This window comes from Providencia sp. PROV175 (genome assembly GCF_032707045.1).
In the GTDB taxonomy this organism is placed as follows: domain Bacteria; phylum Pseudomonadota; class Gammaproteobacteria; order Enterobacterales; family Enterobacteriaceae; genus Providencia; species Providencia hangzhouensis.
Genome location: NZ_CP120533.1, coordinates 4,036,519 through 4,094,189 on the forward strand (window position 1 = coordinate 4,036,519; position 57,671 = coordinate 4,094,189).

At 41.1% G+C, this 57,671-nt stretch carries 51 protein-coding genes, 1 tRNA gene and 1 pseudogene (2 of these 53 only partly in view); 33 read left to right on the forward strand and 20 right to left on the reverse strand.

Features of this window, described 5'->3' with window-relative positions; all coding sequences use genetic code 11:
- The 12 genes from P3L44_RS18390 to P3L44_RS18445 all read left to right on the forward strand — a co-directional run.
- A protein-coding gene (locus P3L44_RS18390; protein ID WP_004259612.1) for a helix-turn-helix domain-containing protein crosses the window boundary here: on the forward strand, nucleotides 1–65 show its final stretch. It extends 250 nt beyond the left edge of the window; the window shows 65 of its 315 coding nt (coding positions 251–315); the start codon falls outside the window, past its left edge; the stop codon is at nucleotides 63–65.
- A 10-nt stretch (nucleotides 66–75) separates the two neighbouring features.
- Nucleotides 76–306: a helix-turn-helix domain-containing protein gene (locus tag P3L44_RS18395; RefSeq protein WP_110591112.1), complete on the forward strand. Its 231-nt coding sequence runs from the start codon at nucleotides 76–78 to the stop codon at nucleotides 304–306.
- A gap of 169 nt (nucleotides 307–475) precedes the next feature.
- On the forward strand, nucleotides 476–1,012 hold the full coding sequence (locus P3L44_RS18400) for a fimbrial protein (protein ID WP_004259621.1): 537 nt from the start codon (nucleotides 476–478) through the stop codon (nucleotides 1,010–1,012).
- A 67-nt stretch (nucleotides 1,013–1,079) separates the two neighbouring features.
- On the forward strand, nucleotides 1,080–1,616 hold the full coding sequence (locus P3L44_RS18405; protein ID WP_004259625.1) for a fimbrial protein: 537 nt from the start codon (nucleotides 1,080–1,082) through the stop codon (nucleotides 1,614–1,616).
- 92 nt (nucleotides 1,617–1,708) lie between these two features.
- The gene (locus P3L44_RS18410; protein WP_140171790.1) at nucleotides 1,709–4,378 is read left to right on the forward strand and encodes an outer membrane usher protein; all 2,670 of its coding nucleotides are present in this window, start codon (nucleotides 1,709–1,711) and stop codon (nucleotides 4,376–4,378) included.
- A gap of 58 nt (nucleotides 4,379–4,436) precedes the next feature.
- Complete coding sequence (locus tag P3L44_RS18415; protein WP_316928253.1) at nucleotides 4,437–5,234, forward strand: fimbria/pilus periplasmic chaperone; 798 nt, start codon at nucleotides 4,437–4,439, stop codon at nucleotides 5,232–5,234.
- A 29-nt stretch (nucleotides 5,235–5,263) separates the two neighbouring features.
- Nucleotides 5,264–5,872, forward strand: coding sequence for a fimbrial protein (locus P3L44_RS18420; RefSeq protein WP_272662423.1), 609 nt, complete (start codon nucleotides 5,264–5,266; stop codon nucleotides 5,870–5,872).
- Between the two features lie 10 nt (nucleotides 5,873–5,882).
- Nucleotides 5,883–6,419 (forward strand): fimbrial protein, encoded by a 537-nt coding sequence (locus P3L44_RS18425; RefSeq protein ID WP_272662421.1) that lies wholly within the window; start codon nucleotides 5,883–5,885, stop codon nucleotides 6,417–6,419.
- A gap of 10 nt (nucleotides 6,420–6,429) precedes the next feature.
- Nucleotides 6,430–6,927 (forward strand): fimbrial protein, encoded by a 498-nt coding sequence (locus P3L44_RS18430; RefSeq protein WP_036958077.1) that lies wholly within the window; start codon nucleotides 6,430–6,432, stop codon nucleotides 6,925–6,927.
- Between the two features lie 2 nt (nucleotides 6,928–6,929).
- Entirely contained in the window at nucleotides 6,930–7,442 is a 513-nt protein-coding gene (locus tag P3L44_RS18435; protein ID WP_272662485.1) for a fimbrial protein, read from the forward strand.
- 18 nt (nucleotides 7,443–7,460) lie between these two features.
- Nucleotides 7,461–7,991 carry a fimbrial protein gene (locus tag P3L44_RS18440; RefSeq protein WP_272662419.1) on the forward strand — a complete coding sequence of 177 codons (531 nt, stop codon included), beginning with the start codon at nucleotides 7,461–7,463 and terminating at the stop codon, nucleotides 7,989–7,991.
- Nucleotides 7,992–7,997: 6 nt separating this feature from the next.
- Nucleotides 7,998–8,864, forward strand: coding sequence for a hypothetical protein (locus P3L44_RS18445; RefSeq protein WP_272662418.1), 867 nt, complete (start codon nucleotides 7,998–8,000; stop codon nucleotides 8,862–8,864).
- A 316-nt stretch (nucleotides 8,865–9,180) separates the two neighbouring features.
- On the opposite strand, the gene dcuC is transcribed toward P3L44_RS18445, so the two are convergent.
- On the reverse strand, nucleotides 9,181–10,551 hold the full coding sequence (gene dcuC, locus P3L44_RS18450) for a C4-dicarboxylate transporter DcuC (RefSeq protein WP_272662416.1): 1,371 nt from the start codon (nucleotides 10,549–10,551) through the stop codon (nucleotides 9,181–9,183).
- A 34-nt stretch (nucleotides 10,552–10,585) separates the two neighbouring features.
- Nucleotides 10,586–11,761 (reverse strand): cystathionine beta-lyase, encoded by a 1,176-nt coding sequence (gene metC / locus P3L44_RS18455; protein WP_272662415.1) that lies wholly within the window; start codon nucleotides 11,759–11,761, stop codon nucleotides 10,586–10,588.
- A 391-nt stretch (nucleotides 11,762–12,152) separates the two neighbouring features.
- Here metC and purB point away from each other — a divergent pair, with 391 nt between their 5' ends.
- Both purB and P3L44_RS18465 read left to right on the forward strand, forming a co-directional pair.
- Nucleotides 12,153–13,520 carry an adenylosuccinate lyase gene (gene purB / locus P3L44_RS18460; RefSeq protein ID WP_140171792.1) on the forward strand — a complete coding sequence of 456 codons (1,368 nt, stop codon included), beginning with the start codon at nucleotides 12,153–12,155 and terminating at the stop codon, nucleotides 13,518–13,520.
- A 77-nt stretch (nucleotides 13,521–13,597) separates the two neighbouring features.
- The gene (locus P3L44_RS18465) at nucleotides 13,598–14,977 is read left to right on the forward strand and encodes an MmgE/PrpD family protein (protein ID WP_140171793.1); all 1,380 of its coding nucleotides are present in this window, start codon (nucleotides 13,598–13,600) and stop codon (nucleotides 14,975–14,977) included.
- A gap of 60 nt (nucleotides 14,978–15,037) precedes the next feature.
- Here P3L44_RS18465 and P3L44_RS18470 read toward each other — a convergent pair whose 3' ends face one another.
- Together P3L44_RS18470 and P3L44_RS18475 are read right to left on the reverse strand one after the other, a co-directional pair.
- The gene (locus P3L44_RS18470; protein WP_094961543.1) at nucleotides 15,038–15,922 is read right to left on the reverse strand and encodes a dihydrodipicolinate synthase family protein; all 885 of its coding nucleotides are present in this window, start codon (nucleotides 15,920–15,922) and stop codon (nucleotides 15,038–15,040) included.
- A gap of 14 nt (nucleotides 15,923–15,936) precedes the next feature.
- Complete coding sequence (locus P3L44_RS18475) at nucleotides 15,937–16,827, reverse strand: LysR family transcriptional regulator (protein ID WP_140171794.1); 891 nt, start codon at nucleotides 16,825–16,827, stop codon at nucleotides 15,937–15,939.
- 556 nt (nucleotides 16,828–17,383) lie between these two features.
- On the opposite strand from P3L44_RS18475, the gene hsdR reads away from it, so the two are divergent.
- The 6 genes and pseudogenes from hsdR (at nucleotide 17,384) to P3L44_RS22170 (ending at nucleotide 24,984) form a co-directional block, all read left to right on the forward strand.
- Entirely contained in the window at nucleotides 17,384–19,825 is a 2,442-nt protein-coding gene (gene hsdR, locus P3L44_RS18480) for an EcoAI/FtnUII family type I restriction enzme subunit R (RefSeq protein WP_272662414.1), read from the forward strand.
- A gap of 71 nt (nucleotides 19,826–19,896) precedes the next feature.
- Nucleotides 19,897–21,369 carry an N-6 DNA methylase gene (locus P3L44_RS18485; protein WP_272662413.1) on the forward strand — a complete coding sequence of 491 codons (1,473 nt, stop codon included), beginning with the start codon at nucleotides 19,897–19,899 and terminating at the stop codon, nucleotides 21,367–21,369.
- Nucleotides 21,369–23,150: a restriction endonuclease subunit S gene (locus P3L44_RS18490; protein WP_272662411.1), complete on the forward strand. Its 1,782-nt coding sequence runs from the start codon at nucleotides 21,369–21,371 to the stop codon at nucleotides 23,148–23,150. The genes P3L44_RS18485 and P3L44_RS18490 overlap by 1 nt, the downstream gene beginning before the upstream one ends.
- 10 nt (nucleotides 23,151–23,160) lie before the next feature.
- Nucleotides 23,161–23,295 (forward strand): annotated as a pseudogene (locus P3L44_RS18495) (nuclease); the annotation flags it as partial.
- A gap of 680 nt (nucleotides 23,296–23,975) precedes the next feature.
- The gene (locus P3L44_RS18500) at nucleotides 23,976–24,593 is read left to right on the forward strand and encodes a hypothetical protein (RefSeq protein WP_272662410.1); all 618 of its coding nucleotides are present in this window, start codon (nucleotides 23,976–23,978) and stop codon (nucleotides 24,591–24,593) included.
- The gene (locus tag P3L44_RS22170) at nucleotides 24,586–24,984 is read left to right on the forward strand and encodes a DUF1240 domain-containing protein (RefSeq protein ID WP_168697627.1); all 399 of its coding nucleotides are present in this window, start codon (nucleotides 24,586–24,588) and stop codon (nucleotides 24,982–24,984) included. Before P3L44_RS18500 ends, P3L44_RS22170 begins: the two co-directional genes overlap by 8 nt.
- A 128-nt stretch (nucleotides 24,985–25,112) precedes the next feature.
- Here the strand turns inward: P3L44_RS22170 and P3L44_RS18505 are convergent, their stop codons facing one another.
- From P3L44_RS18505 to P3L44_RS18555, 11 genes are all read right to left on the reverse strand, one after another.
- Nucleotides 25,113–25,592 (reverse strand): Hcp family type VI secretion system effector, encoded by a 480-nt coding sequence (locus P3L44_RS18505; RefSeq protein WP_094961537.1) that lies wholly within the window; start codon nucleotides 25,590–25,592, stop codon nucleotides 25,113–25,115.
- Between the two features lie 148 nt (nucleotides 25,593–25,740).
- Entirely contained in the window at nucleotides 25,741–25,926 is a 186-nt protein-coding gene (locus tag P3L44_RS18510; protein ID WP_004264230.1) for a hypothetical protein, read from the reverse strand.
- 398 nt (nucleotides 25,927–26,324) lie between these two features.
- A complete protein-coding gene (locus P3L44_RS18515; RefSeq protein ID WP_272662409.1) occupies nucleotides 26,325–27,287 on the reverse strand; it encodes a hypothetical protein in 963 nt (320 codons plus the stop codon).
- 86 nt (nucleotides 27,288–27,373) lie between these two features.
- Nucleotides 27,374–27,820: an IrmA family protein gene (locus P3L44_RS18520; protein WP_316928254.1), complete on the reverse strand. Its 447-nt coding sequence runs from the start codon at nucleotides 27,818–27,820 to the stop codon at nucleotides 27,374–27,376.
- Nucleotides 27,821–27,930: 110 nt separating this feature from the next.
- Nucleotides 27,931–28,497, reverse strand: a complete 567-nt coding sequence (locus P3L44_RS18525; protein ID WP_006814444.1) for a hypothetical protein — start codon at nucleotides 28,495–28,497, stop codon at nucleotides 27,931–27,933.
- Between the two features lie 104 nt (nucleotides 28,498–28,601).
- The gene (locus tag P3L44_RS18530; RefSeq protein WP_272662118.1) at nucleotides 28,602–28,808 is read right to left on the reverse strand and encodes a hypothetical protein; all 207 of its coding nucleotides are present in this window, start codon (nucleotides 28,806–28,808) and stop codon (nucleotides 28,602–28,604) included.
- Nucleotides 28,805–29,512, reverse strand: coding sequence for a helix-turn-helix transcriptional regulator (locus tag P3L44_RS18535; protein ID WP_272662119.1), 708 nt, complete (start codon nucleotides 29,510–29,512; stop codon nucleotides 28,805–28,807). Before P3L44_RS18535 ends, P3L44_RS18530 begins: the two co-directional genes overlap by 4 nt.
- Nucleotides 29,513–29,723: 211 nt before the next feature.
- Entirely contained in the window at nucleotides 29,724–30,560 is an 837-nt protein-coding gene (locus P3L44_RS18540; protein ID WP_272662120.1) for a DUF932 domain-containing protein, read from the reverse strand.
- 13 nt (nucleotides 30,561–30,573) lie between these two features.
- Nucleotides 30,574–30,999, reverse strand: coding sequence for an antirestriction protein (locus tag P3L44_RS18545; protein ID WP_272662121.1), 426 nt, complete (start codon nucleotides 30,997–30,999; stop codon nucleotides 30,574–30,576).
- A gap of 91 nt (nucleotides 31,000–31,090) precedes the next feature.
- Nucleotides 31,091–31,954, reverse strand: a complete 864-nt coding sequence (locus P3L44_RS18550; protein ID WP_316928255.1) for a GTPase family protein — start codon at nucleotides 31,952–31,954, stop codon at nucleotides 31,091–31,093.
- A 52-nt stretch (nucleotides 31,955–32,006) separates the two neighbouring features.
- A complete protein-coding gene (locus tag P3L44_RS18555) occupies nucleotides 32,007–32,825 on the reverse strand; it encodes a hypothetical protein (RefSeq protein ID WP_316928256.1) in 819 nt (272 codons plus the stop codon).
- A 423-nt stretch (nucleotides 32,826–33,248) separates the two neighbouring features.
- On the opposite strand from P3L44_RS18555, the gene P3L44_RS18560 reads away from it, so the two are divergent.
- The gene (locus P3L44_RS18560) at nucleotides 33,249–33,836 is read left to right on the forward strand and encodes an inovirus Gp2 family protein (RefSeq protein ID WP_272662124.1); all 588 of its coding nucleotides are present in this window, start codon (nucleotides 33,249–33,251) and stop codon (nucleotides 33,834–33,836) included.
- A 105-nt stretch (nucleotides 33,837–33,941) separates the two neighbouring features.
- On the forward strand, nucleotides 33,942–34,151 hold the full coding sequence (locus P3L44_RS18565; RefSeq protein ID WP_272662125.1) for a helix-turn-helix transcriptional regulator: 210 nt from the start codon (nucleotides 33,942–33,944) through the stop codon (nucleotides 34,149–34,151).
- Nucleotides 34,152–34,271: 120 nt separating this feature from the next.
- Here the strand turns inward: P3L44_RS18565 and P3L44_RS18570 are convergent, their stop codons facing one another.
- Complete coding sequence (locus P3L44_RS18570) at nucleotides 34,272–34,430, reverse strand: hypothetical protein (protein ID WP_272662126.1); 159 nt, start codon at nucleotides 34,428–34,430, stop codon at nucleotides 34,272–34,274.
- Nucleotides 34,431–34,461: 31 nt separating this feature from the next.
- On the opposite strand from P3L44_RS18570, the gene P3L44_RS18575 reads away from it, so the two are divergent.
- From P3L44_RS18575 to P3L44_RS18610, 8 genes are all read left to right on the forward strand, one after another.
- On the forward strand, nucleotides 34,462–34,650 hold the full coding sequence (locus tag P3L44_RS18575) for a hypothetical protein (RefSeq protein WP_272662127.1): 189 nt from the start codon (nucleotides 34,462–34,464) through the stop codon (nucleotides 34,648–34,650).
- Nucleotides 34,651–34,972: 322 nt separating this feature from the next.
- Nucleotides 34,973–36,016 carry a DNA cytosine methyltransferase gene (locus tag P3L44_RS18580; RefSeq protein ID WP_272662128.1) on the forward strand — a complete coding sequence of 348 codons (1,044 nt, stop codon included), beginning with the start codon at nucleotides 34,973–34,975 and terminating at the stop codon, nucleotides 36,014–36,016.
- Nucleotides 36,017–36,063: 47 nt separating this feature from the next.
- Nucleotides 36,064–39,204 (forward strand): DISARM system SNF2-like helicase DrmD, encoded by a 3,141-nt coding sequence (gene drmD, locus P3L44_RS18585; protein ID WP_272662129.1) that lies wholly within the window; start codon nucleotides 36,064–36,066, stop codon nucleotides 39,202–39,204.
- A complete protein-coding gene (locus P3L44_RS18590; protein WP_272662130.1) occupies nucleotides 39,201–43,232 on the forward strand; it encodes an Eco57I restriction-modification methylase domain-containing protein in 4,032 nt (1,343 codons plus the stop codon). The genes drmD and P3L44_RS18590 overlap by 4 nt, the downstream gene beginning before the upstream one ends.
- Nucleotides 43,233–43,282: 50 nt before the next feature.
- A complete protein-coding gene (drmA, locus tag P3L44_RS18595) occupies nucleotides 43,283–47,281 on the forward strand; it encodes a DISARM system helicase DrmA (RefSeq protein WP_272662131.1) in 3,999 nt (1,332 codons plus the stop codon).
- A gap of 2 nt (nucleotides 47,282–47,283) precedes the next feature.
- A complete protein-coding gene (gene drmB, locus P3L44_RS18600) occupies nucleotides 47,284–49,155 on the forward strand; it encodes a DUF1998 domain-containing protein (protein WP_272662132.1) in 1,872 nt (623 codons plus the stop codon).
- Nucleotides 49,148–49,909 (forward strand): DISARM system phospholipase D-like protein DrmC, encoded by a 762-nt coding sequence (drmC, locus tag P3L44_RS18605; RefSeq protein ID WP_272662133.1) that lies wholly within the window; start codon nucleotides 49,148–49,150, stop codon nucleotides 49,907–49,909. The genes drmB and drmC overlap by 8 nt, the downstream gene beginning before the upstream one ends.
- A 233-nt stretch (nucleotides 49,910–50,142) precedes the next feature.
- Nucleotides 50,143–50,991 carry an HNH endonuclease gene (locus P3L44_RS18610; RefSeq protein ID WP_272662134.1) on the forward strand — a complete coding sequence of 283 codons (849 nt, stop codon included), beginning with the start codon at nucleotides 50,143–50,145 and terminating at the stop codon, nucleotides 50,989–50,991.
- A 141-nt stretch (nucleotides 50,992–51,132) separates the two neighbouring features.
- Here the strand turns inward: P3L44_RS18610 and P3L44_RS18615 are convergent, their stop codons facing one another.
- Nucleotides 51,133–52,389: a tyrosine-type recombinase/integrase gene (locus P3L44_RS18615; protein WP_272662135.1), complete on the reverse strand. Its 1,257-nt coding sequence runs from the start codon at nucleotides 52,387–52,389 to the stop codon at nucleotides 51,133–51,135.
- 188 nt (nucleotides 52,390–52,577) lie between these two features.
- Nucleotides 52,578–52,662, reverse strand: a tRNA-Leu gene (locus P3L44_RS18620).
- Nucleotides 52,663–53,076: 414 nt separating this feature from the next.
- Between P3L44_RS18620 and ampH the strand changes: the two genes are divergently transcribed.
- The 3 genes from ampH to P3L44_RS18635 all read left to right on the forward strand — a co-directional run bounded on the left by ampH (nucleotide 53,077) and on the right by P3L44_RS18635 (nucleotide 55,568).
- A complete protein-coding gene (ampH, locus tag P3L44_RS18625; protein ID WP_094961627.1) occupies nucleotides 53,077–54,300 on the forward strand; it encodes a D-alanyl-D-alanine-carboxypeptidase/endopeptidase AmpH in 1,224 nt (407 codons plus the stop codon).
- A gap of 202 nt (nucleotides 54,301–54,502) precedes the next feature.
- Nucleotides 54,503–54,946, forward strand: coding sequence for a hypothetical protein (locus P3L44_RS18630; RefSeq protein WP_140171804.1), 444 nt, complete (start codon nucleotides 54,503–54,505; stop codon nucleotides 54,944–54,946).
- A gap of 124 nt (nucleotides 54,947–55,070) precedes the next feature.
- Nucleotides 55,071–55,568, forward strand: coding sequence for a hypothetical protein (locus P3L44_RS18635; protein ID WP_109912102.1), 498 nt, complete (start codon nucleotides 55,071–55,073; stop codon nucleotides 55,566–55,568).
- Nucleotides 55,569–55,628: 60 nt separating this feature from the next.
- On the opposite strand, the gene lptG is transcribed toward P3L44_RS18635, so the two are convergent.
- Nucleotides 55,629–56,705 (reverse strand): LPS export ABC transporter permease LptG, encoded by a 1,077-nt coding sequence (gene lptG, locus P3L44_RS18640; RefSeq protein WP_004907535.1) that lies wholly within the window; start codon nucleotides 56,703–56,705, stop codon nucleotides 55,629–55,631.
- Nucleotides 56,705–57,671 carry the 3' portion of an LPS export ABC transporter permease LptF gene (gene lptF / locus P3L44_RS18645; RefSeq protein WP_036958756.1) on the reverse strand. 131 nt of this gene lie beyond the right edge of the window, so the window shows 967 of its 1,098 coding nt (coding positions 132–1,098); its start codon lies off the right edge, out of view — the gene reads right to left on this strand; the stop codon is at nucleotides 56,705–56,707. The genes lptG and lptF overlap by 1 nt, the downstream gene beginning before the upstream one ends.

A 57,671-nucleotide genomic window follows, 5' to 3' on the forward strand; every position in this document is an offset into this window, starting at 1 on the left:
ATAATATGGAATGTTATTTTAAAGCTGAAGGATGGTTTTCTGGATCTAGTCAATTTATGAAATAGGTTTAACCTTATGTCAGAAAATATAATAAAACCAACATTTAATATTATTGTAGGAAAAAAAATAAAAAAACACAGAAAAGAAATGAAATTAACTGCTGAGGAACTAGGGAGATATATTGGCGTAAGCCAACAGCAAATTTCCCGTTATGAATCAGGAGTTAACCATATTAACATTGATTTTTTATCTCAATTATCTGAGTTATTTAAAGTACCAATTCAAGTTTTTTTAATAGAAGACTAAATATATTTTTTAATTATTAACAATTCAATTTCATTTTTAGTATTTGATTTTTTAAATCAAATACTGGTGCTTTGCTTTTTTCCAGTTCATTGCAAATAGAGTGTCTGCAATGAGCAATGAAAACTGACACTCATTATTTACTTAACAATAAACATAGGACTTTATATTCATGAAAATGAAATCTATTGCAATGGCAACTTTTATGGCTCTGGGATTAGCTTCTGCAGCAAACGCAGCAGATCAAGGCCACGGTAAAGTAACGTTCAAAGGCGCTATTATCGATGCTCCATGCTCAATCTCTCCTAGCTCAATCGACCAAACAGTTGAATTAGGTCAAATTTCTAACATGGCATTAGTTGATGGCGGTAAATCAACTCCACGTCCATTCGAAATCACTTTAGAGAACTGTGATATCACTAAACTGACTAAAGGTGTTCAATTAACCTTTAGTGGTGCTGCTGCATCTTTCGACAATACCAATAAAACACTAGGTATTGTTGGTACTGGCGCAGGCGCTGGTGTTCAGATCACTAATGGTAGCGGCAATGTGGTGACTTTAGGAACAGCAGCACCATTCCAACAAATTCAAAATGGTAACAACACACTGAATTTCGCTGCTTACTTAAAAGGTAATGGTGGCGATATCGACACTATCACTGCCGGTGACTTTAGCTCAGTAGCGGATTTCACTCTGTCTTACGAGTAATTCATCTTGAGCCAACAAATTAATTTGTTGGCTCATTCCGACTGAATTGGGTGTAAGAGAGGGAGCAATGAATAATTCGATAACCAGTGGAGTGTTTTCATTGATCTTAAGTATAGGCACGTTGACTGCGGTATCAACTGCATATGCTCAAGGCTCAGTGAGTATGAATGGAAGCATTATTGAAACAGCATGTGCAATTGATGTCGGCAGCCGTGATCAAACTATTGATATGGGAAGTATTGCGCTGACTCAAATTCGCCGTGATGGGCAAGGACCTGCTCGCCCTTTTGTTATCCGATTAGTGAATTGTGTTCTTGAACGCCAAAATCCTGACAAACCGAATTGGCAATACTTTCGCGTAACATTCGATGGCTCCCATGACAGGGGGTTATTTGGTGTGAACGGACAAGCTCAAGGTGTTGGATTACAAATTCAACGTGAGGGAGATGGTGAAATTGCCATACCTGGCCAAGGAATGTCAGTGAGCTCCCTAACAGCTGGAACAAAAGATCTCACCTATCGGCTACGGTTGGTGGCGAATAACCGCCCATTGGCATCAGGCCAATACTACAGTCAATTACGTTTCAAACTGGATTATGAATAGTCGGTTCCTCTTATAAATGAAACTCCCCTTTGTAGGATGAGCTTCGTGAGCGAAATGACATTACGGATAAAAGAACGCAAAAGAAGGTCGAGATGATGACCCTGAATTTCATTCACACGCCTGTGTTACAGATAACTCGGCCTTGCAGATTAGGGCTTTTAGTCGCGTTGGCTATTAGCTTTGGTGGTCACGCATCCGATATTAAATTTAATATGGATATGCTAGACGTCAATGATCGTAACAACATTGATCTAAGCCAATTTGCGCGCCCAGGCTATCTCATGCCTGGTGAATACAGTTTTACGGTTTTCTTAAACAAGCAAAGCATGCCGGAAGAAACTGTCTTTTACTATGCACCTGAAGGTGAGTCGAATGAAAGCCTCCCTTGCCTGAGCCCTGCTTTAGTTGAAAAATTCGGTATCAAACCTGAATTGATGTCGACGTTAAAGTGGTGGCACGAAGGACAATGTTTATCGCTTGAAAGTTTACCCGGAACTGAAGTTAAAGCCGACCTTGCAACTTCGGCTATGTATATTAGTTTGCCGCAAGCCTACCTCGAATATACCGCTGAGAATTGGGATCCTCCTGCACGCTGGGAAGAAGGGTTACCCGGCGCATTGTTTGATTACAACTTAAATGCACAAGTGGGCCAACAAACCCGCTCAGGACAACAAACCAACTACAGTACCAGCGGTAATGGGGTTGCTGGCGTTAACTTGGGTGCTTGGCGAGTTCGTGCTGACTGGCAAATGCGTATTGATAAGCAGCAAGGTCAAAGCACGACCACATCACTAGATTGGACTCGTTATTATGTCTACCGAGCAATCAAATCCTTAGGCGCAAAACTCACCTTAGGTGAAGATTATTTAACCTCTGATATTTTTGATAGTTTCAGATTTACAGGGCTTAGCCTGATTACCGATACCAATATGCTACCACCTAATCTACGTGGATACGCACCAGAAATTACTGGGGTAGCAAAAAGTAATGCAACCGTCATCGTGAGCCAACAAGGACGCATTATTTATCAAACTCAAGTCGCTGCGGGCCCATTCCGTATCCAAGACCTAAATGATGCATTAGCTGGGCAAATCGATGTTGAAGTTAAAGAACAAGACGGCTCAACACAGACTTTCACTGTAAATACTGCAAGTGTTCCGTATTTAACACGCCCGGGGCAACTGCGTTACAAATTAGCCGCAGGGCGCCCAACAAATTGGCGCCATCATGTTAGTGGCGATACCTTTGCAAGTGGCGAATTCTCTTGGGGGGTTAACAACGGCTGGTCACTGTATGGTGGTGGAATTGGTGCAGAAAACTATGCATCCGCGGCTATAGGGATTGGTCGTGACTTAATGGTATTCGGCGCATTGTCATTCGATATTACTCATGCTCGGGCACATTTAACCAACTTAGGTGATATTGGCAATAAAACGTATCGCGGGAGCTCGTATCGTTTAAGTTACTCTAAACGTTTTGATACTTATAACAGCCAAGTGACATTTGCAGGATATCGATTCTCTGAGCAAGGTTTTATGAGTATGTCTGAGTATTTGGATGCGCAGGAAACGGGTGCACGCCAATACAACAGCAAAGAAATGTATACCATCTCTTATAACCAACAATTTTCAGAGTTAGGGCTAAGTGCATTCATCAATTATTACCATCAAACCTATTGGGATCAACCAGATAACGACCGCTATAGTATTTCGTTAGCTCGCTATTTTGATATTGGTAAATGGAAGAATCTTAGCCTCAACTTGACGGCATATCGAAATCGTTATCGTGAAAACAATGATGATGGCATATACGCGTCACTCACAGTGCCTTGGGGTGAAAAAAGTTCCATTAGTTATAACAGTAGCTGGGATAAAAATGATAACTCACAGCGCGTGAGTTACTACAGCACCATCGATGAAAGAAATAACTATCAGTTAAGTACCGGATGGGCACGTTCAGGTGCACTTGTGAGCGGCTATTACACTCATCAGGGAGACTTAGCACAGCTCAACGCGAACGCAACATACCAACAAGACCGTTATCGATCTGCGGGGTTCTCTTTACAAGGTGGTTTCACCGCAACGGAGAAAGGTGCCGTACTGCATCGTGGTAGCCAAATTGGTGGTACTCGCATATTTGTTGATACCGATGGAGTACCTAATATCCCATTACGTGGTTACGGCTCGATTGTGCGCACTAACCGCTTTGGACAAGCCGTTATTAGTGACGTGAATAGCTATTACCGTAACCAAATTAGCGTTGATTTGAATGCATTACCAGATGAAGCGCAAGTGTCTCAATCTATAAAGCAAGGCACTTTAACGGAAGGGGCAATTGGCTACCGTCAATTTGATGTTGTCGCAGGAAACAGTGCGATGGCGTTGTTAAGGCTGTCGGACAATAGCACACCACCTTTCGGGGCAATTGTCTTAAATGGTCGTGGTCAGCAAGTCGGTATGGTGGGTGATGATGGAAATACCTATCTCACTGGTTTAAACGCAAAAGATACTTTGCAAGTTCGTTGGGATGACCAAGTGCAGTGTGAAATCACACTCCCTGATACCTTGCCAGAAGATGAATATTTACAGGCAAGCTGGTTATTACCGTGCCACAAACCGGGAGCAAAAGCCGCATCGCCAGCGACCATAAAGACACAATCAGCGAGCCGTGCATTAGAAGCAATGCCGAAAGCATCAGAACTCGTTGTGCCTGTTGTTGAAAGAACAGCGCCAAAGGAGTCAAGCCGCTGGTTACAAAAATAATAAAAATGAGTGGTACGCAAAGAGCGATGAGTGCTCCTTAACCATAGAAGATAACAATATGATGAATAACATGATGAAAAACAAATTGATGAACAAAAAAAACGCCCATAAAGCAGTATTCACATTGGCTGGTGTTGTGTTGATTTCAACAACGCTATCCTCTGCTCAAGCGGCAGTTGCCTTAGACAGAACTCGAGCGATTATTACGGGAGACGAAAAATCGATCAGTTTAAACATCAGCAACGAAAACAAACAATTACCTTATCTCGCTCAAGGTTGGGTGGAAAATGAGAAAGGTGAAAAAATAAGCGACCCATTTACGGTATTGCCACCGGTACAGCGTGTTGAGCCGGGGGCAAAAAGCCAAATCAAAATCCAAGCTCTGCCAAGTGCCGCTTCTCTGCCGCAAGACAGAGAATCGGTGTATTACTTTAATTTGCGTGAGATTCCACCGAAAAGTGATAAACCCAATACGCTGCAACTGGCATTACAGACACGTATTAAATTGTTTTATCGACCAAAATCAATCATTCCAACACGTGAACAAATGGATAACCCATGGCAGGAAAAAGTGACTCTTACGCGTCAGGGTAACCAGTATACGATTAATAACCCAACTGCCTATTACGTTTCTTTTGTCGATGCTGTCCCCAACAAAAATGGACAGACAGTCGCAGGGTTTGAGCCCGTAATGGTTGCCCCCAAAAGCAGCAAAGCACTGAACGTCAGTGCAGACGCATTAGGTAATAAACCTGTGCTGACCTATATCAATGATTATGGTGGTCGCCCAACACTGTCGTTTACATGTCAGGGAAATAGCTGCCATGTGGTACCTGAAAAAAATAGACTGATCTGAAATGCGCGATGAGATAGCAGGAGAATATCATGGCAAACACAAGCAGGATGCTCCGTTATGTGGGCTTAGGAAGTTTAGCGCTGAATTTATTCAGTAGCATGGCGATGGGAACAGCCCTAAATAAAGTTGATAGCTGGGATGTAGATGGTTCACATGGCACGCTATATGTCCATGGAGCTTTGACGGAAAGTGCTTGTCGTTTAGCAATGTCATCAGCATATCAAACTATTAATTTAGGTACTGTGGGTACAGGACAGCTTCAGCATGTTGGGCAAACTGGTAACCCTGTTGCGATTGAACTGCGTTTAGAAGATTGTCTAAGTGGTGAAAGTCGCAGCCGCACTGCACAGGGGAATCTTTTGTGGAGCCAACAAATGCCGTCAATGAAGATCCGCTTTTTGGCTCCTATAGATACCCAAGACCCGCGCTTGGCAGCTGTTATCGGTGTTCAGGGGATTGGCCTGCAATTAAGTGATGCAGCGCATTCACCAATTAACTTAGGTGAGTACAGTACACCACAATTGGTTTCACCTGGGCAAAACCAATTAACTTACTATGTAACGCCAGTACGTACCTCTGCTCAACTAAATGCTGGAGCTTATCAGGCGTTAATTAGATTCCAGGTAAGTTATGAATAGGGGCATGGAGATGAGAGGAGCTTATTTTCTTACGATATGCTTTAAAGCGATTGTCCTAGTTGGGGTAATTCTCTTTGGTGCTCTGATTTCACTCAGCTTTTCTTACAAAGCTATCGCTGCGAATCTCAGCACTAATATCCAAATTCGTGTGACGGTATACGGTGAGCCGGAATGTACCCTTGGCGGTGCAACAACGACTTTTGTAGATTTTGGCGATATACATCAGGCAAAGATTGACGGTGCTTATGGGCGCTCACCTATCAATTACAACTTGATATGTAATGGCTTATATAAGAATACATTAAAGATGACGCTGAGATGGACTGATAGGCAAATTAATGGTGAGTCATCCGTGACGACCAATCTCCCGAATTTAGGTATTGCCATTTACCGTGATGGAACCCGACTCAGCAATGGCGCAACACTCAATTTTAATTATGGGAATTCGCCTGCTTTGTATGCCGTCCCCGTTAAACCTACAGGGGTAAACTTAACATCAGGTGGGGATTTTACGGGCAATCTCACGATGGTATTGGATTACCAATAGGATGATATCAATGAAATTATTCCGTTATCTTCTCTCGGTCTGCATGATGCTTAGCCTGTTTAGCCAAAGCCAAGCAGCAACACTTGGTATCCAGCTAAAAGGTCGATTATTGGTGACACCGCCCGAGTGCATTTTGAATAACAACCAACAAGAAACTATACATTTTGGCGATATATTGCTTCCACGTATTGATGGAGTTCAATACAAGCGTGCTGTACCGATGAGACTCAGTTGCACAAATCTAGCGAAAAACGCCATAAAGCTCACGCTTGTCGGCGATGGAACATCATTTAATAGCAATGGCGCATTGAAAACGAGTAACCCAAAACTCGGTCTTTCCTTTTATGTGAACAATGCTAAGCAAGTTATTAACCAGCCTTTCAATGTGTTATATACAGCGCTGCCAACCTTAGAGGTTGCCCCAGTAAAAAACAGTAATGCCAATTTTACGAATACCGATGGCGGATTTTTTACAGCACTGGCAACACTGAAAATTGAGTATCAGTGAGAATGATTATGTGGAATAACAATCAAATTAAGCATTGGATGGCAGGATTTATAATGGTGATGTCCATATCTTCAGCGCAAGCAAATTGGGCATTTGATGGCACGCTAATTATTCCTCCTGCTTGCCAATTAAGCCATGACGACCCAATAAAAGTTTCATTCGGTAAAGTCGGTGTACGAAAAATCAACGGTACCGCCTTCAAGCAATCTATTCCTTTTCAATTAAATTGTGTTGGCGATATGACACAACCGTGGGATATCAGCTTGATATTCGGAGGAACACCTGCAGGAAGTGGATTTGATAATGCGACATTAAGAACAGTGACACCGTTGAATAATGGCAAATTAGGCATTCAAATTCAAAAAAATGGCCAACCTCAACCATTGAATGAAGCCTTTTTGATTAATGCGGCTTCACTACCATCCCTTTCAGCGGTTCCTGTCATGCGCTCAGGAAGCGAACTCGTAGGGGATAATTTTACTGCATCAGGCACGTTAACCATTATTTTTGAATAGGAGGCGGCAGTCATAACTATGAATATTAAACGTAATATGAGCTTTGCCTTTGGCTTATGGTTTTTGGGTGCCACTGCCGCTTTTTCTGCAAATGTGGAATTTGATGGCACGCTAATTGAAGATGCTTGTGACGTTTATCCGGGCGACGAATCGATTGAATTAGATTTCGGTACGATAGTGGATAAATACCTGTATCTAAATACTCAAACAAATAGCCAACCTTTTACCATTCGCTTAATCAATTGCGATTTAGCATTAGGCCATGAAGTAAAAGTCACATTTATTGGCGCAGAAAATTCAGCTTTACCTGGTTTATTGGCATTAGATGCAGGAAGCCAAGCAACTGGCGTGGCTGTTGGTATTGAAAGTATTTCCGGTGCGGCAATCAAAATTAATAGTGGCAGTTATACCCAAGGGTTATATACCGGAAATAATAATGACCTAAGATTTCAAGCGTATGTGAGAGCTGAGCCAGTTGCATTGCAAAATAAATCAATTGTGCTCGGTTCATGGGCTGCGAGTGCCACGTTCAAATTAGATTATGAGTAAATCATTATGTATGCGAAAAAAGCAAAAATATACGGAATGTTAAATACAAGCCGTTTGAGTATTTTATTATTAATCATCGTATTAGCGTCTCTATTTCCTTCTCGCCCAGCCAATGCGATTGCGTATGTAATGCCTGTGAGTATGACCTCTGGAGCTTGGCCTCGTGTTGAGATGGACATTCTTTCTTGGAGTGAAGCAAGTGGTGTTACTAACCCTTGTTATGGATCAACCGAGTGCTGGGTAGGCCCTGATGTTCTGTATGCATCTGGTGCGCCGTCGTTGAGTGGCTCTTGCTTAGATTATGGTAACTGCATTCGAATTAACCAGTATCGAACAGCGGAAGAAGTCGCAGCGGCTTTTCGTAGTGCAAAAGGAATTCCTTATCGTGCATCGTTTGTCATTGATAGCCCAAATGCGACTTGTATTGGATTATTCTATGTTAACCATAAACCAACCCCGGGAGTTAGGAATGCAATCCAGTGGCCAGGTAGCGTCTGTGGTAAAATTCCACCTACAAATCAAACATGTAGTATTTCTTTGCCTGCTTTTGTTAATCACGGGGCGCTCAGTAACACGAGTTTAAATGGTAAAACAAACTCAGTTTCTGGCAATATCACTTGTACACAGGCGACAAATATCAATTTATTTGCTCGTTCAACCACGGGTGAGCGTTATGTATATTTAAATTCGACTTCTAACTTTTATTCAAATCCATTAATTAATAATCAAAATGGCTGGAATGGTGCGAACATGAATATTTCTGGAAACAATGCGGCGAATTCATTTACATTCACTTCTGAATTGCATGCATCAGGAACGGTAACGCCTGGATATTACACAGGAAATGCAGTCGTCATTATTGCATTTAATTAGTTAATCAAAGCCTTCGAACCCAATTCACTAACTTGGTAGTTTAGCAGCGTATTTTTAAATAGAATACGCTGCTTTTATGAATATTAATTAGTTTTGCTTTTCATATCTAGGCACTGATATTTCTTTCAGTGCCTGATTTATCAACCTTATTACTAATAATCCAATCAACGGTTACTGCGACAAAAATATTCACATACCCATACTATCATTGATGATAGTTTTTGATAAAAGGATGAATAATAGCCCTCCAATCAATAAAAAAATCCCTTAAACCGAAGAGTAACGAAAAGTTTAAGGGATAAATGCGCGAGTCTAATTAGAAGTATAAAAAGTAGAAAGTTACGACAAGGTTAACGATTGCAGCAACTGCCATTGGGATTGCCGTTCGTTTTACTATTTGGAACGGCGAAATCCCTGCAATTCCTGCAATTGCAACAATTGCTGCAGTGATAGGTGACACAGTACGCCCAAAGCTTGTCATAATTTGCATCGGTAAAATGAGTGTCACCACATCCACTTTAAGGAAAGCAGCAATTTTCGGTGTCAATGCAGCAAAAGAGAAGAATGCTGCATTCCCTGAGCCCATTAGGAACGCCGCAAGTGCAAGGATGGCACTCATAACAATAATCATCGCCCCGATACCAAAGCCGGCATCTTGAGCTGCGCTAATTAACGTATCCACCGCCCCACTTTTGAGTAATCCATTTGCGAAAAACTCCCCTGAAACAATCAAAGAAACGACTAAAACAAACTGTTTCCCCATTCCTTCAAAGAACAACATAAAGCTGTCCATGACGGCTTTCGCATCACGTAAACGGACGTATTCAAAAATCAGTGCAATGACGGTACTGATAATCATCGCGGTGGTAACTTCCAACTTAATATATGGGTGTAATAATGGGCTAAACCCGATAATTAGGATCAATGGAATAACTGGTAACAACGCATAAGACAATGGGACTTTATTACCGCCATCTTCTTTAATCGTATCAATTTTGCTCAAGTCAAAAACAAACCCTTCACGCTTATCCCACCAACGCTGAACAAAGAAATGGGTGATTGCCACTGCAATAATAATAGGGATAGTTACGGGTAATTGGTGTTGAACAAAGTAAACAGCGGGTTCAATATCCGCGGTTTTCGCTGCCATAATGACATTACCAGAACCGGGTCCATGGTCGATAAACTGGCAACAACCGATAACCGCTAAAGCAGAGAGTGGGCTGATTCCCGAACGAATTAATATAGGGTACATTGTGACCATTAATAACATCCCCAACCCGGCATGGCTTGGAATGAAAATCACCAGAACTTGCGTCACTAGAAATGAAATCACTAATAGCAAATAAGGTGATTTAATGGTCTTTAGCGGCTTTTCAAAAATAGCAAATAATGCGCGACTAGCTCCCACATGCTCCATATAACGGGAGAATCCAGCAATCGCCATTAATGTTAACCCTAAGCCAGCTAATCGAGAGCTCATGATATCAGTAAAAATTTGGAAGATATCAAAGTACTTAAAATGCGTGGTTTTATTTTCTGGTAACAATGAATTAAGATCTAAAGATGCGGTTAGGAGCAACAAAAGTAAGCCCCCTAGCAACAAGACTGGCTGAGGTTTATAACCCCGAGCCAGCAGGTAAACAACCAGCGCTGTAACTAGCGCGGCAATGATTAAACCTGTCATAGAAGAATTCCCCAGTATTGGTGCAGCTTTATTGTTATTGATTTAATGTTGAAAATGCTTGTGTAATATCCGCTATCAAATCATCCACAGACTCCAAGCCAATATGTAAACGAACAAAAGGCCCATGACCTTCGCTCCAATCTGATGCTGTTCTTGCGCCGACTACGTTAGCGGGTAGTGCGAGGCTTTCGAACCCACCCCACGATGCGCCGATACCAAACAGGGCTAGAGCATCAATAAAGTTTTCTGTTTGCTTCGCGGTATATTGTTTTTTGAATTCAATGGTTAATAAGCCGTTACTACCTTTGCAGTCACGCTTCCATAGATCATGTCGCGGATGAGATGGTAATTCAGGGAACCAGACTTTTTCCACTTCAGGACGCGTTTCCAGCCATTGTGAAATCGCTAACGCGGCTTTGCCATGCGCAGCTAATCGCTGCCCTAAAGTCCGCATTCCTCGTAAAACTAAAGCTGCATCATCGGGGCTACTGGCTTGACCTAAAGCTTCTGGCAAGGCACCAATTTGTTTCCAAGCTTTTTCTGTCGCGACCATAATTCCCATCATCACATCAGAATGCCCGCAGAGGTATTTTGTTGCTGCAATTACAGAAACATCCGCGCCTAATTCTAGTGGGTTATAAAGCCATGCTGAACCCCAAGTGTTGTCAACACCCACTGGGATATTTCTTTCATGTGCAATACGGCATATTTCGGGTAAATCCAACATTTCATAAAGTAATGAACCTGGGGATTCAACAAAAATAAGTTGTGTATTACTTTGAATTTTTTGCTCAAAATCTGAAGCATCTGTTTTAAAGAAGCTGTAGGCGATGTTATTTGGTTTTAAAAAAGCATCGGCTATTTTACGTACAGGTTCATAAACAGAATCTGCAAACAATACGTGCCCACCACTGTGTGCATAGCCCATAATAGTGACTGCAATCGCGGCTAGACCCGTAGGAAATAATTGCGCTCTATAGCCCCCTTCTAATTCAGTCACCAGGCTTTCGAGTGCAAATGCGGTTTCTGTACCTCGCGCACCGTAACTTAAAACACGTTCCGTTGCGCGGCGATCGCGAACATCACGCCAGCTTTTAATTGAATCAAAAACAATAGTACTCGCTCTCATTACTGGCGGATTAATTGGTCCTGATGTTGTAATAGGTTGTCGTCCACTATGTATTAATTTTGTATATTTATTTAATGTCATTATTTATTTCTCCAAATATAGAAATAGATTCCCTAGTAATTAAAAGGAAGGTTATTTATTTTTAAAAGTTCGATTTCATATTATGTATATCAAATTACTTTCCTTTTAAAACATGACTTATTTAAAAAGATGATCTTCATCATATAAATGAGCATTAATTAAATTAATGAAAACTTAAGAGAAAATTAAGAATTAAAATCTATATGTAATAAACAATAAATTAAAATATAACAAATTGATTTAAATGGAAAAATAAATACATAAGAAAGTCTTTTATTAACATTAATCTTATTAAGGTGTTTATTTTTATTTTTTATTGCATAAATAAAGCAACTCTCTAACAAATAACCACCTTTTAATTTTCAATATTATTCTTATACAGGGGAATATTATGGGTACCAGTGTTTTTGATTCGGTATTATTAAAAAACTTATGGTCTACAGAAGAAATGCGAGCTATTTTTTCTGATAAAGTCAGAATGCAAAATTGGCTTGATTACGAAGCAGTATTAGCAATTGAACAAGCTGAATTAGGCTTGATTCCAAAGCAAGCTGCGAAGATCATTGCTGATACAGCAAAACTGGAAAAGTTAGATATGGATTTCATCTTAGAGCAAGTGCGTTTAACTCGTCACCCACTTGTTCCAACCATCCGTGGTTTAGAACATGCTTGTCCTGAACATTTTGGTGAATACGTCCACTTTGGACCCACAACACAAGATGTTATGGACACAGGCTTAGTGCTTCAACTTAAAGAGGCTCATAAAGTTTTTTTACGTGATATCAAAATATTAGGGCGTTCTTTATTATCGTTAAGCGAAAAGCATCGCAATACACCAATGGCAGGACGAACCTTAGCCTTACAAGCCTTACCGATTACCTTTGGACACAAAACTGCAATTTGGCTAACGGAATTAGCACGCCATTATCAACGATTAAAAGAAATCGAACCTCGCTTATTCGTTGGTAGCGTTGTTGGCGCTGTTGGAACTAAGGCCTCATTGAGCGACAAAGCAGATGAGCTTGAAGTTCGTGTATTAAATCGGCTCGGTTTAGGCACTCCTGAAATCTCTTGGCAACCCGCTCGCGACCGATTTAGTGAATATGGCATGCTGATTGGTTTAATTAGCGGCACGTTAGGAAAAATTGCCAATGAAATTTTATTATTAGCTCACAATGAAATTGATGAACTTTCAGAGCCTTTTAGTAAAGGTCAAGTTGGCTCCTCAACGATGCCACACAAGCGTAATCCTGCCATTGTCGAAAATGCGGCCTGTGTCAGTAATACATTGAAAGCTAACCTTTCTGTGCTTACCGACATGATGAAACACCAACACGAAAGAGATGGTGCGATTTGGAAGATGGAATGGAAAGTGATGCCAGAAATGTGCCTGATGCTTTCGGTGATCTTCGATAACATGAAAACTGTATTAGGGGGATTAAACGTACATACCGATAAGATGCGCCAAAATTTAGATATTTTAGGTGGATTTATGCTTGCTGAGCGCGTCATGTTTGCGTTGTCAGACAAAGCGGGTAAACAAACTGCCCATGAAATTGTTTATGAAGCTTCTATGTCTGGCCAAGAAGAAGGCATCACCTTTATTGAGGCCATTAACCGTGACACACGCATTCGTGACCATATAACGCAAGAAGAACTTGATGCCCTATTAGACCCAACGACCTATGTAGGGAATGCACCTGAACAAGTCACTCGAGTAATAGAACAAACCAAAGCATCCGGTTGGCTTAATGACTAATGCATTTTAGCAAAGTTTAAATCTCTACTTTCTTAAAGCCAGTCAAGTGCTGGCTTTTTCATTCACCAGAGGTATCTATGACATTAAGCCAACAGCTAAGCCAATTTATCACATCCCTATCCTTTTCTGATATTCCACCGCAAGTTATTGAACGCGCCAAATATCATTTACTCGATACATTAGGCGTTGCACTTGCCGGAAGCCTCCAACAAAGCGCAACACAATGCCGTAAGGGAGTCACTTATTTACCTGAGCATCAAGGAAAAATTCCAATTTGGGGAAGTAACCAAACCGTTTCAACTACCACCGCCGCTTTAGCAAATGGTATTTCAGCGCATGTATTAGATTTTGATGATACACACACCGACTCAATCACTCACGGTAGTGCCGTACTTACTCCTATAGCCTTTGCACTCGGTGAACATTTACAGGCGACAACAAAAGAGATCCTTACTGCATGGATTATTGGCTGGGAAGTCGCAGCCAGAGTGGGATTAGCAAGTCATAGCGGGTTTCACCTACGCGGCTTCCACTCTACAGCTATAGCGGGTATTTTTGGTGCGACGGCTTGTGCAGCTTCATTACTCAAATTAACTCGGGAACAAACAGTTAACGCTCTAGGCCTAACAGGAAGCCAAGCCAGTGGTGTTGCTGAATACCTAACCAATAGCTCGTCAGCAAAATGTTTTCATGCGGGATGGGCTGCGCAATCAGGCATTATTGCAGCATGTTTAGCTAAAGGCGGAATGACAGGGCCAGAAACTATTTTTGAAGGGCGCTATAGCCTGTACCAAACACATGGTCTTCGTGAAAATGCGCATCCCGAGCAAGTCACCCAAGACTTAGGTAATGTTTGGCAATTCATGAATGTTTCCATTAAGCCCTACCCTGTTTGCCATTTTGCTCATGCCACCGTCGATTGTGGGAGACGATTATTACAACGAGGAATAACCCTCGATCAAATTGCAAAAGTAGAATGCGTTGTCGATCCCGTTGCAGCGGCCTTAATTTGTGAGCCACCAGAACAAAAATGGGCACCTCAGAGTGCCTATGCAGCGAAATTTAGCCTCCCGTGGTTGTTTGCCGCTGGTTTTATCGAAGACAAATTAACATTAAGTTTGCTCTCTACCGAAAATTTACAGCGAGCAGATATCCAAAACCTTGCGAAAAAAGTCAGCTATCGTTATCCCACTGAAAATGAAATTCCTTTCCCAACCTATTTTCCCGGCCTAATTTTTGTCACATTAACCCATGGTGAGACAATAACGGAACGATTAGATATCCAATACGGTAACCCACAAAATCCAATGTCTTTGGAGGATATTGTGAGCAAATTCTATGACAATGCAGGGCTGGTAATGAAAAATGAACAAGCTGCGCAGCTTGCTAAAAGTGTATTATCTTTTGAAGCGAAAACTATATCGACTATCACACAGCTATTGCGTGTTGGTCTTTAATAAGACCGACTAACGAATAGAAGCCCACACTGAATGGGCTTCTATTTTTCCTTCCTCTTATTATTCATTTAACTGAGCAATAATTTGCTGTAAATGAGCAATAGCAACATCATTGAGAGGTTCTTGTGGAAGGATCGGGTCACCAACATTAAACCCTTGAATGTTTAAAGATGCTTTAATACATGACGCTAATGCATATTGCGTAAAAGCTTCGTTGATTTGCCACATTTCTTTCTGTTTTGCTAACGCTGTATCCCAATCCCCTCTAGTGGCCAACTCATACAGTTCAACACACTGTTTTGGCAACACACAGGCAGGACCCGCCATCCAGCCCACGCCACCTAATTTAATGACTAATAAAGGAATATGAGCTGAGGCACTAAAAATTTTAACCCGCTCACCGAAGGTGTTGAGCATCGTTAATAACCTTCCAGTATTACTCGATGCATCTTTAACATATTCGATATTAGGGATATAGCTTAATTCATTCAAAAGAGAAATAGACAATACATCCCCCAGCAAACCAGGGTTGGTATAGACCGTCATGGATTTTTCAGGAAAAGACTCCGCTATTGTTTGGAAATAACCCAATTGGGCTTTATCACTCAGAGGGTACATTTTTTGCGATATCAGCACCATGCCATCCACACCTAAATTGGCATACTGTTCCGCTTGAAAACATGCATCTGACGTTGAGAAACTGGCAACCCCCGCTAATACAGGTACTCGCCCCGCAGCTTGATCAACTGTAATGCGAACCACCTCATTTCGTAATTCCTGTGACAAATATGCGTATTCACCAGTGCTCCCTAATGGGCTCAATCCGTGAACTCCGCTCGAAATGAGGTGCTCAATTAGGTGACGAAGAGACGATTCAAGAACAGTACCTTTAGTTTGATCGACTGGTGAAACAAGATAAGGAAAAATACCGTGAAAATGGGTCATAATTATTCCTAATTTTAGTTGTTATGGGAGATAACGGCTGTTTGTTCATTTTTTAATGAGTTAAAAAGAATTTGTGCGGCTTTGGTTGGGCTTTTTGAGTTGAGGTACAAGTTATATCGAATTGCCGGAAGTGCTGGTAACCCTTCATCTTCACCGAGTATGCGTAAATCCTCCCCTGAAAGCTCAATTGAGCGAGCCATAATACCCAATCCCGCCCTAACCGCAGCGCGTGCTCCAGATAGTGTTGTCGCCATATAAGCAATGCGCCAAGGTATTTGCTGTTGTTCGAGGTGATTGATCATCATCTCGCGATAAGTACTCGGCTCATCTAACACAACTAATGGCAGCGGCTGCTCTAAGTTAAAACTAAAATGTTTCCCGCAATACCATAGTGAAGGGGAAACACGTAAGACAATTTTAGGGTAGCCAACATGCTCCTCGGTTGAGATCGCCAAATCGAGTTCATTATCCTCTAACATTGACATAAGAAATGGGCTGCGTTTGACAATAATATCCATGATTAAATTTGGATAAGCTCCTGAAAATCTGGCTAATAAATCAGGCAATATTGTATTCGCGGTGTCATCTGGCGAACCAATTTTTAATACTCCGTCAATTTCTTCATAAACTAGTGATAAACATGCCTCATCATTAAGACGTAAAATACGGCGGGCATAGCTCAATAGTTGTGTACCAGAGTCCGTCAATGCTTTGTTTCTGCCCTGCCGAACAAATAACTCCTTGCCAATGAGTGACTCCAGCCGTTGCATTTGTTGACTCACCGCTGATTGCGTTCGGCAAACAGATTCTGCGGCGGCGGCAAAAGTTGCACCATCAACAACCGCAATAAAAGTGCGAAGTAAATCAAGCTCTAAATTAAAAATAGGACGTTTAGCAGCTGGCATTTTAGTTATCTCTTTTCTTAAGGTGTGTGGTGTCATCCAACAAAAGTGTTTAATTTACATACTAAGAAGAAAGCCTTAAATAATCTATGTTAGAGCTCAATAGTTTGGCTCTAAATTGTAGCGACTTAATAATAAATTTGACTACCTGAATATCCGCCATAATACGATTGATAAAGTAGCTACAGATGGAAAGACATAACAAATGGTTATTTATAGGCAATTCTCCTCAAAAGAGTTTGCCATCAGATAAACTTAGTCAGTAATTTCATTCGGTATCCCCAATTTCAAAAGTCACTGATTGATTTTGTGTGTAGTGACGTGACTACTTCACACTCAATCAAAAATGTTGCCCGAACTGTCAAAAGGCGATTTTATGTATCGCGGCGAAGAATATTACAGAGGAACATCGGCTTAAAATAGAAGAGTGATTTGCATATAAACAATTTAAATATTAATGGATTTTAATAATTATAATGCTATTCATTTTATAACCTAACTCACTCCTATATTCTGTGTATAATTAAGCACTAATCCCAATTTCGTTGAGAGAGCTGCTATGGCTAGTATGAATAAAACTCATCTGACTGAAACAGACATCATCACTAAATTTATCCTCCCTGCAATTAAAGATGCGGGTTGGAACTTGATGTCGCAGATCCGCCAAGAAGTCAAACTTCGCGATGGTAAAGTCGTTGTGCGTGGTAAGCTAGCAGCACGGTTGACAGTGAAATCAGCCGACATAGTGCTCTACCATAAGCCGGGGTTACCACTTGCAGTCATAGAAGCTAAAGCGAATAAACACGAGATGGGAAAAGGGATGCAGCAAGGGCTAGATTACGCGCGCCTACTCGATGTCCCTTTTATTTTTGCTTCTAATGGTGATGGTTTTATCTTCCACAACAAAACAAATCCTGCGCAGCTTGAATCCGAAATTACACTCGACGATTTTCCAACACCTGAACAGCTTTGGACTAAATACTGTATTTGGAAAGGTTTTACCGCTGAACAATTGCCTGTCATCAGCCAAGACTATTACGATGACAGTAGCGGCAAATCCCCTCGTTATTACCAGCTACAAGCCATTAATAAAACTGTAGAAGCCGTTTCTGCTGGGCAAAAACGTGTATTACTCGTAATGGCGACAGGTACTGGCAAAACCTATACCGCATTTCAAATTATTTGGCGCTTATGGAAAGCTAAAAATAAAAAACGCATTCTGTTTCTTGCCGACCGCAATATCCTTGTCGACCAAACTAAAAATAACGACTTCCAACCCTTTGGTAGCGCAATGGCAAAGGTGACTGGTAGAACAATTGACCCAGCTTATGAAATTCAATTGGCACTCTACCAAGCAATTACAGGCCCAGAAGAACACCAAAAAGCCTTTAAGCAAGTTGCTCCCGATTTCTTTGATTTGATTGTTATCGACGAGTGCCACCGCGGTAGTGCATCGGAAAACAGCGCATGGCGAGAAATTCTTGAGTACTTCAGCAGTGCAACTCAAATTGGCTTGACCGCAACACCAAAAGAAACCGATGACGTTTCCAGCACTGATTACTTTGGCGACCCCGTTTATACTTATTCACTTAAAGAAGGTATTGAAGACGGTTTCCTTGCACCATACAAAGTCGTTCGAGTCGATATCGATGTCGACTTACAAGGTTGGCGCCCCACTAAAGGCCAAGTTGATAAACAAGGCCAACTGATTGATGACCGAATTTATAACCAAAAAGACTTTGACCGCACTATGGTGATTGATGAGCGTACCCAATTGGTCGCACAAACCATCACTGACTACCTAAAACGCACTAATCCTATGGATAAAACCATCGTTTTTTGTAACGATGTTGACCACGCTGAACGTATGCGCCGTGCGTTGGTAAACCTAAACCCAGAACAAGTGCGAATAAATGAAAAATACGTGATGAAAATCACTGGCGATGACGACATCGGTAAGGCGCAACTCGATAATTTCATCAACCCGAAAAAGCCTTACCCAGTGATTGCAACCACCTCAGAACTGATGAGTACGGGTGTGGATGCGCAGACCTGCAAACTGGTCGTGCTAGATCAAAACATTCAATCCATGACCAAATTTAAGCAGATCATCGGGCGTGGAACACGTATTAACGAGAAGTTCGATAAACTCTGGTTCACCATTCTCGATTTCAAAAAAGCCACCGAACTGTTTGCAGATGAGCGCTTTGATGGCGTGCCTGAAAAAGTGATCCGCACAACACCTAAAGATATTTCCGATCCTGAATCGGATTTCAATGAAATACTCGAAGGTGAAACGTCAGAAAGCGAAACGTTAGATAACGACGTATTTATGGGCGCAGAAGAATCATCCGCTCACTATGGCGCCACATCAGAAAGTGCCAATGGTGCTTTCGAAGAGTGCGAAGAAAACAGAATTCGCAAATATCATGTCAACGGCGTCACCGTAAAAGTACTGGCAAAACGCGTTCAATATTACGATGCCGATGGTAAATTAGTCACCGAATCCTTTCAGGACTATACCCGTAAAACGCTTCTCAAAGATAAAGACTTTGCCTCTCTTGATAACTTCATTCGAAAATGGCACTCTGCCGAACGCAAACAGGTTATTATTGATGAGCTCCAGCAACTCGGCGTGCTTTGGGAAGTATTAGCAGAAGAAGTGGGTAAAGACCTTGACCCATTCGATCTCCTTTGTCATGTGGTTTATGGTCAACCGCCCCTGACGCGTAAAGAACGGGCTGACAACGTGCGTAAACGTAATTACTTCACCAAATATTCAGAACCTGCACAGCATGTACTCAATACCTTGCTGGATAAATACGCGGATGAAGGTGTGCAGGAAATCGAAGATATTCAGGTGCTAAAACTAAAACCGTTCGACAGCCTAGGCCGTCCGCTAGAAATCATCAAAAGTAGTTTTGGAAATAAACAAGCTTACGAGCAAGCCGTCAATGAACTGGAAGACCAAATTTATCAGTTACCACCTCGCCAGGCCTAATAACCCATATTATTTTACCACCGTGAGTTATCAGCTCTCGGTGGCTTCATTTTTACCAATGGAATACAAACATGTCGATTAGCTCAGTCATTAAATCCTTACAAGACATCATGCGCAAAGATGCAGGTGTAGACGGTGATGCTCAACGCCTTGGGCAACTGTCTTGGCTATTATTTCTGAAAATATTTGATACTCAGGAAGAAGAGCTTGAACTCGAGCAAGACGACTACCAACTCCCTATTAACTCGCGTTACTTGTGGCGTACTTGGGCGGCAAACAGCGAGGGAATCACAGGGGATGAACTGCTCGAATTCGTTAATGACGATTTATTCCCTGCTTTAAAAAACCTGACCGCGCCTATCGATAAAAACCCACGGGGCTTTGTGGTGAAACAAGCGTTTAGCGATGCCTATAACTACATGAAAAATGGTACGCTCTTACGCCAAGTCATCAATAAGCTGAATGAAATCGACTTCAGCAACAGCACCGAACGCCACTTATTCGGTGATATCTATGAACAAATTCTACGCGACTTACAAAGCGCAGGTAACGCAGGTGAGTTCTATACTCCACGTGCGGTCACTCGCTTTATGGTCAACCGTATTGACCCGAGATTGGGTGAATCGATTATGGACCCAGCGTGTGGTACTGGCGGCTTCCTTGCCTGTGCGTTCGACCATGTGAAAGAGCATTATGTTAACACCACTGAAGATCATAAAACGCTACAACAGCAGATCTTTGGTGTTGAAAAAAAACAGCTCCCACATTTGCTGTGCACCACGAATATGCTACTGCATGGTATTGAAGTTCCGGTACAAATTCGTCATGACAATACATTAAACAAGCCTCTATCCGCTTGGGATGAGCAATTCGACGTCATTATTACCAACCCGCCATTTGGCGGCACTGAAGAAGATGGGATCGAGAAAAACTTCCCAGCAGAAATGCAGACCCGCGAAACCGCTGACCTATTCCTGCAATTGATCATTGAAGTGCTGTCCGATAAAGGCCGTGCAGCCGTAGTTCTGCCAGATGGCACACTGTTTGGTGAAGGCGTCAAAACCAAAATCAAAAAACTGCTGACCGAAGAGTGCAACTTACACACCATTGTTCGTTTGCCAAATGGCGTATTTAACCCATATACCGGAATCAAAACCAATATTCTCTTCTTCACCAAAGGCCAACCAACCAAAGAAATCTGGTTCTACGAACACCCCTACCCTGAGGGAGTTAAAAACTATAGCAAAACCAAACCGATGAAGTTTGAAGAATTCCAAACAGAAATCGACTGGTGGGGCAATGAAGCCGATGGCTTTGCAAGCCGTGAAGAGAACAAGCAGGCGTGGAAAGTTGGCATCGACGATATCATTGCCCGTAACTTTAACCTTGATATCAAAAACCCGTATCAAGGTGAAACGATCAGCCACGATCCGGATGAGCTGCTAGCGCAATACCAGAAGCAGCAGGCGGAAATCAGTAAGCTACGTCATCAGTTACGCGATATCCTTGGTATGGCATTAGCTGGCAATAAGGAAACAAACTGATGACCGTTGAGAAACTGATTACCGACCATATCGATATTTGGTCTTCTGCGCTACAAACTCGCTCCACCGCAGGACGTGGCAGCAGCGGTAAAATTGATCTTTATGGTATTAAGAAACTGCGTGAGCTGATCTTAGAACTCGCCGTGCGTGGCAAATTAGTACCGCAAGACCCAAATGATGAACCTGCCTCAGAGCTGCTAAAGCGCATTGCAGCTGAGAAAGCGGAACTGGTGAAGCAAGGTAAAATTAAAAAACAGAAGCCGCTGCCAGAAATTAGTGAAGATGAAAAGCCGTTTGAATTGCCGGAAGGGTGGGAGTGGACTTCATTAAATGAGATTGCATTAATTAACCCCAAAATAGAAGTAACAAATGATGAGCAAGAAATCTCTTTTGTCCCAATGCCTTGTATTTCTACACGATTTGATGGTACACATGACCAAGAAATAAAGAAATGGGGAGAAGTAAAGAAAGGCTATACGCATTTTGCGGACGGAGATATCGCTTTGGCTAAAATAACACCTTGCTTTGAAAATAGTAAGGCTGTCATTTTTGAGGGCTTAAAAAATGGAGTGGGTGTGGGTACAACAGAATTACATGTTGCTCGCCCATTAAGTTCTGAACTAAATCTTCAATATATTCTACTTAATATAAAAGCACCTCATTATTTAACTATTGGTGAATTACAAATGACTGGTTCAGCGGGTCAAAAACGTGTACCACGAAGTTTCTTTGAGAACTACCCTATTCCGTTTCCACCAAAGACTGAACAAGCAAGAATAGTAGAAACATTCTCGGAACTAATGTCCCTCTGCGATCAACTGGAACAACAATCACTAACGAGTCTAGAAGCGCATCAGCAACTAGTTGATACCCTGTTAGCGACGCTTACTGATAGCCAAAACGAAAAAGAACTCGCTGAAAACTGGTCTCGAATCAATCAGCATTTCGACACGCTGTTTACCACCGAAGCGAGCATCGATGCGCTAAAGCAAACCATTCTGCAACTGGCTGTTATGGGTAAGCTGGTACCTCAGGATCCTAATGACGAACCTGCATCTGAACTGCTTAAACGTATTGAACAAGAAAAAGCGCAGATGGTGAAAAACGGTAAAATTAAAAAACAAAAACCATTGCCACCGATTAGTGATGAAGAAAAACCATTTGAGCTACCGCAGGGGTGGGAGTGGTGTCGCTTAGGGGATCTAGCCCATAATTCAGAAGCTGGCTGGAGCCCTCAATGCGAGGCTTCACCAAGAGTTGATGATAATTGGGGAGTATTGAAAATTAGTTCCGTCACATGGAGCGAATTTAATCCTAATGAAAATAAAGCACTTCCAAAACATTTAGAACCTAAAATAGAATATGAAGTGAAAGCAAGGGATTTTTTAATTTCAAGAGCAAATACTGCCGACCTTGTGGCTCGCTCTGTCGTAGTTCCTGACTCTCCACCAAACCATTTAATGCTTAGTGATAAAATAATTAGGTTTCAATTCTCTAAATTAGTTGATGTAAACTATATTAATTTAGTCAATAACTCTAAGTATTCTCGAACTTATTACTCTGATGTGGCTGGTGGAACGAGCTCTTCGATGAAAAACGTATCAAGAATACAAGTATCTTCCTTATTGGTTGCCTTACCTTCTTATAACGAACAATTAAATATAGTTGAGAAAGTACGCAATTTGACATTGCTATGTGAACACCTCAAATCCCGACTGCAATCCGCCCAACAAACCCAGCTCCATCTAGCGGATGCACTCACCGACGCAGCATTAAACTAAGGAACAAACGATGTCGATTAATCATGCTATCTGGCGTGTGGGTGATAATCCCCAACCGCTAACGACTAGCAAGCTTGCCAGCGAACAACTACTGGAAAAAATGATTTTAAACGACCCAGCCATTCTCTCTGACCAATGGATAATTTAGAACACGTCAAAATTAGAAGTTGCTTTAAGACAGCCTCTTGTAGAGCTTTCTATTCAACTCAAACAAAGTGGCTTAATTACAAGAGGGTGAAGAAGAGTAAATCTTAGGTGAAAAGGATTTAGACAATTTAGGTTTTGTTAGTTTATGGGGAAACTAGGGGAATTCACATTTCCCTAATATCGTCCCTGATTTGGCGATCAAATTAACTATCCCTCTGCAATAAGCCAATGAAAAATGAAGGCAGCCTATTGAATATCATAGATTATAGCCCTATTACCTCAGTAGTGTAATCAGGGCTTTTCATGTGTCAGACTGGGTTATCTATTAGGATCCATAATCTCATTTATATTTTCATTGAATACTATCAACACTTCTCATAAACTTAACCTAAGCTAAATTTTAGAAAGGGAACTAATATGGCGTATAAATATGATCCCGTATCAAAAACACTCATTGATGCGGACGCGAAATTTAGCTTCGAAGAAGTACCTAACTATGATTAGCTTTATTATCAAGCTAATCTAATAAAGATTAAAGGTATTCTTAACAATGAAAAAGACGATGATAATGTTGCTGCAGTAGCTACAATTGAAGAAGCAGATTATATTTTAAAAAACTTATCGACTCCGACGCCTTTCAAAGATCCCAAAGAAACACTATTTGGTATTGGCGATATAATGTCTTCATTCTCAGGAAATATTTACGAAGCATACAGAGTAGAAAGAATTGTTAACGAGTTTCGTAACTTCAATATCATAGCAACAGAATATATAGGCCCCAATGGGAATACTTATATCCGTCTATCTGGTCATGCGGGAATTAGAACGTTCTTGGACGGAACTCGATATTTAGCAAACAATCCTCGAATTTTATACATGGGCGTAGGAACTCAAGGGGTGAATAATGTATCTGTGGGAGCTGCTCGTTTTTCCATTGTATTCTCAGCAGCTTATCGAGTTGTAGAACTAATATTTAGGGATGAATACACACTAGTTAATTTTTTCGTAAACATAACTATGGATATGGCAAAATTGGCTATTGGCGCACAAATAACAACAGCAGTTACAGGTGGCTTAGTAACTGCTGCATTAACTGGCGGAACAAGTATTATATTAGTGACTTTAGGTGTCTTTTTTATAGGTTTTGTAGTTGTTGGTATTTTGTATTGGCTTGATAGTGAACTAGGAATCAGTGAATCTATAATAAGAGACCTAAAATTTCACCGCCGCGCTAAAGCTGAAACAAGAAGTCCTCAACCTATATTTAATAACTGGAAGGCCCTTAGCCATGGATAACAATACAAAAAATAAACTTAATTCATTGTTTTTTCTTGTCATTTCGCTATTAAGTGTGTTTATTTCCTTATCTACATACATCCAATATTTAAGTTTAGAGGAAAAAATAACTTTGTCTCTATATTTTACATCCTTAATTTTTTTCTCTCCATTTACCTTATATTTATCGTTTATTTTTTACCGAGCTGCAAAATCATCAAGTGAAATAAAATTAAACAACCAAATATTCAAATATCTTTTATTTATAGCAATAATAGGGTTATTAATAAGCTTGATTATTTTTATAGGCATGAAAAGCAACCTTTTATCTAAAGGTTACATTAGATGTACAGATAAATCATCAACAATGGTAACCACATACACAATAGATAAAGCATTATGTAAAAAATAAATTTATTAAATGAGGTCAGTCACTCAATGGTACGAAAATTCATGCTAAACATCATATATTTTCGTACCAAATTAATACCTTACATAAAAAGAGAAGTGCTACTTACACATCTCTTTTTATGAGAATTACTACTTAACCATCTCACTATTGATACTATAGCTTGATGTATTCGCCATTAAATGACTTCTTGATATAGATTCGTATTTCATTTGAACCCGTTGATATGGCATGGATTCATTATCTTTTATTGAATCAGGAAATATGTCGGAAATCTCAATCAAGGAAACACCAGTAAGTTTGATTTCATAATATCTTTCAAGTTGACCAGCTTGACTTGTTCGGTAAAACATAAATTTTGCTTCTAAAACTTCATTACTATCCAAAGCCACTGAAAGTAAGGGAGATGATTTATCAATCGGCTTAGTAAATACGACGGGTTTATATGAAGCATTCTGCTCGCGAAAGGAACCACTATTTAAGCCGATTATCTGAATTTCGTCTTCATGGCCGACCTGATAACGATTACCGATTGAATCCTGAGATGAGCACCCTGCCGAAATCAAACCTTGGCTTTTACCTTTTAACACTAAATACGTCGGATATGCCATACTCTCTCCTGTAATCGTTGGCCTTTAACTATTAATTGTTCATATTACCTGAATTTAGGTTAAGTACACCAATTTAATTCACGTTTAAAGGCTGAATCAAGAATGGTAAGAGTGAAAACCTACAGCCCTTTGTAGGGCTTGGCATATGTCAGGCAGGGTTATTATCTAAGAACAGAGGCATTTTGTGGCTGTACGCGTTGCTGGAGGCAGGGAAAGCCATAAAATCTAGCTCTAAAGGCTCATCTACCGCGATTAAACAGCCTAAGATAAAGCTCTCCGCTATCGCCATGCGTTTGGGCTTTAAAACCTCTATTTGCTTAACGTTGAGTGGCATTGAGGGGGCACCTATAACAATCGAATTGAAGTGCCCCTTATTTGGCCCCTTTTGGGGATGGGCATCAAGAGACGTTATAAGATGCCACTGGATAAAGTTGTCATTGATTTTTTTAGATATTTTTTATTTTATGGATGATTTGAGACGTTAGCATACGTCAAGATAGTGCGAAGGCCGGACTCGCACATAACACTTAACCTTATGATCTAAATTAAAATAGAAAGATATAAATTTATTTATACCAACACATGTACCAACAGATGAAATTCTTACCTTTTCTGATGGTTATCTAATTCAGGTAATTGTGATGCTAGTAAGCTGACCAACATCACTAACTTTAACATGGTATTATTGCATTGCACCCTGTAAGAGACCTTATTTAAGTAAAGTGCTTTACTTTACTCTTTCTCGGAATCATTAAACCACTTAGGCATGGAGCTCCCATCTATAGGTAATCTTATATATCTATCATCACCAAGTTCATCCTTGGTGCATCTCAACTCTTCAAAACCCCACTTTCCATCTCTATCAGAAAAATATACGGTGTATTTATCAACATGGAAGCCAAAGTACCTTTCTTGAGGTTCTGAAATTTCCAATTGACCGCAATGTGCTGAGACTCTCCACTCATAATCAGTAGAAATATCTAGAGCTAACACCATGAAATTTGGAATCCACCGTAAAACTAATGATAATACGATTGTAGCCGCAGCCAAAAGAAGCACTGTAGTTATGAAGCGACTTCCCTTCAATTTACCAGCCATTTTCAAAAAGAATATATACAAAAGTGGCTGAAGAACTAAAAAGAAAATAAATACCATAGATGAGAATGTCCATATTAACTCAAGAAATGGTGAATTAGTTATATCCATATTACTTATTTTCATGAAAAAACTAGCTGCTATAGCGCTTACAACAAAATATACTATAGATATTACTGATAAAAGAAAAAACCAAAATCTTGAAATGAATTTATTCCCTTTTCTTTCAAGATCATAAAAGAAAAGAATACCATTAAACAACACTAAAATGATAAATACGAGAAGAACATATCTAGCAACTTCCACTTTATTCAAATTAATAAGCACCGATAATAATAAAAATGAAAAGCAAGAAAGTAACGTTAAGAACTTAGAGTAATCAACTTTTATTTCATCTTCATCTATAACTAAAAATCTTAGAAATGAATACCCCATTTTAAAACACAGGATACAGAAAAGTATAATTATTATAAAAAATGACAGAATAACAATTTCGTATTTAAGAGGAAAATTAAAATTAACGATAAGAAAATTAAAGGTCAATAATAATAAAAATACAATTAGATAAATATTTTCTTTTATTTCTTTAAATATTTTCATGTTATCCTTTTATCTTCAATATGTTAAATTAATAAACCTTATAGTTTGAGAGTAATGCTGATGAAACCATCAACATTACTAACATATCACTTTCCTGCTACCGAAACCTTAGCCAACTCTGGGTTACTAGCCTCAAAGATTGATAGCGGCAATTCAACCTTACGACCATTCTGATCTTCTACAACTTTAACCACTTCAAATTCAGCGATATCCTCACAAGGGATTTCTAACACAGTAAAGGTGGCTCGAGATGCACTGGTATCACCAAACGGATCTACTTCTAACACCGCATCATCTAGTACCTTTCCTTGCCTATCTTTCATTCGAAGCGTGAATTCGAGGGCACCAAATTCAGCATGGTCTAAAACCATATGGTTACCGCCGTTATCGAGAGTAAACGAGTAACCACAATAACCTCTGTTAATAAAATTTGAGCTTGTATGTGTAATACTTGCGTAGCGTTGTTCATTTGCATATGCAAATGAACCCAACACCAACATACTCAGAACGAATAGGATATTTATCTTTTTCATCATATATTCCTCATGAACAAATTCATTTAGTTGAATTAAAAGACCACTCCCTTCGGAAGTGGTCTAAGCTTGACTATGAAAGAATGAAGACAATGAACATATATCCACATTTATCGATTTTGTTTCTCTCGCTTCATTTCTTCTAATGTCTCTTTTTGAATACGTCCATATTTTTGAATATCCTCATAAGCTTTCATGTTAAACTGTAAACCGCCTTGCGTTCTATCCTTCTCTTTCCAACGCGGGCGATTTTTACCCGAAAGTTCTTTCTTCTGGCTCCAATAACCGATAGGGTACTGTGCCACGATAGTTCCACCAACACCAATATCGACGGTAGAGTATTGACCATTATTAATGGTTCCTTTTTGGATGTAAGCGTTAGGGCTACATGTGCCGGTATCTCGCTGCTGCCAAAAACCGTCAGTTCTTGCCACGATATAAAAATCACCGAACGCACAACCCGAAGCGGATTTACGGTTCAGCACAGCAACATAATGTTTGGTTGAACCCACTATTTTACAGGTACTGTTTTGGCTGCCACACACTTGCCACAACGTTTTACCGCCGTCACCTTTGTATTCCCAAATCGTATCTTTAGGTGGTTTGCTGGCAGCAAAGGCTTGTGAAGCGATAAGACATAATGATGCAGAGGTAATAAGGGCTAAATATTTTTTCATTGAAAATTCCTTTCAATATTATTAAATACGTCAATATTGACGCAAGATAAGCACGCCTTAATGGGTGCTCAGTTTTCTCTGGTGTGGCGTATTAAGTGGTCAGTTCATGAATGACTGAATGTTTCTTTACCGTGAAATTGCAGTCCCTCCTTAATCTCACTGGAGGTGTTTTTTTGATTTTGAATCGGTGTTACCCATTCAAAATTGCAGTCGCGGCATATCCAACCCTCTCCCCAGGCAATGATGTCTTGCTCAGAAAAACAGTGAGGGCAATGTGTTGGATGTGATGCTAGTGGGGTTAATAACGTCATGGTCGGCTCCTTTCTTTGTGTGATGGAAGAGAGGTAAGTAATTGTGATATCAATCGAAAATGCGGTAATGCCGCGATAAAACTGTTTTGTTGTGACAGTTGCATCACTGTGTGTTTCGGTGTGAATGAGATATTGAGCGGTTGAACTTGCTGGATATCCTCTAACAACAAGACATGCACTTGCTGGTGGTATTCCGCCAATAAATACCACTGGCCTTCACGGTAAATCAGTTGATAAGGTTGTAGTGGATTGAAGCGACGCTCAGGCGTAAGTAAGCTAATAGATTGCTTACTGGTAATGGCATACACCAATTGATAGAAATGGTCGGCATGCAAAGCTGAAATCTTATGGGCGTGATGCCAAATCAAACAAGGTGCATGGGGTTGTTGGGTTAGCAGTAATCCCAGTAAGCGGCTGTCTAGCCCCGGAAACAATCGAGTCATCCCAATTTGTTTCACAAAGGTAAGAATATCTTTGTCTCGATAAGCTTTTAGCGTATTGATGGGCAAGCGATAACAACCTTGCCGGCCTTCTACCCCCAGATAAGCCAAGCGTTCACGTAAATCCCGTTGTAACGTGCGTTCAGAAACATTGAATTCTTGGGCTAAACATGAGAGCACTAGGCTTTCGCCCGCCATTAAGCGGGCAATCAATGCAGAGAGTCGCACAGCCATGCGGTCATATTTTCGGTTGGTCTGAAACATAACGTATTGCTCTCAATAACAGACGTTAGGAAATTAAGAAGTGAGGGAGTTTAACTTAGGGGATTGACAGGTTATGTCTGTTGGGAAAAATTCTCATTGGGCTTTTTAGTTAAAAATAGCTATATCTAATTATTTGATAAATAACGTTATGCTTTTTATTTGAACGATAAGAATGTAAGGCGTAACGACACAACCTGTCAGGGCGGGAAAATTAGTTGGGCTGGCGGGGAGCGAGTTGGTTAAATAAGGTATCCGCCATCACCCACAGGGCTTTATTGAGCTTGATATCGCCATCAATCCCATTCACCGAACGAGTACGAGCGCGTTTACCTTTTGCGGTTCTGCCTGATAATCCTCCTTTAATCAGGTTTTCTTGTAGACGTTGGTACACTGTCCAGAGGTCTTCTTTTTTATCTTCAAAGCGTCGAGGCTGAAGAACTTGCTCCCGTGTCACTGGCTGATGCTCTTCACCAAAGCGATAGGTCAAAGCCGCTTCAGCAAAGGCTTGCTGGGCTGGGGGAGGTAACAATAACGACTGCATACTTTCGCGTTTTTCAGCCACTTGCTCAAACGTATCGAGTACCTCATACGCCCCTTCAATCACTTTACCCACAACATCCCCTTTATGGGGTACACGCACTTCACCTAATACATCACCGCACACCAAACCGTTAGAGCACACGGCTCTAAAGAGTCCCGGCAACATCTGATAACTGCTTGAGCCATCATGGCTATTGAGCAAAATAATTTCAGGGACTTGTACGCCCGTGATTTGGTCATGACGACGCAGCCTCAACATATGCTTGGTGTGCTCTCGACGACTGATATCACGCACCCGAGTCTGACAGGCAAAAAACGGATAGAAGCCTTCTTTTTGCAGGCTATCTAACAAGGTAATGGTCGGAATGTAGGTATAGCGTTCACTGCGAGAATCGTGCTTTTCTTCAGAAAACACACTCGGTACAGTACGGAATAACTCTTCGATAGTGAGAGGACGCTCACGACGAATACTGTTAGCAGAGCCAAAACGCGAAGCTAATAAACTCATGATAGACTCCAGATTAATCAATTAAGTGGAAAATGGCAGTGGATTCAGAATGTTGTAGCGCATATTCACGCAGTTGATAAAAGCGGTCACACATCACTTCGCTTTCCGTTTGGAATGACCAGATGCTGTACAGGATCAGACATACTGCAATCCCTGCCGCTTCTTGACTCACGGTGGCTTCATTGCCGTTGTGCATGTTGAATAGGGTTAAGGTATCTGCGTTGATATCGGGGTAGATAAAGGCCCCGCCATTACTGAGCATCCCGTACTCCCAGTAACCGCCATGATACTCATCACAGAATTGGCTCATCGTAGTGAAGATCACCACTTCAAAGGTGGCCCAGCCTTTAACTGCACTAAAATGGTTGAACCAAAAATCAAGACGTTGTTCATTAGGAACTAATTCCATTGTGATAGCTGATTCAATTGGATGATTCATAAATTGGAACTCCAATAAAAAGAAATAAAAAAGCGCCAATCCCGTTAAGGACTGGCGCTGAGAGTGATAAATAATAAGTTAACGTAAGAAGTTAAAAGAACAGGCTCCACAGGGATTTAGCAACGGAAACGATGCTGTTTTTGACTGTACCAATCGTGCTTTTTATTAGTGGTGGTAGGGGAAGAATATAGATTATGGTATCGACGATATCACTGACACATTTCCCAAAATCATTACGTGCAGAGTTTTCCACGGATTGAGTGCGGTAAGTGCTGTTCAGTTGCCTAGCTACCCCGCTACTGGCTTGCGCCGGTAACGCCTGTATTAATTGCTCTGCTAATTCAGTGAGTTGAAAACCTTCTGCCGCAGAAACTGTCATCACAGGGTGGTGCGGCTTGAATGATGTTATCACGGCTTGCTGCTTCAAAACTAAATTAGCTGCTTGCTCAGAGGATGGTTGCTGGCACACTTCATCCCACTGGCGACAGGGCTCTATCTTGTCGGCTTGGTTCAGCACAAATAGAAATCGCTTAGGTTGATAACCGCATTGCTCAGTGAGAAAGCGATAACACTGTTCATCTGAAGACCATGCTCTGTCATCGGCTTTGAGTACCCAAATGATTAAATCCAGTTCTGGCAATAAATTACGATAGAGCTGATGGTATTCTTTATCTCGCTCAAGGCTTTCCCCCACGCCGGGTAAATCAATAAAGGTGAGCGTATGGTTGTTCATCTTCATACTGAAGCGTTGGGCTTGGCGCGTACAACCTGAAACATTATTCACAGGCGATAAGGTCGATTGGAATAGTGCGTTGATAAGACTGGATTTTCCAACCCCTGTTTTACCCATTAAGCCTATTGTGGAGGAGTAATTGATAAGTTTATTCAAATGGGATAAAAACACATCCTTAGCCCCTTTAGGGAGGAAAAGAAAATGATTCTCGAGTTTATTCATCGTTGCAACCTTAATATATGTTAAGTTCGCATAGATGATATATATTTGAAATTTATTTCATTTTTTCATATTCATCAATTATGAAGCTATTCAACCACTCCGATGCGGGTACACCATAACTCAGAGCTAACTCTGTCAATTTAGTTCTTGCCTCTGCTGAAAGTTGAATATCTTTCGGTGATTTTTTTGGCCTTACCGAACCTTTTGATGGACTAGTTGTTCTATGTTTTCGCTCATTTCGAGCTAGAAGTAATTTTTTATAGCGCTTATCTTTTTCGTCTTGGGATGGTTGCCATAAATAAAAGCCAGTCACAATGTAAAGATACAACTCTTCGTTATCTTGATACTCCGTTTTATCGAGTACTTTACTCTTGACCAAATAGTCATAAACCCACTCACAGGTTTTATTATCAGATGCTTTTAACCAAGCAAAATATTTGTAGTTAGATTTTATTTTGATGAAATAACTTCTTAAGTAATGAAGCATTTGATGTATACCCCAAGCATGTTCATTGTATCTGAAAAGACGAAGTTTTTCATATGCAAAGCTTATGTACTCAGTGCTTTCAATATACCTACCTTCATGACTTTTGGGTTCGAATAAAAATATCTTATCAGCAGCAACATTCGTAACATTCCTAATTACACAGCTCAGATCTGCCTGAAGTGTCAAGTTGCCTGAAGAGATTAGGGCTTGATGAAAATACAAATCACATGCCGAAGAGCTCTTCAAAATACGCCAAATGAGATAACAAAAAATTTTATTTTTTCTCATGTAGCCATAAACTTCCTTATCTAAATATGAATAATTAACCACCATTGAAGCCTCGTTTTTTATAAATTTCAACATCATTAATTCATTTTTTATCATAGATAAAATACTAATATAACGCTAATTATTATCCCAATTTTTGAATGATTTTTTCATGATATTAAATTCTCATCATAATGCTATTTCAATGGGTTTTCACATGTTTACTAAGCCTTTATTAAGGTTATCATTTGAATACATTCATAGATAAACTAAAAAACAATCCGAATGTTGTAAAAGTGACGCTGTTATTCATTTTCCTTTGGAAAATTAATATCAGAGTACTTCTTGATGAGATGAGTCATTAAGACTCTGACTAGCAGGACTTCTGTATGTAAAAACGGTGCTGGTATAGTTATATATTTAATAGAGTAAGAATGGCATTTTATAGACCTAAAGATCGCTCAAGTAATCTTGACTAACTTATCTATTTTTTACATCCATCGAACTAGATATGACTTAAAAAACCTTAAGGAATAAATCATGTCTAGTTATACCTACAATGAAGATTATCTTCGTAAGATAGATCGAACCATCCGTAAATCACTATTAACCTATAATCGTGTCACAGCTATTCGCGTCGATTTACGCTTCCCATCATCGACAACTTGTTTCCATGAGGACTCAACTGTCATAACTCGTTTCATTGAATCCCTAAAAGCCAAAATAGATGCAGACCTTAAACGTAAAAATAAAGTATGGGATCGCAACTATTCATGCCCCTTATCTTATGTTTGGGTGAGAGAGTTTGGTGAAATCAATCGCAGAAAGCACTATCACTTATTGCTGCTAGTCAATAAGGACGTCTATTGGAGTTTAGGTGATTACACTAGAGCGGAAGGAACGCTTTATGCATTAGTACAACAAGCATGGTGTAGTGCAATTGGTGTTAACTACCCTATGGAGCGTTATTTAGTTCATATCCCAGACAATGCAGTTACTTGGCTAGATAACAATAATGCCAACAATGAAAGTACGATATTCGAATTAAACCAGCGCTGTCGTTACTTAGCCAAAGAGCATACAAAATATTATGGTGATGGTGAGCGTTCTTTTGGATGCAGCCGTTAATCTACCAATAAAAAACATGAGGGGGATATCTTTTGGAAGAGAGATATCCCTAAACACTTATCGATATCCCTTCTGCCTTTTAACTTTAAAGACAGGAGTTCAATAATGAGCGCTCAAGCCATTCTCTTATTAGATGACCAATGCGTTGATATGAAATTTATAACCCGTTTAACTGGACTAACAGATAAATGGTTTTATAAATTGATCCAAGATGGTGAATTTCCAAAGCCGATAAAACTGGGACGTAGCTCTCGCTGGTTAAAGAGCGAGGTTGAGAATTGGCTACAGGCACGCATTGCCGAATCCAGAGCTTAACCACTACATCACTACCCTCCTTCCGCACCAGTATAAGCACCTTTAAATCACACCGGAAACCCAACAATGAAAAAGTATCATGGCTCTCATGAGGCATAGTTACGCCGTTATCAATACAGGCTAAATGGCTTTACTAAATTCACTATCAATCACGGCATCTAACATCCCTATATCAAGAATAGTCCAGCGGATGCTAGCAGATATACGCTTTCCTGGCACCGACAGCACATCCGCTATGCCTGTACCGTTCAATCCTCGGTAGAACGTTTCCTGAGCCATTATCAGTACAGTCTGATATGGATGTGAGTTAATGGTTGATAACCGTCTGCTACGTTATCACCCCATGTTAGAGGGGGCTCTTCTCAATGAATGCGTTCGCCTTGGACAACTTTCATTTGCTAATAAACTGATTAGCCTATTCAACCAGTTCAATGAACCTGATCTACGCCATAAAGTGATGTGGCTATACTGGTATGATTTGATGTTGGTTTTCCTTTAGGTGATTGGCTAAATGCCCTAAAAATGAAAACTGAAGGACAGCTGGTGGATGGAGTACTGAACGCTGACGAGGATAATGGATAAATATGTGTTGTTCTCTGAGATAAATAAGCTCACTTATCCATCCTACCATACTCACATCAATGAATGTTAACTAACATTTTGCCTTTATAACTTCAAATTGTTTACGTAATTTATCGTTTGTGAGATCATCTTTTAAAAGCTAAGCTATTAGGTTTTTGATTGTAGATTGTGACTTATTAGGGTGTTATAGCTTAGTTCATTAATATAAATCTAATAAGGCAAAACAAAATGGTTGCTAGATGAAAAAAGTATCTTGTGTTGATTTATTTTGTGGTGCAGGCGGGTTGACACATGGTCTTGTACTTGAAGGTATACCTGTTATCGCAGGCATTGACATTGATCCAGCCTGCAAGTACCCCTATGAGACAAATAATAAGGCAAAGTTTATTGAGAAAAGCGTTAGTAATTTTACAACTTCTGATTTGAATGAGCTTTATGCTGATTCTGACGTGAAAATTCTTGCTGGTTGTGCCCCCTGCCAACCATTCTCAAACTATGCTAGACGCTATGATCACGGTGGGAAATGGGGGCTATTGTACGAATTTTCCCGTTTAGCGAAAGACGTTCTCCCTGATATTATCACTATGGAGAATGTACCCTCCGTGGCTAAGCATCAAGTTTTCAATGATTTTGTTGATACATTAAAACGTATTGGCTATCACGTATGGTTTAGTGTTGTTGATTGCACGCAATATAGTGTCCCGCAAACACGTAAACGTATGGTACTACTTGCGTCTCTACACGGTGAAATAAAACTTACTGACCCAACATGCTCTCATCCAATTACAGTTAGGAAAGCCATTAGTGATTTACCCGCTCTAAAAGCTGGTGAAAAAGGGGCTAAAGACAAACTGCATGTTACTTCAACATTATCAGAAAAGAATCTACAACGTATTAAGGCATCAAAACCAGGTGGGACATGGCGTGATTGGCCTGAATATCTAATTGCTGACTGTCATCGCAAAGATAAAGGAAAAACCTACTCCAGTGTCTATGGCCGAATGGAGTGGGACAAACCTGCACCAACCATGACTACTCAATGCTATGGTTTCGGTAATGGCCGTTTTGGTCACCCAGAGCAAGATCGTGCAATCTCATTGAGAGAAGCTGCTATTCTTCAGAGTTTTCCGCAGGACTACGTATTTATCCCCGATGATAGCAATGTCAACCTTAGAGTTCTGGGCCGAATGATTGGAAATGCAGTTCCAGTAAAGCTGGGTCAGGCAATCGCTCGCAGTATAAATTCACACCTTGACGATTTGAACTTGGTCGCAACAAAGTGAAACTTTAACCAGCCTCTGGGCGCACTGAACCGGAATCTGAACATTTTATGGATATTTCGAATCAAACAAATCATCCTCAACAAATTATTCCAGAGCTAGGGCAACTTGTTGAAGTTCGTCGACGCCAATGGATCGTTGTTGAGGTTTCATCTTCCCAGTTACCACCGCCTTCGTCTCAGCAGCATCTCATAACTCTTTCATCTATTGATGAAGATGGTTTAGGAGAATTACTTGAGGTTATCTGGGAAATTGAACCTGGCGCTCAAGTAATTGAACGAGCTGGTTTACCTTCGATTACTGGCCTGGATGACTCTGACACTCTTGAGGCTTTTCTTGATGCAGTGCGTTGGGGAGCTGTCACTAAAGCTGACCATCGTAACTTCTTACAAGCACCTTTTCGTAGTGGCGTTAGCATTGAAGACTTCCAGCTTGATCCGTTGGTGCGTGCAATTGATATGGCCCGTGTCAACCTGCTTATCGCCGATGATGTTGGACTTGGTAAGACCATTGAAGCTGGGCTAATCATCCAGGAAATGTTACTTCGGCATCGAGCTCGCACAGTTTTGATTGTTTGCCCTGCGTCGCTGCAAGAGAAGTGGCGTGTTGAGATGTTAGAAAAATTCGGTCTTGAATTTCAAATCGTCGACACTGCTTATATTAAGCGATTAAGACGAGAACGTGGCATTCACGCCAATCCGTGGACATCGCATCCACGGTTAATCACTTCAATGGATTGGGCCAAAAGTGGGGAAGGTTTGCGTTCTATGCGTGACGTCCTTCCCTTAAAGCCTAGTTATCCACGAAAGTTTGACATGCTCGTCATTGATGAGGCGCACAATATAGCTCCAGTGGGTAGAGCTAACTATGCAATGGAAAGCCAGCGTACTAGGTTTATTCGTTCAATAAGCCCACACTTCCAACACCGTTTGTTTTTGACAGCGACTCCGCATAATGGCTATACCGAGTCTTTCACTTCGTTGCTTGAGCTGCTGGATGATCAACGTTTTGCCAGAAATGTACTTCCAGATGAGAAGTTGTTGAATCAGGTGATGATACGTCGCCTCAAAAGTGATCTGGTCGATTCAGCGGGCAATCCACTTTACGCTCAACGTAAGCTTAAAGCCTTATCCGTCGAATATTCGGCTCAAGAGCGTTCTATCCACAAAAAACTTGATGAATATTGCCATAGCCGGGAGCAAGGAGCAGAGAAAGCCAGCAATACTTTTGGGACGACCTTTGTCAACCAGCTGCTTAAAAAAAGACTTTTTTCTTCACCAGCAGCCTTTGCATCTACTCTTGAAAGGCACATATCAACTTTGACGCATGGCAAACGGCCTAATGATAAAAATGCCATGGCTGATCGTATCCTTCATAAAGCAATCCTTCGTCTAGAAGAAGATTACGCCGACGATCAAGAGATAGAGAACGCCCAATCTGAAGCGGTGGAAGAAGCAACACATTACACCCAACCGCTGACGAATGAACAGAAACAAATACTTGATGTATTGCGTCAATGGGCGCAAGTAGCTAAGAATCAGGTAGACTCTAAAGCCAGGGCAATACTTGATTGGATTAATACGAATCTTAAAACAAATAATCAGTGGAATGAGTACCGGGTAATTCTGTTTACTGAATATCGAACGACACATCAATGGATGCATGAGATTCTGGCCAGCCACGGACTTGCTGGTGAGCGCTTAGCTGTTTTACATGGCAGCATGCCGCAAGAAGAACGAGAAAAAGTTAAAGCCGCTTTCCAGACATCACCAAAGGCTTCTGCTGTTCGCATACTCCTCGCAACTGATGCCGCCTCAGAAGGTATCGACTTGCAAAACTATTGTAACTACCTTATCCATTTAGAAATTCCATATAACCCCAATGTAATGGAACAACGTAATGGTCGTATAGACCGCCACGGACAACGCCAAAAAGAAGTTGTAATTTGGCACCCAGTTGATGGTGTGGATAAGGTGAATGCTCGTATCGGTGGGCACGGTGACGATATCCTACGAGCATTACGCAAACTTGAATCAATGCGGGCTGACATGGGTAGTGTCAATCCAGTCATCGCACCTCAAATGTCAGGACTGATTGAAGGCTCTATCAAAGATTTTGATACACGTCTGGCTGAAGCCAGAATTGCAAAGACGAAACGTTTTATCAGTGTTGAGCGCGAACTAAAAGAGAGAATTGCGAAACTACATGAACGACTTCTTTCAGCCAGACAGGAGCTTCATCTCACACCTGAGCATATACAAATAGCCGTCAATACAGCTCTCATGTTAGCCGGTCGTACAACTCTTGAACCTTTTGAATTACACGATGCGCCTTCAGGTTCTGTATTCAGGATACCTGCTCTCTCAGGTACATGGGCACGTTGTCTTGAAGGACTTCGTCATCCCCATACACAGGAGATTCGTCCTGTCACTTTTGATCACAGCGTGGCGAAAGGACGTGATGATGTCGTACTCGTCCATTTAAATCACCTGTTAGTGCAGATGTGTCTACGTCTATTACGAGCAGAAATATGGGCGCGCGATGATATTAAAAAATTACATCGAGTTACGGTGCGCTCAGTACCAGACATGTTACTTGAAAGCCCTGCGGTCGCTGTTGTTTCACGATTGGTGATTACTGGAGGTAATCACCATCGACTTCATGAAGAATTGACAATAGCTGGTGGCTATCTTGGCGACAAAAACTTTAGGCGCGAGGATGGTGTTAATAAACTACAGCAATGGTTTGAGCAGGCGAAACCTGTGACTACTGAATTTTCGCTTTTGGATGCCTTTCGCATGCGTTTTGAGCGAGCACAAAACAGTATTCTCCAGTCCGTTGAAGCTAGATCAAAAGATCGCCTGCAATATCTGACTAATACCCTTGAGACCCGTAAAGAGCGTGAATTGTCTGATATCAATAAAATACTGAATGAACTTGAAATTACTATCAAAACTGAGTTAGCTAAAGATCAACAACCTATGCAGTTTTCATTGTTTTCAGAAGATGAACGCGCTCAAGTCAAGCGTGATAATGCAGCGCTGGAAGCCCGTCTCGCTCGCATTCCCGCTGAGCGTGAACAGGAAGTACAAACAATTGAACTTCGCTATACCAACATTGATGATCGCACATTCCCTGTCGCCGTCATTTTTCTCGTCCCAGAATCTACTATTCAAGGAGGTGCAGCATGAGTTTAACTAACACTCACGCCGAATGGCTTTCTCTGGTAGATATTTCGGGACCTTTTCTCGCTATCCCGGTACTAACGCATACATTTCCTCAGGGACTAGAGGAGCTTAGTAGCTTCAAGCGTAGACGGCTGCGTCAAGCCTATGACGAATGGCGGGAGGCATTAGAACTGGAAGATCCTCAGCTAGAAGATTTGCACTCTGCATGGATAGACGAAGTGCTGTCACGAGTGTTGGAATATGATGATGATGGTAAAGGTGATGTGCTGAAACGTGAAGAGTGGTGTAGAAGCCACTTGAAATCAGTATTGCCAGATCAGGGAGTGGTTGAATATCCCGATTTGGCAGTTGTTGATGAACAGCAAGATAACAAGCCATTGTTACTAATACATACCTATAAACCAAATGTAGAACTAGAATCAACAGTAAAACATGAGGGATGGATAACCACCCCGGCAGATCGTATGGTTCAGTTATGTCGCTCACTTGGTTGCCGTCTCGGATTACTAACCAACGGCGAATGCTGGATGTTAGTAGATGCACCAGTGGGTGCTGTAACGTCTTTCTCAAGCTGGTACGCACGTCTTTGGAGTCAAGAGCCAATCACACTGCAAGCATTCGTGCATTTACTAGGAGTCCGCCGTTTCTTCGTTGATGAGTCTGAGCAACTACCTGCATTGTTTGATGCTTCGTTGAAGTACCAGGATGAAGTGACTGACGCTTTAGGTGAACAAGTTTGCCGTGCTGTAGAAGTGTTAATTCAGTCGCTGGACAAAGCCGATCAGGATCGAAATCGTGAATTATTGCACGATGTCAATGAAACAGAGCTCTATGAAGCTGCGTTGGCAGTGATGATGCGATTGGTATTCCTGCTCTCAGCTGAGGAACAGGGCCTACTGCTCTTAGGTGACGAATGCTATGAGTCTAATTACGCAATTTCCACTTTGCGTATGCAACTACGGCAAGAACCTTCAGAGCTCCTTGAGCGACGTTGGGATGCCTGGACACGATTGCTTTCTACCTTCCGTGCGGTTTATGGCGGGGTGGAGCATGAAGATCTGCGCCTACCGGCGTTAGGGAGTTCATTGTTTGATCCTGACCATTTTCCTTTTCTTGAAGGAAGAACTAAAGGCTCAAACTGGAAAATCGATACAGCTGTACCCTTACCAATAAATAATCGAACGGTTCTCCTATTACTGGAATCTATTCAACTATTTCAGGGGCGTACTCTTTCTTACCGCGCATTAGACGTTGAGCAGATCGGCTATGTCTATGAAGGTTTACTGGAACGTACTGTCAAACGTGCCGCTGAAGTGACGTTAGAACTGAATGCGACCAAAAAAGCTCAATCGCCTTGGGTTACGTTAGCTGAACTAGATTCAGTAAGTATGGACGGTACTGAGCAGCTGATTGAGCTACTGCATGAACGTTCTGGTAGTTCGATCAGTAAGATACGTAATGATCTATCCAAACTAATTGATGATAGTCTCATTGAACGCCTCTTGATTACCTGTCAGGGGGATACCAAATTACGTGATCGAATTAAACCTTATGTACATTTGCTTCGTACAGATCCTTGGGGCTATCCGCTGGTTTATCCAGCAGGATCTTTTATTGTAACTAGTGGTTCCAATCGTCGTGAAACAGGTACTCATTACACACCTAAGTCACTTACCGAGGCGATTGTCGCTGAAACACTAACACCACTGACTTATATTGGCCCAACCGAGGGTATTCCACGTGAAAAGTGGCAACTAAAATCCTCTTCTGAACTACTCACTCTCAAGATTTGTGATCCTGCAATGGGGTCGGGAGCCTTTTTAGTTCAGACTTGCCGTTGGCTGGCCGATCGCCTTGTTGAATCTTGGATTTTAGCTGAAGAGTCAGGAAAAAAAATCAGTGTTGATGGCTACATTCTAGGTACTTCGAGTACTCAAGAATATCTACCACATGATACAGACGCTCGAATAGTTATTGCTCGCCGGTTAATTGCCGAACGCTGTCTTTACGGTGTTGACTTAAATCCATTGGCTGTTGAGCTAGCTAAACTTTCCATTTGGTTGGTAACACTCGCTAAAGATCGACCATTTGGTTTTCTTGAGCACAATTTACGGTGTGGTGACAGCTTACTTGGTATTGAACGAATAGATCAGCTTACCCAGTTTTCGATGAATCCTACAGCCCAAGGACAAAAGCATTTTTTTAGCGACGAAATTGAACGTGCGGTAGATGAAGCAGTTGTGCTACGTCAGCAGTTGTGCAAAATGACAATTCGCGACATACATGATGTGGAATCAATGGGAGAATTGAACTCGCTTGCAGAAGTTAGGCTGAAAATAACTAGATGTATTGCAGATGCGTATATCGGAGAAGTCCTTATGGCGCAAGGCAATGGTACGGCTCTCGAAAAGGCTTTAGCTCATCTTTCCATTCAAGTTAGAGATGTCATACAAGGCAATACAGAACAACTTGAGTTGATAAAACAAAGAGCACTTACAGCTTTGTCTTTTGAACTATCTGTAGGAAAAGCTTCTCGGAGACCTTTCCATTGGCCGTTAGAATTTCCGGAGGTATTTAGTCTTAATGGTGGTTTTGATTGTATTGTCGGAAATCCACCATTCCTAGGCGGGCAAAAAATTACAGGTGCCATGGGCGATTGTTATCGCGAATATTTGGTAAATACAATCGCATGTGGTAAGCGAGGTTCTGCTGACTTAGTTGCGTACTTTTTTATTAAAGCCAATGCTTTACTTTGCTCTAGTGGTTTCTTTGGATTGATAGCGGTTAATACGATATCAGAAGGGAACACTAGAGAAATTGGACTTGATTCGATACTTCTTTGTGGTTCGGTGATATATAGGGCAAACCCAAATCTAGTATGGCCTGGAAAAGCAAATGTAGTCACAAGTAGTGTTTTTGTTTCTAAATCAAATTGGAATGCTCCTTTTTATATCTCAGGTCAACAAGTTCCTGTAATTAGTTCCGCGCTAACACAACGGGAAAACTGGCAACCCGTTAAGTTAAAAGACAGTTGTGGTCTTGTATTTCAAGGGGTTATTACGCTTGGTGATGGATTTGTGATAGATAACGATACCTATGAAAAATGGGTGGACGAAAATGATGAATCCTGCAAAGTAGTATTCGATTATTTGATTGGTAAAGAAGTCAATCAGTCACCAAGGCACCTGCCCGCACGGAAAGTGATCAATTTTTTTGACTGGAGTATGGATACTAGCTCTAAATTCACAAGTGCTTTTAACTATGTAATAGATCATGTTAAAGAAAATAGAGAAAATGATAAAGATAAAAGAGCAAGGGAGGCTTGGTGGCGATTTCTTCGGCCGCGGCCTGAACTTTTTCATCTTCTTGGACGAGGAGGTTATTTTGAAAAACATCCGAAAGGATGGGACAAGAACAAAAAAGCACTTGATCGTGTAATTGTTTTTGCCACTGGCGCAACAAAATACCCCTGCTTCACGTTAGTCCCAAACACTTATATTTATGCAAATACACTATGTGTAATTGCCAGTGACAGCTATTCATTATTTTCGTGTTTATCATCAGATATCCATGGAATATGGGCATTTGAGCATGGTTCACGGTTGCATGAACGTCTTAGATATACCCATGGAGATATCTTTGAAACATTCCCTTTGCCAGGTGAGAAAAATGATGAAATATTATCAAATCTTGGGGCAGAGTTTTTCGAAGAAAGGGCGGAATATATGGTGAATAAAAATGTTGGTATGACCAAATTTTACAACGAATTCCATAATCCGGCGATATATTCACCATCACTCAGCAAATTACGTGAATTGCAGGTGAGTATAAACCATGCTGTGCTGCGTGCGTATGGTTTTGATGATATAGACTTAAATCATGATTTTCATGAGGTTGCATACCTTCCTGAAGGAAAGAATATTCGTTACACGATTTGTGAGTCTGCACGGGAAAAGTTACTCTATCGGTTGGCCTCATTGAATAAAATTCGTTATGAAGAAGGGCAGAAAGGTGGGATTAACGATCTCTAGCCTATTAATAATCAAAATTGCATCAAGGTAGTTTTGGGTAAGGAGTCTATATGACAGAGAACAATAAGCTAGCTGTATCACCTAATGCATGGTTCGCTATTGAACGTGGCCAATCTAAAAATCCTACTTTGGCCCTTCATACAGTACAGCTAAAAAGTGAACAAGCTCTCAAGCACGGTATTGCTGATAGCGATTGGGTCGTCGTCTTTGATACTACAGGTCATATCACGCGAATCGGACGTATTCTGCGCATTCGCTCTGATCTCGAAACTACCACCTTATATTTCGACCGAATTTTGCAGGTTGAACCACTCATTCCCGTTGGCATGACTTCACTTACTCTGCCTGCAAAAGGAAGCTTTGGCAGAATTCAGTGGAAAGAATTCATTGAAATGCTTCCAAATACACTAAATACAAGCATTGCTGAAATACCAACGATCGAAGACCAAACTTACATTCGCGAATTACTGCAATTAGCAGTTATGGATGATTTACTCGGGCCGGCAGCTGGCCCTAATGAGCATATCGTCGATATGGGCGTAAGGGATCGCTATCTTGTTGGCAAGCTTGCTCCACGTGAAGCCGCCAAGCGCAGCTCTGAGTTTCCAGTGGATCCAGAGAATGCTGATGATGATGTTGGTGACCAAATAGTTAAGTCTCAGACAACAAAAGTGCATTCTCCAAAAGTGTCTGGCCGGGGAGAACCCGATGTCCCGGAAGAAATTGATGCCGCCAGCAACCAATCATTGGTACCAAGTAGTCTGGGAATGACTTTTTGTGTCGATGGCGATATTGATCAAATAGAACTAGAAGTTCGTTGGGGACGTTATGAGCGTAGCAATGACCATGAGATCTATCGAATCCGCAAGAACAAGGAGACTGGGGTCGAAGAACAGACCAAAGTCAAAGCCTGGCAGCGTTTTCCTAGTGGCGGGAAGATCACATTATCACTAGTAGAGGGGGCTATTTCCCCTCAATCTTTAGATAGTTCATCTCCTGAAGTACTAATACAAGGCACCATTCGTCCCAAGAATGAAAATGGTGATCGTCTGGTCACTATATTTCTTGTAAATACTCAGAAAGAGCCAGAAACCAACCGAGATGCAGCATGGGTATTCCAACCAGAAATCATTGCTCGCCCAGTGAAGGACGCAGTCGAAAGATCTATTTTTAGGCGCAAGCCAGTTTTGGATTGTGACGGTATGGATCCTGAACGCGAAGCGCTGGAAATGATTTACCGTAACCATGTTGAATTTGCAGTCGGGCATGGTGTTGCAGTACATGCTGAACCTGCAGAAAACACTGAACTTGCGACTGAAATTCGTACAACTGTCATGCCACAGTATGAAGTTCAGAGAACAGAGACCCCCGGCCTTGATCCATCAGATCGTCCGGCGATGCAAGAAATGGTCAAAAGTGGTTTACTTGACATGCAGAAACTGGCCACTTTGGAGGTGGAACCACTGATCGATGCATTGAATGTACTAACCAAGGACTATCTGGATTGGATTAGTGAACAACGTGCCAGTGTAGGTATTAAAATTACAGGTTTTGAAACCCAATCTCAGATCGCAATGGATCGTTGTAAGGAGATCCATTCTCGCCTGCAAAAGGGTATTGATACACTTAAGCTTAATGAAAAAGCGCTGGCAGCATTTCGTTTCGCCAACAAAGCAATGGCAACGCAGCGAGTACGAAGTTTATACGCGTTGGCTAAACGCCGTGGTGAAGATACGACTATCGAATCATTTGATATTGAAAAGAATCGTAGCTGGCGTCCTTTTCAGTTGGCATTCTTGTTGCTCTCTATACCTTCGTTGGCAGACCCAAACCATTCCGATCGTGTGCAGCCTGTAAATGCATATGCTGATCTTTTATGGTTCCCCACGGGTGGTGGTAAAACTGAAGCTTATTTAGGCGTTGCGGCTTTTACAATGGCCATACGCCGCATGCAGGGTAATTTGGGGGGGTATGATAGTTCGCGCGGCTTGGCGGTAATAATGCGATATACATTGCGCTTGCTAACATTACAACAATTCCAGCGTGCGACAGCCTTAATTTGTGCTATGGAAGTTTTGCGGCGAGAAGCACTCAATAATGGCGACGTGTCTCTCGGATTAGAACCATTTACTATTGGTCTTTGGGTTGGCAACAAAGTAACGCCTGGTTCGACTGAAGAGAGTCATCAAGCTATTGAAGATGCCCGTAATCCGGGAAAAAACCATGCGGGAACGGCCTCACCGGCACAATTAACTAGTTGTCCATGGTGTGGTTCATCAATTATCCCCGGACAGGATGTTGAAGTTAAAAAGGATAAATTGGGGGGAAGGACGTTTGTTTTTTGCGGTGATAAAAAGGGGCGTTGTGACTTTTCCAAAGGAAAATCAAGTAAACAAGCCCATCCAGGATTGCCAGTATTAGTAGTGGATGAAGAGATCTATCATCGCCCTCCCACAATGATGATTGCTACTGTAGATAAGTTTGCCATGATGGCATGGCGTGGCCAGGTGAGAACGCTTTTCGGCCGTGTAGGATTGGAATGCGAACGACATGGTTTGCTCTGGCAGGGGGCTAGCTGCACAGGAAATCATCCCGCAGCCAAAGGACAACCTTCAACTAAAGTTAAGGTTATCAATCCAATACGACCACCGGACCTTATCATTCAGGATGAGTTCCACTTAATTAGTGGACCTTTGGGCACTATGGTTGGATTGTATGAGACTGCTGTTGATGAATTATGTAGTTGGAATCTTGACGGGAAGTCGGTCAGACCAAAGATCATTGCTTCAACTGCAACAGTCCGTAAAGCTAAGGAACAGGTAAATAATGTTTTTATGCGCCAAGTGGCAGTATTTCCACCACATGGGATAGACGTTGAGGATAACTTTTTCTCAGTACAACGACCTATAAAAGAAAAGTATGGACGTCGTTATCTTGGGGTATGCTCGCCTGGCAGTTCAAGGCCCGCAATGCTGATTCGTGTTTACACTGCATTCCTGACCGCAGCACAGGAATTATTCAACCACTTTGGCGAGCCTGCTGATCCTTATATGACAATGGTTGGTTATTTCAACTCGCTACGCGAATTAGGTGGGATGAAGCGACTTGCAGAGGATGACGTACAAACACGTTCTTACCGGGTGCGAATGAGCATGGTGGAAAGACCGGCATTGGCACAACGTAGTATAAGTAATATTCGTGAATTAACTTCCCGAGTATCCAGTCAAGATATCCCTAAATATCTTGATAATTTAGAGGTTAAGTTTAAATCTGAATTTGATACTACTACTGGTAAGTATGTGACTAAATGGCAGGAGGGGGATACTCGGGCTATTGATATTGTCCTTGCTACTAATATGTTGTCTGTCGGCGTCGATGTTAACCGACTTGGTCTTATGGCAGTAAATGGTCAGCCTAAAGGAACGGCCGAATATATCCAGGCTACCAGTCGTGTAGGGCGTTCATTTCCTGGTTTAGTTTGTACAGTACTCACCTGGGCTCGTCCAAGAGACCTTTCTCACTACGAAACATTTGAACATTACCATGCCACCTTCTATAAGCATGTAGAGGCCCAATCAGTTACTCCTTTTTCACCCCGAGCTATGGACCGTGGTTTGACAGGTGCGTTATTAAGTCTTGTTCGTTTAGAAAACAACGAATTTAGTCCAAACGATGGGGCTGGTAAATTGAATATGTCTAATCAAGCTGAGATCCGTAATGCAATTAAAGCTCTGACGAATCGCGCAGGTAACGTTGCTGAAGATAATTCTCGCAAAAAATTAGCAGAAAATGAATTGAAGGAACGTGCCGACGAATGGGCAAAAAAAGCATCAATAGGCGGGAGGATTCTTGCATATGAAAAACGTGGATCTGAAAAAGATAAAACCGTCAGTTTAATAGCTTCTCCAGGCCTGAAGCCTTGGGATAACTGGACAGTTCCAATGTCAATGCGAGAAGTTGAACCTGGAGTGAGACTTATAATGAACACCAGCTATGTAGAGGACGATCACAAGTGGAAGCCTCGCCCAAAAACTAAGGATGAGGAGTGATTATGAACATTAATGAGAAGACACCCGTTGGTGAAGTTCGCCCGAGCCAATTGCTTTGGACATATGGTTCTGGAGCTCTCATCGATTTACCCAACTTGTCAGTTGTAACACTTGGGATCGAATGGTGGGAAAAGAATCGTTGTCAGCCAATTCAGGAAACTAGGCTACTAGCTGCCGTTCGAATAGTCTTAGGTGAGCAGATTGAAAGCTTGCGAATGCCCCCATATCAAAAAGGTGAAGTCACAGATATGTGGTCTGCTGAGGCAAATATCGGGGTGCCTGTTCGTCCTTTCCCTAGGTGGTTACGGTGTGTTAAATGTGGATTGCTTTCACCTTACGATATCGGGCTTTTCGAAATAAAAGAAAATCGGTATCGACCTGAACGAACCCGCTTTGTTCATAAAAAATGCAAGGGTTCTAACGGGGATCAACCAGCTAGGGATGCTGATGCAGTACCAGCCCGTTTTCTCTTAGCTTGCCGCGATGGCCATCTTGATGATTTCCCATGGCATTATTTTGTTCATGGCGGAAATAGTTCATGCAAAGGAACACTTCGATTCTTTGAAAGTGGAGCTTCATTGCAGACAGAAAACCTGTGGGTAAAATGCGATTCTTGTGAATCATCAAGAAGTATGGCGCATGCATTTGGTAAGGCCGGTAAAGAAAATCTTCCTGCATGTAGAGGACGTCACCCCCATCTGGATTGCTTTGATACTGAATGTAACGAAGAACCACGTGCAGTACTACTTGGTGCCACGAATAGCTGGTTTCCTATAAAGCTGTCAGCACTTGCAATCCCTTTATCAAATGTTACTCCATTACATCAGATAATCATTGATTACTGGGATGATTTTTCTGATGTAGAAGATCTTTCTGAACTTAAAGGGATACTAAAAATCCTCAACAAACGTGGTGAAGCTCAAGGTATTGAAAAGTATGCTGTAGAGGAAATATGGTCTGCAATTGAAGCTCATCGCTCACATGATGGTGAGAAGTTTGTCGGCGAGGTTGATATTAAAGGTCCTGAATGGGATGTATTGATAGAACCTAATCCCCCCGCAGATTACCCTCATTTTATGAGTAAAAAAGCCAGTACTCCGACGCGTTTTACGCCATATATTGAGCGAGTTTTACTCTTAGAGCGGTTACGTGAGGTTAATGCTTTACTTGGTTTTACCCGAGTCGAAGCTCCTGAAGAATCAGAGGATCCCAATGAACGGCCGCAAATGGCCAGCCTGTCACGGAGCAAACCTGATTGGGTACCTGCTAATCAGGTCCATGGTGAAGGGATATTCCTGCAGTTCAATGAACAAGCTCTTGTGGCATGGGAATCTTTGGACGCTGTAAAACAATTGGACAAAATACTGCGCGGTGGGCATACAGGCTGGAGAAATGCTCGTCACTTGGATCCAGAAGAAGGTTATCCTGGTATTCGCTATGCTATGTTGCATACACTTTCCCATTTACTGATTCGAGAATTGGCTCTGGAATGTGGATATAATGCCGCGAGTATTCGTGAGCGTATCTATGCAAATACAACCAATGGTATTCCTCAGGCGGGTATCCTTATTTATACCGCTGCTGCTGATTCAGACGGGACTTTAGGGGGACTGGTTGAGCTTGGCAAACCAGAAAATCTTGGGCGGCTACTTGAACAAGCCCTGAATCGCTCAAGGATTTGCTCGTCAGATCCATTATGTTCCGAGCATGATCCAGAGAAGGATCGTTCGCTACATGGAGCCGCATGCCATGCCTGTAGCTTAGTTGCAGAAACCTCTTGCGAGAAAGGGAATCGTTATTTAGATAGAGCCCTGATTGTACCGACTCTAGAGCATGATAATGCAGCTTTCTTCAAGGGTTTATTAAATGGATGACCTTCTGAACGCTATTACAGCGCTTATATCTCTAGTCTCATCTGAAAAAATAAGAGCTATCGCTGAACATGTAAGTCACACCGATACAAATAATTCTATAGCCACACTGTTTAGAGTGGTCAATACCCCTATAGCATCGACTGTTGTCAAAGAACTCACAATAGCCTGGAAAAAAACTACTGTTAGCTCTAATGAGCTAGCAGCAATGCTACTCACTGCTAGCCACGTGTATTCTAAAGTTACTTCGGAAGAATCTGCAGAGTTAGTATGGACTGGCCCCACAACACCATTTGTTTCGACACGTCGAACTGAGCAGGCTTTGCTTCAAGTCATTAATAGCGCTGAACACACATTGTTTATTATCTGCTTCGTCGCATATGATGTTTCAACGATAGTAAAAGCTTTAAATGCTGCAAGCGAACGGGGTGTTATGATCTCTATTCTACTTGAGCTATCTCAAGACAAAGGTGGTAGTTTAACTTTTGATACCATTGGAAAAATGAGAATGCAGGTTCCTTCAGCGAGGCTGTATGTATGGCATGATAAAAATCATGAATATTATGGCGGATGTGTTCACGCAAAAGTTGCAGTTGCCGATGGTAGAGAATGTTTTATCACCAGTGCAAACCTTACAGGACATGCTATGGAAAAAAATATAGAAGCTGGAGTACTTATTTCTGGTAAGAGCATCCCTAGGCAACTTAACGAACATCTTTTCTCTCTTATTGAGACAAAGGTCATTACTCTAGTGTGATCCATACTTTGCTTCTCTGAAATCTAAGATGAGATTACACTAGCCAAATGCCCCAAAATTTTTGATACGTACACAATTAACAAGGATAGCGCCTAGTAAAACATAAGAAAGATGAGTCAGGAATCAGCTACTTCTATAGGCACTTATAAAAGCTACTTTATGCGAGCTTAAGCTACAAATGATATGACACAATTAGTACTTATCATTCTTATTATTTACACTTGGAGGTCTATATGAATTTTTCGCAAAAATACACCGAAGAGCATGATCATCATGAGTCATATTATTTCTGTAATATTATAAAAAATGTACTTAGCAATCAAATTAATTATATCAGGGGATTAAATGATTATTATGGAGATGGAAGATCTATTATATTTAATGAAAGATTTCCGAAATACTCACACTTTCATTTTTTTATTGAGTTTATTATTGATAATGTGTACTTCGAAAATTTTAGCTTTGATAACCTTGAGACCTTTCTGAGTAAATTCAAAAACCACTCAGAAGGCTTTAGATCAAATACTAATGACTCAGTTGTTTCCTTCGAAAATATTCGACAATCTTTTTTACTATATCTAAAAAAAATAAATATATCTTTACCTGTAAGTACTGTAAGTGAATTAGAAAATTTTTTAATTAATTTCTATGAAAGCCTAGAATTTCAAGAATATAAAGAAAGAACAATTAAAGAGGTTTTTTATATTTTATTTGGAAATCGTTTTGTGCTGCGATTATATAATGAAATGGTAGCTGAAGCCAGAGAAAATGACTTTGATCCTCTCAACCATAATGATAGTTTCACTACAAAAAAAGGATATCTAAAAAGGTCAACTATCCCAAAGTGGATACAAAAAGCTGTATTTCATCGGGATCAGGGTAGATGTGTACTATGTAAAAAAGATCTTACTGGATTAATCAATATATACAACAAATCTAATTACGACCATATTGTTCCATTAGCTAAATTTGGAATCAATGATGTTTCTAATATTCAATTACTTTGTGAGTCATGTAATCAGAACAAAAATGCAAAAAATAATGAAACTTCTAAAAATTATTTCCCTTGGTATCTGACTTAAAAAACTAAACACTAAGTCACCACTCACTGATACCAATAGATGAAAAAGCATCTACTTATTAATATAACCAGATGCCTTTATAGAGAATATTATATTTTAACTAGAAAATCTCACACAGTTAATATATTATTTTTACTTATTTCAGATCTCAATTCCTGCAAAATCGAACGGACTAACCCACTGTTCCCGATTCGCATCCAGATAATCCGCCCACCATTGCACCATCAGCCGCCGTTCCTCGATATGTTCAGCCTTGTGAATATAAGCAGCCCTGACTGAATTACGCTCTTGGTGGCTCATCTGCCTTTCTACTGCATCCTTAGACCAAAGCCCTGACTCAATCAACGAACTACAGGCCATAGTTCTGAAACCATGTCCACATACTTCTGTCTTAGTGTCATAGCCCATCACACGCAATGCATTGTTTACCGTGTTTTCACTCATTGGTTTTCTTGGATTATGATCACCGATAAAGATCAGTTCGTGGTTACCGCTGAATTGGTAGATCTGTTTTAAGATCTCAATGGCTTGTCGGCTTAAAGGAACTAAATGAGGTGTACGCATTTTTGATCCGCGTTGGGAGTGTTTAACCCCTTCTATCGCTTCACGTTCAGCGGGGATCGTCCACATTGCATTATCAAAATCGATTTCATCCCAACGAGCAAAGCGCAGCTCACTGGAACGAATGAAGACTAACAAGGTAAGTTTGACTGCAAGTTTAGTTAAAGGCCTTCCCTTATAATCATCGATACGTTGTAAGAACTCAGGCAGGCGTTTAAGTTCTAATGCCGCTCTGTGAACTCGTTTACCTGTCGCAACTGCACCAGCCATATCTTGCGCTGGGTTATAATCGATTAAACCACTTTGTACGGCATAACGCATTATAGCTGTCACACGTTGTTGTAGACGTGCAGCCACCTCAAGACGTCCAGACATCTCTACGGCTTTAATAGGTTCAAGTAGATCACGAGTTTTCAGTTCGGCAATATTGCGTTTACCAATAGCAGCAAAGATGTTGTCCTCAAGGCTTTTAAGAACTCGATGGCTATGGCCTTCTGACCATTTCTTATTCGTCGCGTGCCAATCGCGAGCAACTTTCTCGAATGTATTAAATTCCTTTTGTTGCTCTTCTTTCACTTCTTTGCGTTTTTCGCTTGGATCAAATCCATTAGCAATTAACTTTCTGGCGGCATCTCTTTTCTCTCTGGCTTCTGCAAGCGAGATGTCAGGATAAACACCCAGAGCCAACATTTTTTGCTTACCACCAAAGCGATACTGCAAACGCCAATATTTTGAGCCGTTGGTATGTACCATCAAGTGCATACCATCACCGTCTGTTAATTTATACGATTTATCCAAAGGCTTGGCAGCCCTGACTTTAGCATCAGTAAGAGCCATGATTTATCTCCTTGTGTTGGTACAAACTATTATCGAATCGAGAGATACCAACACATATACCAACAGTAGGTACTTGATGTGGGTTGACCTTAGTATACTTGGGAAGACTGAAAAGTGGGGAAAAGCCTTGTAAAACTGGGATTTTAGATACAAAAAAAGACGTCCGTTGACGTCTCTTGATGTTCTTATGGTGCCGAAGGCCGGACTCGAACCGGCACACCCGAAGGCGGTTGATTTTGAATCAACTGCGTCTACCAATTCCGCCACTCCGGCACGAAGTGATGTGTTTCTTGGAAAACGCTGCCATTATACTTGCCTTGTGTCTACTGGCAACACTTATTCGTGAAGATACTGTTTGTTCGATTAAAAAAAAAGCATATTCCTTAGATCTGATAAAATCACAAAGAAAGCTTCTTTTGTTTATATATCTATTAATGAGTATGTTAACTTCTCCCAAATTATTTTTCTTATCGCAAGGCTCTGTGGCTGGCGGCAGGTCATTATTTTTGTTAGTTTATCTGCAATCTAATGTCAATATTTAAGGTTTAATCATGGGTTTTGTTGGGTGGATAGCAACAGGTATCTTTATTGGCATCTTAATTGGTGTCGTAATGAAGATTTTCGCTAAGAAAAAATAATATTGGCTGAAAGGTCATTTGCAAACAATCATATCGGCTGGCTTCCAACATGAAGAAATCATTTCTAAAAATTCTGTCTGTATCTGCATTGTCTTTGGTGTTAATGGCGTGCTCAAGTAAGACAGAAAAAGCACCAAAGTTTCTGCAAAGTAATGATATTGAATCCTCAGATTGGCAGGTTTTTGAGGGAGATAGAAGGACTTACGAGCGCGTCGCTAAGATTGTCGATTTGTATGCTAACCGCATTTTTAATGAAAGCAATGCACGGGGCATGGCAATCATTGTTATCGATAATAATCAGGCGTTATCACGCTATTATGGTGAAACCGCACCTGGCAATGGTAAAAAACCCGGTCCAAATTCATTAATTCGCATTGCATCAATTACCAAATTAATGACAAGCGAAATATTAATTAAGCTCGAACAGGATAAGAAGCTGTTAATTACTGATCCGTTACAGCAGTATGCCTACCACGGCGTTAATGTGCCTGATAATGCCAGCGGGCAGCCTATTCGCTTATATCATTTAGCGAGCCATACCAGTGGATTACCTCGAGAACAACCCGGTGGAAAATGGGGCCGCCCTGTTTTTATTTGGCCAACTCAAGATAACCGTTGGACATGGCTAAAAACAGGTAAGTTAGATGCAACACCAGGCACAGAAGCTTCTTATTCCAACTTAGCATATGACTTATTGGCTGATGCGATGGTTAAAGCTTCGGGAGTCTCTTACCCGCAATTATTTAACCACTATGTGACGTCTCCCGCCAAAATGACGAATACCACTTATACCCCCAATAATGCGCAGTGCGCACGGTTAATGGAAGGAACAAAACCAAGCCCTTGCCATAACACACTCGCAGCAGCAGGAAGTGGTGGCGTGTATTCTACCCCTGCAGATATGCAAAAATGGATGCAGCAATTTTTATCGACAGACAGTAACTTAAGAAAAGTCACAGCAGCCCGTGAACAAGGCATCTATTTTCCACGCGAAAAGCTTTTAGAAATTAAAGGGATGGATGTTGCAGGCCATGCTGATGGGCTCGGTCTTGGGTGGGTGTATATGAAGCCTAAAAACGGCACTCCGGGAATTTATCAAAAAACCGGCGGTGGCGGTGGGTTTAATACCTATATGGCGATGATCCCACAGCAAAATATTGGGGTATTTGTGGTGATGACCCGCAAAGATAACAGTAAATTCAGTAAATTAACAATTGGAGTTAACGAACTGGTCGCTTCACTGTCTGCTAACCATGCGTATGGGAAACATTGAAGGAGTACCGCCGAAGCGTTACAAGCAATGGCGAGTTACACCCCAACCTTAAAACGTGGATTTACCCGCATTATTACATTAATTGCGACAACAGCCTGAGATATTCAGGCTGTTTTTGATAATTTTACTATCCATTTTTAAAATCAATTCATTCAGATTACCGATAATCTTTTAGCCTTCCATTAACACATGCGGAGCTAAAATGAGAACAAAAAACCACGCGATAACATCAAGTTGTCAGGCTACACAATACCCCAAAATTAGCCAATTTGAATTGATAGAAGTTTTAAATAGTATTAAAGGCCATTGTACTAAAAAACCAGAGTATGTAGAAAATAGGTCTATTGCTACTCAATATCCCTACAAGTATTTCGAAGGCTCAGAATTACAAGCTATCAAAGCTTGCCGACAAGAAGAAAGACGAATATATCGGGAAAAGTGCCAAGCTGCTTTTAAATTTAAACGACAAAATAGTATGAAAGGTGGAATTTTTTCACTTGCTCAGCAATTAGCAAACCGGAGTCGCCAAAATATTTTAGCTATTGATGACCAAAGTAATATCTCAGGTGCCAGAAAAAAGTTATTTCAACCGCAAACAAGGATAGTAGCCTTTATCAGTGCATTAGGTTATGCAATAGCTGGTTAATAATAACAGTACTAATCCGCTATTATTCAAGCTATTTCTTAAGTTTATTATCGTTTTATGCAATGCTATAAGCTAATTCAAGGCTAATCTTAATCCCTCTTCTACTTTGTGAATAGGAATTAAAATGCGTATTTCTCCATTTTTTTTACATCATATAACACGGCCCTGTACCATTAAGCAGGGCAAAGTTTCTGAGTTAGCTCTCCAACTTAGAAGAATCTATAACCACCAAAACATATTCCCTGCCCCGCAAAAACCGACATCAGTAGAAATCGGTCTTGAATCACTCAATTCTCATCCCTTAAAAAACAATCAAAAGAAATTAGAACAAACACCTGAATATAAAAAACTTGTCAGAGAAGCACGAAAAGAAGCACAAACTGCATTCACAAAGCAAGAATGGAAAAAAGCTTATCTTGTTCGACAATCATATACGGCGAATGGCGGTATTTTTTCTTATGCTCAACAGTTAGCTAATAAAAGTCGATTTAATGTTGTTGGGATCAAAGGCGAATATATCAGTACATCTGCAGATAATAGACAACAACAAGCTTTATTCCGTCCTCAAAACAAACTATTAAGAATTATCAGCAAATTAGGGAATTTATTACTCAGTAAATGACGAGAAAAGAAAAAGGCTGTGATACCCAAAGATACACAGCCTTTAATGACCTATAAAACGTTATTTTCGTTTTACTAATAGTACGATACTAACAATTAAAAATAGTAAGCTCGGCAAAATTGCTGCAACAATGGGTGGTACCGAATAAACTAGGCTCCAGTTACCAAACCCTTGGTTGAGTACGTAAAACAAGAACCCACCCACAATACCTGAAATAACACGAACACCCATCGGAACGGTACGCAGCGGCCCAAAAATAAATGAAACTGCCATTAACATCATGACGGCTGCGGATAATGGCGCCAGTATTTTTTTCCACATACTGAGCTCATAAACCGCGGCAACTTGGCCACTTTCTTTTAAGTACGAGACATATTGATATAGGCCGCGGATTGATAGCGAATCAGCATTCAGTGAAACTATTCCTAGTTTTTCTGGGGTTAGGTTGGTCTTCCAATCAACCGTTAATCGCTGTGAACCTGTAATTTTTTTCTCACTACTTAGAATTGACTCGTCCACTTGAGATAATACCCAAAGCTGATTTGTCGAGTCATACTCGCCATTCGCAGCAAACATCACTGACTTCAATTTACGTTGGTCATCAAAACGATACACCGACACATCTTGAATCGATGTCGCATTATTAATCCGCTGAATATGAATAAAATCATTGGCATCTTTTGCCCACATACCTTCATCTGTCACAACTAATGAGTTACCCACGATTTTTTCTGCGCGATAATTTCTTGCCCACTGTTCTCCCGCAGGTGCGATCCACTCACCAATAAACATTGCGACAATGACCAATGGAACTGCTGTTTTCATCACCGATAATGCGATTTGTAAGCGGGTAAAACCGGAAGCTTGCATGACGACTAGCTCACTACGTGAAGCCAGTGCCCCTAACCCCATGAGTGCTCCCAACAATGCTGCCATTGGAAAGAAGATATCAATATCTTTTGGGACAGTTAATAAAGTGAATACACCTGCGCTCAATGCCGTATAGTCGCCATCACCCACTTTGCGAAGCTGCTCGACAAATTTAATGATCCCTGCCAGTGAAACGAGCAGAAATAGCGTCACTAAAATCGAATTTAAAATGGTCCGACCGATATACCTATCTAAAACACCAAACATCAGGCAACCCCTTTACTCAATTTAAGACGCATACGTCGCATTGGGACGGTATTCCACGCATTTAGGACTATCGCTAATATCAAATACCCCACATTCACCGCCCACATAGTATACCTTGGGTCAAGGTCACCCTTATCGGCACTATTACGCAATGTACTTTGTAATAAAAAGAAAATGAGGTATAGCAGCATCGCTGGAAGCATACTTAATACCCGTCCTTGACGTGGATTAACCTCGCTTAATGGCACGACCATCAAGGCCATAACGACAACGGAGAATACAATCGTTAAACGCCAATGGAACTCCGCGTTCACTTCAGGAGTATTTTCAGACCACAGTTGTAGCATATTTTTTTGCTCGACTCGGTCACTACGCGTTTCTGCGGTTTGGTGGTCAACAATAGCTTGGTAATTAACAAAGTCAGTTATTCGAAAATCTCGCAGTAACGCGGTTCCTTCATAGCGAGTACCTTCGTTTAAAACAACGACTTGTCGGCCATCGGGGTCTTCTTTCATATAACCGCTATCAGCCACTACAACTGAAGGCCGTTGTTCATTTGCAGCGCGTAGCTGTGCAAGAAATACGTTCTTGAAGTTACTACCTTTTACATCACCAATGTACAGGACATAATTGCCATCTTTAGTGGTTTTAAATTGCCCTTCCACCATCGCGGCTAACCCAGGGTTCGCTTTTGCATCAGCCAATACTTGCTCTTGATATTGAGATGACCACGGCAACATCCATGTGATATTAGCCACCGCAACCATCGCGGTAATGACCGCTAGGACTAACGCGGCTTTTACTAAAACACTTTTACCTAAACCGCAGGCGTGCATTACCGTGATTTCACTTTCAGTGTAAAGTTTACTGTAGGTCATCAAAAGCCCAAGGAATAGGCTCAAAGGTAAGATAAGCTGCGCCATTTCAGGCACACCTAACCCCAGTAAAGGAAGTACTAAGTTTGAG

Excerpts from the sequence above, each read along its gene's own strand:
- P3L44_RS18525 (WP_006814444.1), bottom strand. The coding sequence starts at position 28,497 with ATGAAAAAATATTTAGCCCTTATTACCTCTGCATCATTATGTCTTATC.
- P3L44_RS18400 (WP_004259621.1), top strand. The coding sequence starts at position 476 with ATGAAAATGAAATCTATTGCAATGGCAACTTTTATGGCTCTGGGATTA.
- P3L44_RS18420 (WP_272662423.1), top strand. The coding sequence starts at position 5,264 with ATGGCAAACACAAGCAGGATGCTCCGTTATGTGGGCTTAGGAAGTTTA.
- P3L44_RS18555 (WP_316928256.1), bottom strand. The coding sequence starts at position 32,825 with ATGATAAAAAATGAATTAATGATGTTGAAATTTATAAAAAACGAGGCT.
- P3L44_RS22170 (WP_168697627.1), top strand. The coding sequence starts at position 24,586 with ATGGATAACAATACAAAAAATAAACTTAATTCATTGTTTTTTCTTGTC.
- P3L44_RS18510 (WP_004264230.1), bottom strand. The coding sequence starts at position 25,926 with ATGCCACTCAACGTTAAGCAAATAGAGGTTTTAAAGCCCAAACGCATG.
- P3L44_RS18445 (WP_272662418.1), top strand. The coding sequence starts at position 7,998 with ATGTATGCGAAAAAAGCAAAAATATACGGAATGTTAAATACAAGCCGT.
- P3L44_RS18465 (WP_140171793.1), top strand. The coding sequence starts at position 13,598 with ATGACATTAAGCCAACAGCTAAGCCAATTTATCACATCCCTATCCTTT.
- drmD (WP_272662129.1), top strand. The coding sequence starts at position 36,064 with ATGGATATTTCGAATCAAACAAATCATCCTCAACAAATTATTCCAGAG.
- P3L44_RS18440 (WP_272662419.1), top strand. The coding sequence starts at position 7,461 with ATGAATATTAAACGTAATATGAGCTTTGCCTTTGGCTTATGGTTTTTG.
- P3L44_RS18500 (WP_272662410.1), top strand. The coding sequence starts at position 23,976 with ATGTCTTCATTCTCAGGAAATATTTACGAAGCATACAGAGTAGAAAGA.
- P3L44_RS18570 (WP_272662126.1), bottom strand. The coding sequence starts at position 34,430 with ATGGCTCAGGAAACGTTCTACCGAGGATTGAACGGTACAGGCATAGCG.
- ampH (WP_094961627.1), top strand. The coding sequence starts at position 53,077 with ATGAAGAAATCATTTCTAAAAATTCTGTCTGTATCTGCATTGTCTTTG.
- P3L44_RS18485 (WP_272662413.1), top strand. The coding sequence starts at position 19,897 with ATGTCGATTAGCTCAGTCATTAAATCCTTACAAGACATCATGCGCAAA.
- P3L44_RS18415 (WP_316928253.1), top strand. The coding sequence starts at position 4,437 with ATGATGAATAACATGATGAAAAACAAATTGATGAACAAAAAAAACGCC.
- P3L44_RS18395 (WP_110591112.1), top strand. The coding sequence starts at position 76 with ATGTCAGAAAATATAATAAAACCAACATTTAATATTATTGTAGGAAAA.
- P3L44_RS18490 (WP_272662411.1), top strand. The coding sequence starts at position 21,369 with ATGACCGTTGAGAAACTGATTACCGACCATATCGATATTTGGTCTTCT.
- P3L44_RS18530 (WP_272662118.1), bottom strand. The coding sequence starts at position 28,808 with ATGACGTTATTAACCCCACTAGCATCACATCCAACACATTGCCCTCAC.
- P3L44_RS18630 (WP_140171804.1), top strand. The coding sequence starts at position 54,503 with ATGAGAACAAAAAACCACGCGATAACATCAAGTTGTCAGGCTACACAA.
- P3L44_RS18410 (WP_140171790.1), top strand. The coding sequence starts at position 1,709 with ATGATGACCCTGAATTTCATTCACACGCCTGTGTTACAGATAACTCGG.
- P3L44_RS18540 (WP_272662120.1), bottom strand. The coding sequence starts at position 30,560 with ATGAGTTTATTAGCTTCGCGTTTTGGCTCTGCTAACAGTATTCGTCGT.
- P3L44_RS18550 (WP_316928255.1), bottom strand. The coding sequence starts at position 31,954 with ATGAATAAACTCGAGAATCATTTTCTTTTCCTCCCTAAAGGGGCTAAG.
- P3L44_RS18425 (WP_272662421.1), top strand. The coding sequence starts at position 5,883 with ATGAGAGGAGCTTATTTTCTTACGATATGCTTTAAAGCGATTGTCCTA.
- P3L44_RS18405 (WP_004259625.1), top strand. The coding sequence starts at position 1,080 with ATGAATAATTCGATAACCAGTGGAGTGTTTTCATTGATCTTAAGTATA.
- P3L44_RS18515 (WP_272662409.1), bottom strand. The coding sequence starts at position 27,287 with ATGAAAATATTTAAAGAAATAAAAGAAAATATTTATCTAATTGTATTT.
- lptG (WP_004907535.1), bottom strand. The coding sequence starts at position 56,705 with ATGTTTGGTGTTTTAGATAGGTATATCGGTCGGACCATTTTAAATTCG.
- P3L44_RS18580 (WP_272662128.1), top strand. The coding sequence starts at position 34,973 with ATGAAAAAAGTATCTTGTGTTGATTTATTTTGTGGTGCAGGCGGGTTG.
- P3L44_RS18505 (WP_094961537.1), bottom strand. The coding sequence starts at position 25,592 with ATGGCATATCCGACGTATTTAGTGTTAAAAGGTAAAAGCCAAGGTTTG.
- P3L44_RS18435 (WP_272662485.1), top strand. The coding sequence starts at position 6,930 with ATGATTATGTGGAATAACAATCAAATTAAGCATTGGATGGCAGGATTT.
- drmB (WP_272662132.1), top strand. The coding sequence starts at position 47,284 with ATGAACATTAATGAGAAGACACCCGTTGGTGAAGTTCGCCCGAGCCAA.
- P3L44_RS18565 (WP_272662125.1), top strand. The coding sequence starts at position 33,942 with ATGAGCGCTCAAGCCATTCTCTTATTAGATGACCAATGCGTTGATATG.
- P3L44_RS18545 (WP_272662121.1), bottom strand. The coding sequence starts at position 30,999 with ATGAATCATCCAATTGAATCAGCTATCACAATGGAATTAGTTCCTAAT.
- hsdR (WP_272662414.1), top strand. The coding sequence starts at position 17,384 with ATGGCTAGTATGAATAAAACTCATCTGACTGAAACAGACATCATCACT.
- P3L44_RS18430 (WP_036958077.1), top strand. The coding sequence starts at position 6,430 with ATGAAATTATTCCGTTATCTTCTCTCGGTCTGCATGATGCTTAGCCTG.
- P3L44_RS18590 (WP_272662130.1), top strand. The coding sequence starts at position 39,201 with ATGAGTTTAACTAACACTCACGCCGAATGGCTTTCTCTGGTAGATATT.
- P3L44_RS18535 (WP_272662119.1), bottom strand. The coding sequence starts at position 29,512 with ATGTTTCAGACCAACCGAAAATATGACCGCATGGCTGTGCGACTCTCT.
- P3L44_RS18635 (WP_109912102.1), top strand. The coding sequence starts at position 55,071 with ATGCGTATTTCTCCATTTTTTTTACATCATATAACACGGCCCTGTACC.
- P3L44_RS18575 (WP_272662127.1), top strand. The coding sequence starts at position 34,462 with ATGGTTGATAACCGTCTGCTACGTTATCACCCCATGTTAGAGGGGGCT.
- P3L44_RS18475 (WP_140171794.1), bottom strand. The coding sequence starts at position 16,827 with ATGCCAGCTGCTAAACGTCCTATTTTTAATTTAGAGCTTGATTTACTT.
- drmA (WP_272662131.1), top strand. The coding sequence starts at position 43,283 with ATGACAGAGAACAATAAGCTAGCTGTATCACCTAATGCATGGTTCGCT.
- dcuC (WP_272662416.1), bottom strand. The coding sequence starts at position 10,551 with ATGACAGGTTTAATCATTGCCGCGCTAGTTACAGCGCTGGTTGTTTAC.
- P3L44_RS18470 (WP_094961543.1), bottom strand. The coding sequence starts at position 15,922 with ATGACCCATTTTCACGGTATTTTTCCTTATCTTGTTTCACCAGTCGAT.
- drmC (WP_272662133.1), top strand. The coding sequence starts at position 49,148 with ATGGATGACCTTCTGAACGCTATTACAGCGCTTATATCTCTAGTCTCA.
- P3L44_RS18560 (WP_272662124.1), top strand. The coding sequence starts at position 33,249 with ATGTCTAGTTATACCTACAATGAAGATTATCTTCGTAAGATAGATCGA.
- P3L44_RS18610 (WP_272662134.1), top strand. The coding sequence starts at position 50,143 with ATGAATTTTTCGCAAAAATACACCGAAGAGCATGATCATCATGAGTCA.
- metC (WP_272662415.1), bottom strand. The coding sequence starts at position 11,761 with ATGACATTAAATAAATATACAAAATTAATACATAGTGGACGACAACCT.
- purB (WP_140171792.1), top strand. The coding sequence starts at position 12,153 with ATGGGTACCAGTGTTTTTGATTCGGTATTATTAAAAAACTTATGGTCT.
- P3L44_RS18520 (WP_316928254.1), bottom strand. The coding sequence starts at position 27,820 with ATGAAAAAGATAAATATCCTATTCGTTCTGAGTATGTTGGTGTTGGGT.
- P3L44_RS18615 (WP_272662135.1), bottom strand. The coding sequence starts at position 52,389 with ATGGCTCTTACTGATGCTAAAGTCAGGGCTGCCAAGCCTTTGGATAAA.